Origin of the sequence: Flavobacterium frigoris, assembly GCF_900111075.1 — a bacterium.
GTDB classification, from domain to species: Bacteria; Bacteroidota; Bacteroidia; order Flavobacteriales; family Flavobacteriaceae; genus Flavobacterium; species Flavobacterium frigoris.
Genome location: NZ_FOFZ01000014.1, coordinates 1 through 57,671, shown reverse-complemented (window position 1 = coordinate 57,671; position 57,671 = coordinate 1). Strand labels below are relative to the sequence as shown.

Here is a 57,671-nt window from a genome sequence, read left to right as displayed (position 1 = left end):
TTACCGTTGATAAGTGCATAACCAACCGTTTGATCTGCTCCATCTTGAACACTCGCAACATCTCTTATGTAAATGGTACGTGAGTCGTTTGTTTTTATTGGAGTATTTAAAAACTCTTCTGGACTCTTTGCAATGGAATTTATGGGAGCCATTAAATTGTCATCGCCAATTCGGATGTTACCAGCAGGCGATGGAAGACTGTTTTTTGTAATGGCAATGGTTATTTCTTCAGCGCTCAATCCGTTGGCCTGCATGGCTTCAGGATCTATATTAACAATAATCGAACGAGCATTTCCTCCAAAAGGTGCTGGCGCAGTGATCCCTGGAATGGCAACAAACATGGGACGTATTTTTGTAAGTACTAAGGTTTGAATTTCATTAATAGAACGCTGATCACTTTCAAATACTAATTGTCCAACAGGTAACGAACTTCCGTCGAATCGAACCACCATAGGAGGTACCGCTCCAGGCGGTAAAAAGCCCATGGCTCTGGAAACTGAGGTGGAAACTTCTCCTGCAGCTTGCGCCATATTTGTTCCAGGGTAAAAAGTCAATTTCATAAGCGTCAATCCTTGAATGCTTTTGAAGTCCATACTTTTGACTCCACCCACAAACAAAAGCACTTTCTGGAATTCATTTGCCATAAAACCATCCATATAAGCAGGAGATAGTCCTCCGTAGGGCATGGCGATATACATGGCAGGAAGTTCTACTTCGGGAAATATATCTACATTTATTTTTTTTATTGCTGTAAAGGATAAGAAGACAATTGCTGCAACAGCAACAATGACAGAGATAGGCCTTCTTAACGCAAATCTTATTAAGTTCATATCAATAGAATTATAGATTAGTAAAAAGAAAATTAAAATCCGATGTCAGTTCAGCTTCATAGGCTACCAACATCCAATAATCTTGCGATGCTTCTAAAAGTTGATTTTCTGCAACTTCAAATAATTGCTGTATTTGCAGCAGCTCATTTAGCCCAATAAGACCGCTTTTGTAGCGAGATAGATACATTTTATACCCATCATCAGACTGTTTTACAGCAGTGGTTGCCTTTTCTATTTGTTTGAATTGTTGACTAATTCGCACCTGGGCTGCAGCTAAATCGGCCTGCATACTCTGCTCGTATTGTGTATGAAGGTTTTCTACACTTTCTGCTTCTTTAAGGAATCCTTTACTTTTTATGCTGTTGGTAAGAACGTTTGTAATATTCCACGTAATCCCTACTCCAGCAATGAAATTATTAGCATTGTTAGCAAAGCCATCCTTCCATTTTCCCGATACATAGCCATTGTCATTGATGCTTGTACCTCTATAAGAAATCCCTCCTAAAAAATGTACAGATGGTAACAGGGCACGATTTTCAATCGCACTTTTAGCAGTGTAAAAGTCTGCTTGATGTTTTAAAGAGCTAAGAATAGGATGAGAATTACTTATTAGTGTTTTTCTTTCTTCAATAAAAACCACTGGTTTTGCGAAATGTGCTAGTGCACTTTTGAAGTTAAAAGCACTTGCCCCAGAAAGTTCCTGTAGCTTTATCAAAGTGGCACTACTATTCCCTTCCAACTGGTCATTTATTGCAAGTGCTTGAATATAAGCAGAAGAAGCCAGTAAACTATCAGCCGCAGGTTTTAATCCCGCTTTTGACAATCCAGAAGTAATGGTACGAATCTCATGTAGTCGTTCAATCGTTTTTTCATTCCAAGAAAGTTTTGTTTTGTTGTATAAAAGTTTGATATATCTTTCGGATAAAAGCTTTTTTAGTTGCAGAACATAAGCGTCTTTTTCACTATTTTTTCCATTTGTGACTGCACGAGCGGCTTCATTTTCTTTTCGAAGTTTACCAAAAGAAAAGACTTCCCAATCTACAACAGCAGACCCAAATGAATTTGATGAGAGATTAGCTCCATATAATGATGCGTCACCACTAACATTAAAAAAACCAGCTTGTGGAAAAAATGCGCCGCCAATACCATCATACGTTCCATAAGTACTTTGCGCTTGCGCTTTAATTTGCGGTAGTCTGCTCGATTTTACTGCACGCTCATTGAATGCGGAAGCATCTGCAGCAGTTTGTTTGGCTTTAATTCCTGAGTAATCTTCTGCAACATTTTGCCACAAATCATTTAAAGATTCAGATGACTGTTGTGCATATACGGGAACTAAGAATCCCGTGACTAGCCACAAGAATGTGGCTGCCAATTTATATTTGACCATAATAAAATAATAGATTTTGAGATCAGGTTATTGATCAATTAATTGAAAAATTGATGTACTGAAAGATGCCATAGTAGAAGGTTCTCCAATGGCATTTATAAAAACTATTAGGGTATCAAATGATCAATTTGCGGTAGAGCAAGAAGATGGGTAAAGGATCACAAATTTTAAAGGTGTTGTAAAAAGGATGCTTATTTTTTTCTTTTTCAGAAACAGAAAAAAGTAGCATTACAATTGCTGACAAAGTAGCAACAGCCAATAAGTTACTTGTAAATGATGATTGTGTTGGAGCTTGTGATAAATCGGAAGTTAGCGAATGCGAACAAGCATCGAAAACGGCAGTTGAAAAAACATTGTTTTTTTTATTTCCACCCTGCTCAATTGCAGTAGGAATTCCAAGAACATTTTTTATTTCATTTTGTATGTAGCATGAAGAAAAAAGTAAAATAGTAATCGCAGCAATTGAAAACAAATGCCGAAATAGGAGTGCTATATTAGTTTTTAAATTCCTGTTCATTGCTACGAAGATATGTTTATTGTTAAGAAATACAAACCGGAATCAATAAATTTAGATTTTTTTAACTTCTTTGTGACTATTTATTCCATTAAACGCTCCCTCTTACTTCTGTTGGTTTTGAGGTTCTTTTTATCAATTGTAATTTTTCAAGATTTATTGCATCTAAAAATAGCTATGTCATTAGAATAGACCTACTATATTACTTCTAAGAGAAAGTTAACAGGTACATCTTATTTTTAACCGATGAACGTGTCCAAAAAAAACAGGATATATGTTTTAAAGAGAAAGCAGTCCAACTTACTTAAGTGAGAATAATCATTTCAAAAATCACTTGGGATTTAGGATTACCAGCTGAATAATTCCAGCATAAATATGCTTGAATCATTCTATAGGTTCGCAGTATAAATTTAGAGAAATTAATTTCATTTTGATTTCTTAAATAGATGCTAAAAAGTTCTTTTTTTGTTTATTCCTATGTCGTTTTAACGAATAGGTATTGGAAAAACCGGTAAGCTTGCATGTCCTAATTCATCTATCGCTTGAACAGCAAAAAGGAAATTATCTTTAGAATAGGGGATTGTGGTTTTCGTATCTGTAATGAATATCATTTTCTCCCAATTTGTGGATGATGTTTCTCTTATAAGAACTTGGTATCCGTACGTTTTTTTGGTCTCCGCTGCTTTCCAAACTAAAGTTGAGAAATTAGTCAAGTCTTTTACCTCAATGCCCACATTAGTAGGCGCTTTTGGTGCCCAAGCTAAATTAGCCAATGTGGCTAAATTTGAAGCAGCTATTTTGCGTAGGTATTCAAAATCCATGAATTCGGGTAAGTCACCATATTTAATGGCGTTTTCAGTTCGTAAATCTTGGTGTTGATGATCAAAGTTTTCATTCATTTCGCAGAAACGAACTGCAGTGAATCCGTTTTGACTAAAAGGAGTATGATCACCACCGCGTAAAAAACGGTCATTTCTATAGACCAAGTTAACTTCTAACTGAGCTACATATTGATCAGTTGCTGTTTTTATGTATCGCGCTAACAGTCGAGATGGGCTGTCGTTGTCTCTATTGGTTAGTTTTCTCATTTTTGCTTCGTCCTCAGTTTCGAGATAGGGAGTCGCTTCACTAAATACTCTTACTTTAGTATTGTCTCTAAGGTTTGTTCCGCTAGACAAGCTGTTTCCTACCATATCGTTGTTGAGCATCGCCACGATATTCCAGTTTTCTTTCTTGGCAAGCTCAGCTAAATGTCTGGCGCCATACAATCCTTGTTCTTCTCCTGTAACTGCTACAAAAAGGATTGTGTATGGAAAAGATCGCTTACTCATAACTTTAGCCAGTTCCATCATGGCGGCAACTCCAGAACCATCGTCATTAGCACCTGGCGCATCTGATTTGGCATCCATAACATCTGTAACTCGGGAGTCGAGATGACCGCTTATAATTAATACTCGGTCATCACTGGAATCTGTTCCTTTTAAGGTTGCCATTACATTTCCCATTTGGCTATCAACAGCAATACGTCTGCCGTCTGCTTTTATGGTAAAATAATCGATTTTTGACGTAAGTCGGCCATTTGATTCTAAAGCGTATTTATCAAATTCAGATTTCACCCATTGTTGTGCTGCGCCAATGCCTCGCGTTTTACTTTTAGTGTCGCTTAAGGTATGGCGGGTGCCAAAGGAAACAAGTTTTTTTACGGTGTTTTCAAGACTTTCAGCTTTGACTTCCGTAATCATTTTTTTAATTTCGGGATCATCAACAGTGATTTGGGCGAAGCTGACTTGAGTAAAAAGCAATAAGGCAAAGAGGTAGCAAAAAAGATTTGGTTTCATTTATTTTTTGGTATTTATTTTCAGAATTTAAAATTAAGTAAAAAAAGAGATTTAATAGTGGGTAAAAATAATTTTAATAGTTGTTTAATGAGTTTTAAGGAGCTTTTTGTTGGTTATGTAGAAAATGAAACGTTGTAATTTAGCCCCGATAGAAGTGCGTATCCTTTTTGGGCTGGGGTTCAGCCCAAAAGATACTGCGGATAGCGGGACGAATCGTTTTTGTAATTTATGTTGTTTTTGCTTCTAAAAAGGAAAATACGAGGGAATTGTATGATGGGATGGGGTTACTATTTTCAAACTTCGTACCTTTGCAGCTTAGAAAATTGAATAAAATGATTGAAATAGGAAAATACAATACGCTTACAATACTTCGTGACACTAAAGTTGGTTTATTTCTGGGCACACCAGAGACAGATCCTGAGGGAATACACGACATACTTTTACCCAATAAATATGTGCCTAACGAATTTGAGATAGGTGAGGAGTTGATTGTTTTTGTTTATTTAGATCATGAAGAACGTCCTGTAGCAACAACACTAGAGCCTTATATTTTATTAAATGAATTTGCACTTTTGCGTGTAAATTATGTTAATCAGATTGGTGCTTTTATGGATTGGGGAATGGAAAAAGACATTCTGGTTCCGTTTAAAGAACAGGCTCGTCTTATGGAAAAAGGAAAACGGTACTTAGTTTATCTTTATATGGATGAGAAAACGAACCGTTTAGTAGCTTCAAGTAAGACGAATCAATTTCTTAAAAATGAAGAACTTACAGTTGAAAAAGGAGAGGAAGTAGATTTGATTGTTTCGCACATTACGGAGATTGGGATCAACGTAATTATAAATGAACGTCATAAAGGATTGCTTTACAAAGATGAAGTTTATGATGATGCTATTCGTACGGGTGATCGTATGCGCGGATACATTAAAAATATTCGTCCTGATAATAAAATTGATGTTGCATTACAGATACAAGGATATCAAAGCATCGAACCTAATGCAGATTTAATTCTAGATGAATTAAGAGCCAGTCGTGGTTTTTTACGATTGACAGATAGCTCACATCCTGAGGATATAAAGACTGTTTTAAAAATGAGTAAGAAAACATTCAAGAAAGCGATTGGAGCTTTGTATAGAGAAAAGCTAATCGAAATCAAAGAAGACGGAATATACCTGATTAAAGAATAAAAAAAAAGAAAGACTAATCGAAAACGGTTAGTCTTTCTCTTTTTTAGTTTGTTTCGAATAATCGAAGTACAAAGCTAAAAATAATCTAGGGCAAAAATTTACTTACAAGCTAGACTCTTATTTATAATAAAAACCATTTGGTTTCTTTTTATTGTATAAAGATAGTAAATCCAAAATTTTTGCTGCCATGTAACTTTGTTAATGCAGCGATATGGTTTTCATAATCTTTCTTTTAACCGTAGGTGTTACTATAGTCCTTTCACAATTTCGGTAAATAGCTTTCCCGTTTTCTCACTTTTTCTGTTGTTATTATTTAAAACCACAAAATAAAGAGAGACGAAATTTTTAAATTCAATCAAAGTATTCTTTTTTTAGGTTAATAAATCAGTGAAGTTTAATAGCTAAATCAGGATTGTTTATTCCTATTCTGCTGATTAGCATGTTCTAAAATTAGTCATTATAGTAGTTGACCACTGTTAATAAACTATTTTTTTTTAAACTTTAACACTTTACCATCGTTTTGTAAAGGAAGGATTTCTAAAGCTTCCCTCATAGAATAGTATAAAATGCAAAAAATGATTTATTTTTACACTTAAATAATTTAAATCAATTATAATGGATTGGATCACTGCCAAAGAATACGAAGATATCACCTATAAGAAATGCAATGGAGTTGCTAGAATAGCATTCAACAGACCTGATGTGCGCAATGCTTTTCGTCCAAAAACAACAGCTGAGCTATACAACGCATTTTACGATGCGCAAGAAGACACTTCTATAGGGGTTGTTTTACTTTCTGCTGAAGGGCCTTCGTCGAAAGATGGAGTGTACTCTTTTTGCAGCGGCGGGGATCAAAATGCCCGTGGTCATCAGGGGTACGTGGGAGAGGACGGTCAACATCGTTTGAACATATTAGAAGTACAACGTTTAATCCGTTTTATGCCAAAGGTGGTGATTGCGGTGGTTCCTGGCTGGGCAGTAGGTGGTGGACATAGTTTACATGTCGTTTGCGATCTAACACTAGCGAGTAAAGAGCACGCGATCTTTAAACAAACAGACGCTGATGTGACCAGTTTTGACGGTGGTTATGGTTCTGCTTACCTTGCTAAGATGGTAGGACAGAAAAAAGCACGTGAGATTTTCTTTTTAGGACGCAATTATTCGGCTCAGGATGCAATGGATATGGGGATGGTAAATGCCGTTATTCCTCATGCTGAATTAGAAGATACCGCTTATGAGTGGGCACAAGAAATATTAGGCAAATCACCTATGGCGATCAAAATGCTAAAATTTGCGATGAATCTGACCGATGATGGCATGGTAGGACAACAGGTTTTTGCAGGTGAAGCTACGCGATTAGCCTATATGACCGAAGAAGCCAAAGAAGGTAGAAATGCATTCCTTGAAAAGCGTAAGCCAAACTTTGAGAAAAAATGGTTGCCCTAATACCGTTTAAAATTTAAGGCTTGAAGTTGGTTTTAATAACCTACTTTAAACGTTTTGAATACTAAACTTTTAACAAAAAATAAATGAAGAACTTCTCAAACGAGACGATAGATACCACAAAGCTTCCAAAATTCGAAGAAGTAGAATTCTCTATTTTACATACTGATTATTGGAAAGTGACGGTGCTAAATGTATTTTTATTTTTCCTAATTCTAGGAGGAGGTCTTAGCGTATTGTTGTTTTTTAATAGAGGTTTGTTGGTATTTGCTGTTGGAATTGCAGTGGCTTATTTTCTTTTTCTTTTTCTTGTTTTGTTTTTTTCTAGAATTAGTTTTAAGAAAAAAGGGTTTGCTTTCAGGACGCACGATGTTCTTTTTAGGCATGGAGTTATAGCGACAAATACGATTGTAATTCCCTATAATCGAGTGCAGCATGTGGCTTTACATGAAGGATTGATTTCTCGGTATTTCGGTTTGGCAAAGATCGAAGTTTTTACTGCGGGAGGAAATGCAAGTGACATAGAAATCCCAGGAATCAAAAAAGAGCAGGCCGAAAATATCAAACAGTTGTTGATGGGGAAAATTCAAAAACAATTGTAAATGGATAACACTTTACATCAGCCGCAACGGCAATCCTCCATCGGAGTATTAATCCTTTTTTTAGATACCCTGCAAAAATGGGGACGTGCTTTATGGCCTATAGCGGTGATTTGGATTTTTAAATTCGATGAGCTTAATAAAGTATATCTGGTTTTAGGTACAATTGTTGTTGTGCTGACAATCGGAATTGTAGCCTACTTGCAGTATCGGAACTTTACTTTTTATTTGGACAATGAAAATGAGGAGTTTATTATTAGCGAAGGAATTTTTAATAAAACAAAAACCATTATTCAGCTGAATAGAATCCAGCAGGTAAATATAAATCAGTCTTTAATTCAAAGGCTTATCGGTGTTTATGAGCTAGACGTTGATACTGCGGGAAGTGCTAAAAAGGAAGGAAAAATACAAGCGATTTCACATCCATTGGCTTTAGCCTTAAAAGCGAGGTTAATGGACAATGAAAAAAAAGAAATTAGTTCCCTAGAATTAGAAGAGTCGTCTCAAGCGGAAACACTAGAAGGGCGTCCTTTTATGAATATTAGTTTTTTGAGCTTGTTAAAAGTCGGAATTACGTCAAATTACGTAAAGAGTCTGGGGTTGATTTTAGCCTTTTTTGCCACGGCGTACGAGAATAGCCGTAATTTCATCGAGCATTCGGATTTCGACAAAACTAAAATTAATGCCTATTTAGATCGAAGTTTAGCGATGCAATCGATTGCTATAATTGTAATGCTAATGTTGTGCTCTATTTTGATCATCAACCTAGTTCGTACCATTTTTAAGTATTATGATTATAAAATTACTAAGAAAAATGGGTCATTGCTGCTTTCTTTTGGCTTATTAAGTACAAAAAGTACTATTTTGAAACCAGAGAAAGTGCAAATTGTCACTGTTACTAGAAATTATTTTCAGAGGAAAATGAATATTCTAGAGCTTAAGATTAAGCAAGCGACGAGTGGCGAAAAAGAGGAACGTAAGTCGGTGATTGAAATTCCGGGATGCAATGAAAAAGAGAATGAAGAAATATTGAAATTGTTGTTTAAAAGTATACCTCAAAAAGGGGTAATGCTTAAACCTAATTTCCGTAAATTGGTTTTTTCGATATTCCTTTCAATAATAGTACCTTTAACTGGATTTTTTGCTTTCGCAAATTATATTGAAGAGCAACTATACGAATATGTTTATTTGGTGCCATTATATATTTTCTTTGTAGGAGCTATTGTCTATTTTGGTTTTAGAAATAATCGATTGTTTATTCATGACGATTTTATCATTAAACAAAGTGGCGCTTGGGATGTAGACAATAAAATTATAGAACCTGGAAAAATTCAGGCCATTACAACATCACAATTGTTTTGGCATAAAAGTGTTGATATCGGTTCGATTACAATACATACGGCTGGTGGGAACATTAGTTTTCAATTAGGGAATTTTACCTTGCTTAAGCAATATGTGAATCTTTGGTTGTACGAAATGGAAACGACTAACAGCAATTGGATGTAATTTTAGTTTCCAAATAATAATAAATAATTTATCAAATTAACGAATAAAAATAAAATGAAACATTGGATTGAAGCAGCAAGAATTAGAACATTACCCTTATCCGTTTCTGGAATAATTTTGGGAAGTATGTATGCATTAGCAAACCCAACAGACGACATCCTTACTCCAACAGAAGTGTTTAACTGGAGAATATTTGGTTTTGCCATTTTAACGACGCTTGGATTACAGATATTATCCAATTTTGCCAATGATTATGGTGACGGCGTGAAAGGCACGGATAATGAAGATCGAGTGGGGCCAAAAAGGGCAATCCAAAGCGGCGTAATTACTCCGCAAGCAATGAAAGGAGCAATCATAATTACGGCCTTGCTTACGTTGCTTTCTGCTATACTATTGATCTATTTTGCCTTCGAGGACACTAACCTGTACTATTCACTATTTTACCTGGTATTAGGAATACTAGCAATTTTAGCGGCAATCCGTTACACAATTGGGGCTAAGGCTTATGGATATCGTGGGCTTGGTGATGTCTTCGTATTTGTATTTTTTGGTATAGTCAGTACATTAGGAGTGAATTTTTTGTATTCGAAACAAATAGACATCGAACTTTTTTTGCCCGCAATCGCAATAGGACTTTTAAGTGTTGGTGTTTTGAATTTGAATAACATGCGTGACGAAGAGTCAGATAGGAAAGTAGGGAAGAATACTTTGGTTGTGAAAATGGGCGGTAAAAAAGCAAAATTATACCATTATTTTCTAATCACTTTTGCAATGGCTTTGGTGGTTGTTTTTGCTTTGTTGAATAATTTTCAATTAGATCAGTACTTGTTTTTACTGGCTTACATTCCTTTAACCAAACATTTAAGTACTGTTTATAAAAATAAAGCGCCTAAGGCATTAGACCCTGAATTAAAAAAATTGGCGTTAAGCACCTTCGCACTTTCAGTATTATTGGCCTTATGTATGATTTATTTCTTTTCAGATATCATTGTGAATACCCTTTTAGGAGGACGATAAATAAACCATAAATTATGAAAATTACATATTACGGACACGCTTCTCTGGGTATCAAAGTAGGCGGAAAACACATTTTAGTAGACCCATTCATCTCGGCAAATCCATTGGCGGAACATGTTGATATTAGTACGCTAAAAGCAGATTATATTTTATTAACGCATGCACATGGCGATCATATTCTGGATGTAGAAACCATTGCAAAGCGCACGAATGCTGTCATCGTTTCAAATGCTGAGATTGCAGGTTATTATGCGGCCAAAGGATTTCAAGCACATCCCATGAATCACGGCGGAAGCTGGACTTTCGATTTCGGGAAAGTGAAATATGTAAACGCCATTCATTCGAGTTCGTTTCCTGACGGCACTAGTGGTGGTAATCCGGGCGGATTTGTTATCGAGGGTGAGCACAAAAACATTTATATCGCTGGAGATACTGCCCTTACAATGGACATGAAATTGATCCCAATGCGTACCAAGTTGGATTTGGCAATTCTTCCCATAGGTGACAATTTTACGATGGATGTCGAGGATGCTATTTTGGCTTCAGACTTTGTACAATGTGATAAAGTACTGGGTTATCATTATGATACTTTTGGTTATATCGAAATTGATCACAAAACAGCCATTCAACAATTTTTCGATAAAGGAAAAGATTTAATGTTGCTAAAAATAGGAGAGAGTATCGAGTTATAAAATGGTTTAGGAGCTATTTCCAGCTGTCCACTATATCTTTTATGTCTCGTCCAAAAAGACGAGGCATAAAAGGATGCCGTTTCCATCTGGGCTAGTTTCGTATACTTAACACAAAAGACATCAGTGAATAAAGTAATTTTTATGCTATTCATTAGCATTTTTTATCAGTCGGGATTTGCCCAGCAAGACGGCTATTGGGACAAAGAGAGAGCCACTACTAAAGAAATTATCGTTTCGGCACGAGATAGAATCGTGATTAAAACCGATGATTTTCCTATTGGAACAACAGAGTTAATTTACAGAATTACTCTTTTGGATGACAATCAGAAAATGGCAAGTAGCTTAGTTTCGGTTTTAAAAGCAATTCCAGATCCTACGGGAATCAGTCAAGGATCTGCGGGTGCCGTTTTTTTGTTGTCTCGTATTTCAGGAGATGATAAAAGCAAGTACGCTATTTTTTCATCAAACGAACAGGCTTTAACGTATCAAAAAAGCGGTAAAATGGACTATGCTTGCTTAGCGCAAGAAACACCGTTAAGCAAAGACGCAAAACGACTGTCAATAGATAAGTCTGCTTGCTTGAATAACAATACGGGGAATCTTTGGTTTGGTTTCGAAAGCTCTAATTGGATTATGAAGCAAAAAATCATTCTGGAAGTAGTGCCGTGGGTTGACACTAAGTTAAGCCGAGGCTGGACTTTAGAAAATAGAAAATTTGTAATCAATCAATGCAAGACCTCCGCATTAGCTCGAAAACTAGCAAACTCTGATGATTTTTGTATTTGTATTGAAGAGAAAATTCAAAAAAAATATAAGTTTCAGGAATTCCAGAATTTACTTTTGATGGAACAGGCCAAAGTATATAAAGACAATGGAGAAAGTTGCATTAATGAGACGGGCGTTTCTAATGGAGTGTATAATGACTTGCGTAGCCAAGCATTAAATTTTGTCAAGAAGAGGGATTATGGCAATGCAATTACGCAATACATAAGGATAATCAACGATGGAAAGGCAACTGCAGTAGATTATAGTAACATTGGCTTTGGTTATATTGTAACCAAACAATACGGCAAAGCGATTAAGTTCCTAAAAGAAGGCGAGAAGCTGGACGATACAGAGCTATTAGTAAAACTGAATTTGGCGCATGCCTATTTACTTAATAATGAATTTAGAAGCGCAAAATCCATATACAAGGAATACCAATCCCAGAATGTGAACGACAGCCTGAGCGTGACTCAAAAAATAAAACAAGATTTTGAAGTATTTAAAAAAGCAGGAATTCAAAATGATGATTTTGAGCGAGTATTAAAGTTAATCGAACAGTGATATTTTCAGTTTTAAAAATCTACAATCCACAATTAATTTGAAAGCAATCTACCACAAATATATACTGGAATTCAAACGTCCTTCAGGAACTTCCCGAGGTGTTATGATCGAAAAAGAAACCTGGTTTTTAGTACTTGAAAAAGACGGAAAAACAGGAATAGGCGAGTGCGGCATTTTGAGAGGATTGAGCATCGATGACCGACCGGATTATGAAGAAAAATTACAATGGACTTGTGCTAATATTCATCTCGGTGAAGAGCAACTTTGGGAAGCTTTAATAGAATTTCCTTCAATTCAGTTTGGAGTCGAAATGGCTTTTCAATCGTTGCAAAGTGAAAGCCCTTTTTTACTATTCCCTTCAGAGTTTACTGAGGGCACAAAATCAATCCAAATCAATGGTCTTGTTTGGATGGGTGAAGCCGCTTTTATGAAGCAACAAATAGAAGAGAAATTAGCGCAAGGATTTGCTTGTGTGAAACTAAAAATTGGGGCGATAGATTTTGAAAAAGAACTGGATTTATTGCGGTATATCAGGCAATATTTTACTCCGGAACAGATTGAAATTAGAGTAGATGCTAACGGTGCTTTCGATATAAGTAAAGCTTTAGATAAAATTTCACAACTTTCTGAATTTAAACTACATAGTATAGAGCAACCAATACAAAAAAACAATACTGACAGGATGGCAGAGTTGTGTAAAAAGACTCCTTTGCCCATTGCTTTGGATGAGGAGTTGATTGGCGTATTTACATTAGAAGAGAAAGAACTGTTATTACTAAAAATAAAGCCGCAATACATCATTTTAAAACCTAGTTTTATAGGTGGTTTTAAAGGAACGCAGGAATGGATTTCATTGGCTAAAAAGTACGATATCGGATGGTGGATTACGTCTGCTTTGGAGAGTAATATTGGATTAAATGCCATTGCGCAATGGACTTTTTTACAAGATAATTTGATGCCTCAAGGACTTGGAACAGGTGCTCTTTATACTAATAATTTTGAATGCCCACTAGATGTTTTTAAAGGGCAATTATGGTATGAAAAAGGGATTGACTGGAACTTTAGTATAGCTGAAATTATAAAATAGTCTTAGTTCGTGCCTTGGATCTTGAAGATACTAATTGCTTATTGATATGTTCAATTAATTGATCTTTGTCGATTGGTTTCGAAATGTATCCATTGCCTCCAACTTCAATTGCTTTTTCGGCTTCGTCCGTAAATACGAAGGCACTTTGAGTAATTATGATTACATCTTCATTAAACTCCCTTATTTTTTTAATCGCTTCATATCCGTTCATCACTGGCATTTGAATGTCCATTAGTATGATATCAATATCTGGGTTTTTTTTGCAGAGATTTACCGCCTCAAATCCATTTCTGGCTATCAATAGATTTTCCCCAAATATTTTTAAAATTTTAGAAATAAATTTTAAAGAAATACTGTCATCTTCTGCAACCAGTATTTTTAATTTTTGTGTTTCATAAGGTACGAGTGCTAATTGAGTTTGGACTACTTTATCAGTTTCATTGGACTTGATAAGAGGGATTTTAAAATAAAATACAGAACCATGATCTGTATTGTTTTCTGCCCAGATTCTACCGCCTAAAAGGTCAATGTAAGATTTAGCAATATATAATCCCAATCCGGCACCATCATAATTTCTGCTTAATGAATCGTCCACTTGTCTAAATCGTTCAAAAATGATGTCTATTTTTTTAGAATCAATTCCTATGCCTGAATCCTGTACATAAAAAGTAATAGAATTGTTGTTTTTAAAACATCCTATCTCAATCAATCCATGATTGGTGAATTTTATTGCATTAGTTAGTAAATGCGATAATATAGCATAGACTTTTTCTTCATCTGTATGTATTAAATTGTCCTCTTCATTTATAGTATTGTTAATTTTGAGTTCAATATTTTTTTGCAGCGCTTCAATTTTAAAATAATTACAAATGCCTTCAATTTGATCTTTAACTGAAGTTTCTTTATAAGATAGATTGACTTGGCCAGATTCTATTTTTGAGATGCTAACGATATCATTTATGATATTTAGCATTCTGCTTCCACTCTTTTCAATGACGCGAATATATTCTTGTTGTGCCTCACCAGTTAATTTTGGTTCCTTTAGAAGGGCTGTAAAACCTAAAATACCATTCATTGGAGTCCGGATTTCGTGACTCATGTTAGCTAGAAAAGAAGATTTTAGGCGATCCCCTTCTTCTGCCTTCTCTTTTGCGTAAATTAATTCAGTATTAATTTTTTGTATCTGAATAATACTCTCGTATAATTCTCTATTTCGAACCTCTAGTTTTGTATTAAGATCTTTTAGTTTTTTTTCGGCTAATTTGCGTTCCGTTATATCTTGAAAAAAAATAACTATTCCTTCTTTACTGGGGACAACTCGATTTTCGAACCATCGATCCCACGGAAGAAAATAATCTTCAAAAACTATTTCCCTTTTGGTCTTCATTGCTTTATAGTACACTTTATGGAATGGCTTTCCAACAGTATCAGGGAAAATAACCCAAGCATTTTTGCCAATGAGGTCTTCAGGTTGTTTTCCAAACATTAGACCTGCTTTTTGGTTTACAAAAGTATACTTCCAATTGTTGTCTATAGCAACAAAAGCATCTGACATGTTTTCTAAAGATACAGTGAGTTTTTCATTAATTTGATTAATTTGATTTTCATTAGTTTGATTCGTATTGGTTATTGTATCAAACAACTCTTTTAATGAATTGTAATCTTGTTGTAATTTATAAAAATCGGATTCGATTTTAGCAGTATTTAAATTCGTATAATCCATTAGTTAATAAATTAAAGTTAGGTACAGATACTAAATGTATACTGTACAATTTTTAAAAATCTATAGGTCTAAAATTAAGTAGAATATGGGTTGCTAAATATAATAAATAATTACTGTAAAAAATAAAAGTAATGTTTTTTTTTGTGTCTATTTTACTAGTACTTTGTGTAGAAATAGACAAAAAATAAGTTATTGCATTTTTTTAGCAAATTTCCCAATCGTCATTCCTTGCACTATAATTGAAAAACATACTATAACGTAAGTGATGGTTACCTAAATATCCTTACTGAATTAAGGAGTGATAGATAAGGCAAGTGCTATAGAAATCCCCCCTCTTAACCCGCCCTGAGTTAAAATAAGAATGGTTTTTTGAGTAATTCTTTCTTTCAAACGAACGGCGATGGAAGGGATGTAAATTGAAATATACCTTGTCATCAGTGTTATTATTAATAGTATTATAACTGCAAAAAGTATTTTTTCATTGGTTTGTATGATTAATAATTCTAAACCTATTAAAACAAACAATACTGCATTTAAAATTTCATCAATAAGTTCCCAAAATTTATCAATATATTCTGCGGTAACATCTGATATTCCTAATTTCTTGCCTTGATTTCCTGTAATTAATCCTGCCGCAACCATTGCCAGAGGTCCAGAAACATGGATAAAATGAGCAAGCGTATACCCTCCATAACTATTGCTAAAGTGATTAAAACTTCCACTTGGTAATAGTCAATGCTAGCAATCAATTTATACCCGATGTAACCAATTCCAAGTCCTAAAAGTAAGCCTCCAATAGCTAATTGTTTAAATAATAATAAGATGTTACTTATTTCTAAATTGGCTTCAGGTTGCGCTAATTTTAAAATCGTAATAACAACGACAACAGCTACTCCATCATTAAACAAAGATTCTACAGCAATTTTAGTCTCTAATGATTTAGTTATACCTGCACTTTTTAGTAAACTGAATACAGTGATGGGATCAGTAGGAGAGATTAGAGCGCCAAAAAACATGGCATGGATTAACAGAAACATCAACCCCCATAAAAGTGAGCAAGTAGGAGGCTGTAAATCCAATTATGAAAGTACTTATTGATACGCTAATGGTTGAAAAAAGTAAAATACTAAGTTTTTCATTATTCAAATCTTAAAATTTGATATGAATCGCTTCCGCAAATAGCATGAAACTTAGCATTCCTTCTAATAATAGTTCGCTGAAATTAATATTGTCCATTTTTACCGCAATATTTTCTTTAAACGGAGGGAATTAATATCTGAGAATTAAGATAAAAAAAAATTAAAGAAACTAACATCAAACCTATTGCATTGGGTAATTTCAGGATCCTAAAATTGATAGAAGCAAAGCCTGCTGACAAAACAATAAGTACTGAAAAAAGAGGAAATAAATCCATTTTTATTTTTTGATATTAACATTAAAATCCGGTGCCTGAACTAATTGGAATGTTGCAGAAGCCATTTTTACGGCTCCATTTGTTTTTTCAATTTCAGTTAATATTTTAGTAAACAATTCTGTTTTTGTAGTTCTTCTCCTTTTATATCCCACGACATAACGAAGGGTATATTCTGCCCAATTATCGTTGGCAATTAAGGAAATCATTGGTTCTGTTTGGGCATCTTCTAAGCGATATTTATTTTGAAGAGAGGTCCATTTTTGTTTGGACTTAATTGTCAGGTCTCCAGCTACTTCAACTCCGGCCTTAAGAATTATTTCCTTGGCTTTATCATAGTCACTGCCATATTGAACAGGAATTTTAATTTCATCCCATAAAAAAGGAAAATCTCCTGAATAGTTAAATACAGGTTCCTTAAAAACATAACTGTTTGCAATCAAAACAATTCGGCCGTTATACAAATCGCCGTCAACCCATTGACCAGTTTCCATAATAGTAGTCCTTAGTACACCAATATCCATTACGTCGCCTTTTATTCCTCCTAGCTGAACGCGATCTCCTGTATTGTAAAATCCTCCAAACATGATAGCTAACCATCCTGCAAATGAAGCGATTACTTCTTGTAGAGCAAATGCAATACCAGCACCAGCAACCCCTAAAGCAACGGTAAGGTTCCCAAGTCTATCGCTGAATATAATTGTTAAAAGAAGTATTGTTAAAAAATAACCAATAAAACTACTAAATTTCTTAGCCTTGTATCGGTTATTATTATCTTTAATTTTCGAAAAAAGATTTTTTTGAATGGTATTTATTAACATCCAAATTATTGCGATGCCAATAAAAAAGCTTACAATTTTTCCAACTGTTGGATTATAAAGATATTCTTGAATTTGCTCTTCCATTTGTTATTTGTTAATGTGAACAACGCGCTGGGGGAAAGGAATGGTGATGTTATTCGTTTTAAACAATTCAAATATTTTTATCCTCATTTCGCTTTTCGTATTTTCAACACGAAATAATTCTTCGGACCAAAAAATTATTGAAAAATTCAATGATGAATCGCCAAAATTCGTAAAACGTATAAAAGGACTCGGTTCCTTCAAAACGCTATTTTGACTATCAACAGCTTGTTTTAATATTTGCATTACCTGTGCAACATCTGAAGAATAGTCAACACCTACATTTACTTCAAACCGCGATGCAAGATCGTTATGAGTCCAGTTGATTAATTGATTTTTTGTCAAATCAGAATTAGGTAAAATAATATACTTGTCATCTCTGGTCAGAACTGTTGTCGTTCGCAAATTAATTTCCTGAACAGTACAAACCATTCCGTTTAATTCGATAACATCATTGACTTTTACAGAGGAATCAAGCAATAGTAAGATTCCAGAAATAAAATCACTAAAAAGATTCTGAAGTCCTAAACCAATCCCTACTAAAAGGGCCGCTGATCCAGCTACAAGCACCGATAAATTAAAACCAAATAATTGTAATCCAGCAATGATTGATACTAGAATAATTAAATATCGAATTAGCCTGTAAATAGAATATTTTTTGGCTACGTCAATTTTTTCAACTTTATAAATTGCTTTTCTAATGATTTTTAACACCAGTAGCACTACGATTATAAAAACAATCAGCTTTATTATACCAATAACCTTTATGTCAAAACCACCATCTTGAAAAAGAGTATAGTCGATTATTTCCTTCATGTGTTTAATTTTTTTTGGAGACTATTGATCTTAGCTATTTATAGTAGCAGCTACTAAAGTTACATAATTAATCGAACACCGCCTAATTCAGCAACTCTATAGGAAAAACGATCTCCGGGCGAACCAATAAACATGAAATTTTTTGGTATATTCCATTTTTTAGAAAGTTCATCAATGATTTCTGGGCCAAAAATACCTTCTAGCTCAATGAATTCAATGTCAATTTCTGGATACGCGCGATCCAGAACTTTAAGATCTTTTATGAGTGACTCATCAGATTTTGCTCCTTTAAGTTTTACATTGACGATCCTTAATTTTTTGGTAGACTCGTTATTTTGTACATATTGCATCACTTTATTTAGAATAGCTACATCATCACCTTTAGTAAAAAACACAAACTCTTGTGAATTTATTTTTAAATTCATTTTCATTAAATAGCGATTGCTGAATATCACCATTTTGCGCATTGGTTTGTAAAAATACTCTAAGGCGTCTATCATAAGTTGTATCAGAAAAGATCTACCTAACATGATTGCTATAAAAAGCAACGAAGGAATCAGATATTTGATAAAAGTATAGAAGGAATCTACATTCAATTGAACATTACCCACAAAGGCTACAATTACCAATATTACAGCAAGAACTACTGAAACTCCTCTTGCTTTCTCTGGTCTGGGTAATTTTTTACGTTTGAACTTTAATAATAAATTTCCAAGACCAAATAAGCCCATTACAGCCAAGAAGGAGAAAGTATATACACCAGCCAGTGCAATAAGATTACCTCCTGTAACAAATAGTACAGAAACACAAAGGATTAGAAAACTGATGATAATTCTATAATTAGACCCTCTCTTGTTTTGTTTTAAAAAGTAGTTTGGTAAAATTCTATCTAATGTCATACGATTCAATAAACCAGAAACCCCTACAAATGAGGTTAAAACAGCTCCACATAACACTAAAACAGCATCAATGGAAATAAGATAAGCAAGCCATGATCCTCCTGTTGTTTGTCCCAAGAATGCAAGTAATGATTCTTTATGTTCGCCCACTTCAGCTAAGGGAATAATACAGATTAATAGCAAAGCAATCATTGGATTAAAAAAGCTGACGATAGCCCACATGTTGCGAAGTGTTTTTGGAAATACACCATGTTCTTGCTCTTCAACAAAATTTGCAGAACTTTCAAAACCAGAGATTCCTAACATTGCGGCAGAAAAACCCAAGAAAAGAGCATTGACGATACCACCAGAAGTAACTGGAAGGCTCCAGTTTATATGAAAAGTTTGTAAACCATGATTAAGAAGAAACCATGCAGAAGCTACGACTAATAAACTCAGGGTGGCTAAATGGATTATAAAAATTATTACTGCCACAAATGCAGATTCTCCAATCCCTAAAATTGCCAAACCAGTAAATGCTAATAATACAATAACTGTCGTAATCGTTATATCTATACCAGGAATAATACCATGTAGATAATGCATTCCTTCAGATGCAGAGATTACTGCAGTCGCCATGTAGGATAATACCGTTAATGTTGCGGCAAGAGAAGCCATCTTCTTAGAAGAAGTATTTAACAATACATTGTATGCTCCACCATTAAGGGGAATTGCTCCAACAACTTCACCATATATTTTTCTGAATAAAAATAAAACAACAGCCACAAATAATAATGAAATCCATGCATACTGCCCCGCATACATAATAGTAAGAGCCGAAACATACAAGCACGAAGAACTAATATCATTTCCGCAAATAGCCGTCGCCTGTAATTCATTTAATTTTTTATGTAATACCTTTTTCATTGTATAGTATTTGGATTTATTTCAATTTGCTCCGCAATATAGGCATTTGTGATAAAAGGCCAAATAAGAAAACAGATTCCTTCCTATGGAATATCGTCGAAGCGATTGTAGCACAGTAAAATTATTGATTTACAGGTAATTATATTTTTTAATATTTTTTTATTTTTTAATATTTTCTTTTACTTAGAAAGAAAGAAAAAAAACCTAGTAGGGAATGAATTATGGAATTTATTCTTCTAATAGTCGTCTGTGGTAATTTAATTAGCCAAGATGATAGGCGAGGCGAGTAGTTAGATGAATCAATATAAATCCGATTGATGTTTTTGTTTCAAAAACTAAAACCGGAAATTCCATTCGCAATTCCTTTTCAGATAGTTTATCGAGCGCATTGTCCACGACTATAATAGTTTCGTCAATTATATGGATTAGCTCCGTTTTTCGGATATCTTTTAATGAAAATTAAAATTCTCGATTTCTTACTTATTTTATGTTCCCGTATGTATTCCAAATATAGGGATTAAGATTTCTCACAATATTCAAACAAAGATTCCCAGCAGAATTACTTATTCCTTTTTGAATCGTCCAAATTTGACTTTCGTTTTAATCGATTTAAATCTCTTTAAAAAATCATTTTTAAAGACTGAAGTATTATAAATTGGTTTGTAGGTATTTTTTAAGCGACTTTAGTGCACTTTTATGAATTTTATTCTGCATGTAACCAGTCCAGCCCAACAGATATCCTTTACATCCTAATGCCTGTTTTGACCATTTCCAGATATCAAAATCATCTGTATGTCGCAGGATTAAACCGTCTTTAAAAAAGAACGCCGCTCTAATATGATTGACAACGGCTCTATTATTTTTACTAAAATTATAAGTAGCTTCCCAATGAGCAGCTCCATGGTAGTCATCTGCTTTTAGTTCTGAAAGCTTAATTTTTACATCTCCATTGCTGCGTGCCATTAACATCTCCCACATTTTACAAGCATCATTTCCTTTCAAAGAACCGAAGATTGGATCACGAAATTCAATATTTGGATGATAGCATGCACACATTGCTGAAGCATCTCCGTTAGCAAAAGCATCGTAAAATTTAGTAATTGTTTTTTCGTTTTTCGTCATAATTAAGTTAAAAAGAGCACTAAAAATAATAAATTTTTCTATTCAAAGTGTTTTTTTTATCAAAATAGATAAGAAATAAACTGTTTTTATTGCTAAAAAAGTTGGTTTTTAGAATCGTAATTTACTTAAACTTATTAAGCTATAGAAATTACTTTTGCAAGATAGACATCTTGTACGGCATTTAGTATTTTCACTCCATCATTAAAAGGACGTTGAAAAGCTTTTCGCCCCATAATTATTCCCGATCCACCAGCACGTTTGTTTATGATAGCAGATTGTACCGCCTCTTTAAAATCACTTGCCCCTTTTGATTCTCCTCCGGAATTTATCATACCAATTCGTCCAGCATAGCAATTCAAAACCTGATACCTGCATAAGTCTATAGGATGGTCACTAGTTAATTTAGTATACATTTCTGGGTCAGTTTTTCCAAACCCAATAGCGGTAAACCCGCCGTTACTTGTTGGTAATTTTTGTTTAATAATATCAGCTTGCAGTGATACTCCTAAATAATTGGCTTGAGCTGTTATGTCTGCAGCTGAATTATAATCAACATTGTCTTTTACAAATGAATTATTTCTAGAATAGCACCAAAGAATAGTCGCCATTCCCAAGTTGTGAGCCTCTTCAAATGCTTTTGAAACTTCGATTATTTGTCGATCAGATTCAGCCGACCCAAAATATACAGTTGCACCTATAGCTACCGCCCCCATATTCCAAGCGTCTTTTACACTCGCAAACATTATCTGGTCATATTTTTTGGGGTAAGTTAGTAATTCGTTGTGATTGATCTTTACAACAAAGGGAATTTTATGGGCATATTTTCTGGAAAGCAGGGCTAAGGTGCCCATCGTAGAAGCAATAGCATTGCAACCGGCCTCCATGGCTAGTTTTACAATGTTTTCAGGATCAAAGTACATTGGGTTTGGAGTAAATGAACTTCCAGCAGTATGTTCAATACCTTGGTCTACCGGTAAAATAGAGAGATATCCTGTTCCAGATAATCTACCATGGTTATAAAGCTGAGTTAAGCTTCTGATAGTTTGCCCATTTCGATTGCTTTGTAAAAAAGAGTCTGTAAAACTGGGATGCGGTAATTGAATTTGGTCTTTAGTAACTGTTTTGCAGACATGGTTTAGTAAAAAATCCTTTTTGTCTCCTAATAATTCTAGCAAGCGGTCTATATCTTCCATTTTAAATTTTATTTTAGTGATATCCCATTTCGTTATTAAAAGATGTATATTGAATTATGGTTGATAAGAAGGATAATCAGTATATCCTTTTTCGTCGGCGGTATAAAATAGATCTGCATTAAGATTTTGGGAAAGAGGCCAATCATTTTTAAAACGTTCTACTAGATCTGGATTATTTATAAAGGGTCTTCCGAATGCTACCAGATCAGCCAGTCCATTTGCAATCGCCAGCTCTGCACTTTCTTGGTCAAAACCACCACAAAGAATTAGGGAGTTTCTAAAGTTTTTGCGAATTGTTTTTTTAATATCGATTGGTACAGGAGGTACTCCCATGGCTGAATGATCTACAAGATGGATATAAGCGATGCCAATTTTATTAAGTTCTTTTGATAGGTAATTGTAGGTTTCGTCTATTTCGGGATAATGTGGCATATCACTAGCAATACCATAAGGAGATAAACGAATTCCCGTTTTATCTTTTCCAATGGCTTCAGCCACGGAAGTTACTACTTCAATCACAAATCGGCATCGATTTTCAATGCTTCCACCATAAGTATCATTCCTAATGTTGCTCACTGGCGATAGAAATTCTTCTAGTAAGTAGCCGTTTGCTCCATGCAGTTCTACGCCATCAAATCCTGCAAATAAGGCGTTTTGTGCAGCGCTAACAAATTCTGTTTTTGCATGTATAATATCTTGTAAACTCATTTCTTTTGGCACAACAAAATCTTGTAATTCCTTCAAGTCAGTCCACATCTGTCCGGCAGCTTTAACAGCAGAAGGGCCAAGTACCTCACTTTCCAGAGGCATGTTCAAAGGATGGCTTATTCTTCCGGAATGCATTAACTGAACAACGATCTTTCCTCCATTTTTATGTACAGCTTTGGTTATGTTTTTCCAACCACTCACTTGTCGCTCATTGAATATGCCAGGGATTCGCGCATAGCCAAGTCCATTTAGCGATGGTGAGGTACCCTCGGTAATAATTAAACCAGCACTGGAACGCTGCTTATAATATTCAGCCATCAGCTCGTTTGGAACATTTTTTAAAGCTCTGCATCGGGTCATAGGCGCCATGACAACTCTATTTTTTAATTCGATAGAGCCAATCTTTTCGGGAGTGAATAATTGCTGGTTTTTCATTTTTTTTTATCTTAAGTCGTTGTTATAAAGATAATTATATTTATTGACTTAAGGGTTTAAAATGATTGTGTAATTGATTGCAGTAGGCACAGAGTTGTATTAGGGATTAATTTTAAACAAAAAAAAGAGGATAGACCGTTAAGTTTCTATCCTCTTTTTTAAATCTAAAAAATAAGTTTGTCGTTAAATGGACTTATTATTTTACAGCTACAATATCAATTATAACAGTTCTGTTGTAAGAACGTTCCTCTGGAGTTTTATTATCAAAAGGAGAGTTGCTGTCATTCTCTCCAAATCCATTTAATTCAAATTTAACATCATTTCTACCCGCTTTAGATAGCGCATTTTCAATGATAGTTTTCACATCGTTTGCACGAGCTAAAGATAAATCTTGATTGTAAACTTCTTCACCTATAACGTCAGTGTGACCATGAACTATTACTGTTGCTCCAACAGGGATTTTTGGTGTAATAACATCAGTCAAATATTTTTCATAGATGGCAATAGCTTTTGATTTATTAAATTCATAAATAATACTATATCTAAGACCTTCTTCTATTTTAGCTGGTGTCCAAAGAACAACATGCATAGGTGCTTCATTTTGTATAACAGCACCACTTTTAGTTTGACCTATCATTTTTACTTTGAAATCTCCTTCGGGACGGCTTCCTAAAATTGCTTTTCCTGGAATACGAACTTCATCTTGAGTATATGGTCCGAAAGATTGTGATTTACCTTTTTCATCAGTTATTTGCAATGACCAAGTAGATAAAGCTTCACCAGCTCCTTTATTGTTAAAAGTTACATAACTTGAAGCTGGAGCTTCTTGAAGTGGAACAATTTTCACCGGTTTTAATTGAGCATCAGGACCACTTTGAAATTCCATTAATAAATCTGGAGAATTACTTTCGATAGAAACTCTGCGGTCTCCTTCACGAAGAAGTCCTAATTCAAGTGTTCCACCTGGTTGTTCTGCTGGAATGTTTGGTTTGGTTTGACCTTTAGTACTTATTCTAGATGGATTTATTGCAAATACATCAACTAAATATGTTTTGATTGATTCTGCCATCGCTAAACCATCTTCCGGTCCTTGTTCTGATGAACCTACCAAAGAAATAGTTGCATTTGGATTTTTCTGCATACGGTCACCAAGGATGTTTAAAACATTGTAATAAACAGTCATTTGTCTTTTTGAACGATCTGATAAATTTTTTGGCGCAAAAACTTCCAATTGGTCTTCTTTGAAATCCTTTACCTGACCTTTGTTTAATAGAACATAACGGTTTGGTATTTCACTTGATCCAGCGTTAAAATACACATAGTTTCTAAGAGGGAAAATTTCAGTAATTCTAAGGTCTCTAGGAACATTACTAGGAGAATCTACAGAAAACGAAACTTCTTTATCTGCTACGATATCTGTAGCTTCCTGAATGTTTTTTCCTTGTCCAAATTTAAGTGCAACACCTGCTCTTACAGTTGTATTGTTCCATGTTTCTGTTGAACGTGGATCTTGACCAAAATAAGGTTGGAAAGAAACAAAAGGAGACAATACAAATTGTGTTTTGTTTGCATCTGTTGAAAGTGGAATATCGTAGCCTGCTCCAATTTGCATGGAAACGATTGTTTTTTGAATATTATCAAAATCACCTGTTACTGCAGCGTTAGCTGTTTGTTCTGGGAATGCTGGGTTAGTACCTAATTGATATGTAAATGATTTATCCAAGTTGAAAGCCAAACGTGGTCCACCATATAAATAAAAATTAGATTTAAAAGGAGCAAAACGCACACTTGGTTCTACTGTAATGTAAGTTAAGTCAGTTGATAAATCAGCAGGACAGTCACATGCAGTAATCACTTGGTCAAAATCAGCTTTACGACTATCATAACCAGCTTGTAACATAACACCCCATTTTGAATCAGCAGGACGATACTCTAAAAGTGGCGCAATGAAAAGTCCAGCTCCAAATCCATCATGAAATGCCTTTGGCGACGTAAAACTTGCATTCAATTGTTGCGTTGAACCACGATAAAAATTAAAATTGGCTCCACCTGCTACACCAAAGTACCATGAAGGTTTTGCGTATTTGACTGCAATAGTTTCCTGCGCTTGTACAGCTGTTTGAAAACTTAACATGGCTAAAGCAATCATTCCGATGCTTTTGATGGTAAGATTAGTTGGAGTCCATGCAGTACATGATTTGTCCGTATAAATAGTTTTTAATTTCATTTTTTTTATTATTAGGTTTTATTTAAAATATATCCCGCCCTGAGACGGGATATGTAAAACTTAGGGGTGTTACTTAATTAGCGGGAATATTAATAATGGTATTTACCATAGTAACAGACGCTACTAATGAAATAGCTCTTCCGTTTAATACTGTTTCCTGACCAGGCAACGTAGTACTATTTGCTGGTGCAGACAATGTCACACCCTCTTCTGCAATGATATTTCCAACCATTACACCACCACCGCCGTAGTTAATTTCTGCTTGGCTACCTACGTACCAGTAAACATTGTTTGGATTACCAACACCATTCTTGAACTTAACACTTCTAGGTGCTGTTGAAGACCCTACTGTTAAGGAAGATACTGCTTGGAAAATCCATACTGCATTTGCATCACCTTGGGCATCTAATTCTAAATCAAGATTTGTAATTTTATATGAATCAACTGATGATTTATAAACACCTGGAGGTAAAGATAGTCCTCCTAGTTCTCCTACACCTATAGCACTTCCACCTGGTTTTGAAGCTGGAGAAATACTATTATAAAGATCTCTTGCTGCATTTAATCCTTCTAGTGCTTTTGCTGCTTTAAGAGCGCTTCCTGGTGCAGGTGCCGCGGCAAAAATTCCACCGTTAACTAAACCATTATTAAGAGTAGTAATTGTATACACCTCAAATGGGGATGCCTTAGTATCTGTGAACCCAGTTACTTTAGTAGATACAGCTGTTGTACCGATAGGACCGTTATTAACTCTTGTGGTTAGTCCTTGATTTGTTATTCCTGCTGTTCCACCAAAAACTCCATAAAATAAATTTGATGTGCTAGGTGCAACTGGTACTGTAGGAGTAATTAATGTTGTAAAGTTCCATATTTTATCATTTGCCAAAGGCACTCCCGCAACATTTTTTGTCGCAATTGTAATTGTAGCAGTATATACTTTTCCTTCCAATAAATTATTGTCTGGATTAAAAGTAGCAATAGTTCCTGCAGTATTAAGAGTTACAACTCCCGGAATAGTTGTTATACCTTGTTTCAAGGTGAAATTAGTATTATTAATTGTTGCTGCATCCATTGGCATATCAAACGTTGCGACAATCGTTTTGTTGACATTTACTCCTGTTGAATTAGGAAAAGGATCTGTAGAAGTCACTATTGGAGCTATTATGGTCCCAGTTGTAAATTTCCAAACATAGTCTGCAGCTATAGACGTATTGTCTAAATTAGTTACAGCTGCTGAAACAGTTGCCGTGTAGACTGTATTTGCTGCCAATGCTAATGTAGGAGTAAATACAGCTGTGTTTCCGCTGTAGGATACAATTCCTGAAACATCAGTAGTTCCTTGTTTTACAGTATATGTGGTCCCAGTGATAGTACTAGCTTTCATTGGCATATTGAATGTTACACTTACTAATTTATTTAAAACTACGTTATTAGCGTTGTTCTCTGGATCAGTTGATGCAACCATTGGAGTTACTGTTAACCCAGTACTAAAAGTCCAATTAGTTTCTGTTTGTAGCGCGTTACCCGTAAGGTCTAATATTGTTCTCTTTATTGTAACATTGTAAGTTGTATTAGGAGAAAGTAAAGCAGATGGCTTGAACGTTGCCGTTTTACCTGCATATGTGATTACACCCGCTACTTGCGAAGTACCATTTAAAGTAAATGAAGACTGATTTATAGTTTCAACATTCATTTCCTCATTAAAGGTTACAGTAATCAATTGATCCAAAGGAACGTTAGTAGCTCCATTGATTGGAGTGGTATTTGTCACAACTGGACAAACGCCATCGACCTCTATAAAATCGTCTTTCGCACAACCGGAAATTAAAGCAATAAATAGTATTGCAAAGGTTAATAGTAAATTTTTAGTTTTCATTTTATTTAAGTTTAGGGGATTAATTATTTTATGAAGCAAAGGTTGGTTTAATTACTTGTACAAGTATTACACTATTAAAAGATATACTTCTATAATTCACTTATATGAAATGTTAAAAATTAAATAAAGTTACTGTAAATCAAGGTTTTATATATTTAATTTTGTTAACAAACTGTTATTTGACTAATTTATGCCGCTAAAAAAACTAAAAAAGAGAACTAAAAAAGGAAAGTAAATTTGATTTTAAGAAATTAATATCTTAAAATAGTTATTATAAGCATGATTTTTCGCTTAGTTATCATTAGAAAAACAGGTGGAGGATACCAATTTCGATTTTATAAATAGCGCAGCGTCTCTGAGCGAACTCAAATATTGTAAAGTAGTATTTTTTTGGCTTCTTGTTGAAGATCTAAGATAGGTAGGGAGTTCCTTAATTAATCCATCACGGGACTGTACTGATTCTTCATGCTTTTATTGATTTTAATACGCGAGTGCTTTAGTCACAATTATCAATTCTTCTTTTTAATTTTTTGCTCAGTACGAGCTAATAAAGGTTTATTAGAAGATTGACAATTAAACTAAAAGGATTACTGGATGTTACTATTTCGTGTCGCTTTCTTAGAAAGAATATAAATTAATAGTATTATTCGAATCATAATAAACAAATTGATTTATTTAAAATATAGAGTGAAATTTTCATTAAAGAAGTAATAATTTCTAGTTGTTATTGCGTCTCGCAACTAAGTTTGTTACGGCAAATTGTAATACGGTTCCAAGTATCCTTTTTATTGGATTGTGGGTTGAACCCAACAATAATTTCTTTGAGATGTAACCAGTAGATAAACCAATCACAGTATTAAGTATATTGTGTTTTAAATCTGGAGACGTGGTCATTTTGTTTAAAGCACTTTTGACTAAGTTTAAAGGCTTTACACTTTCATATACAACAAGATATTGTTGTTGTAAGGATTGTAATTCTTCTGTCTTTTTTTGTTCCAACAATAAAATCGTTTGGCTCAAATTTTGTGTCGCGTTCCCTTTTTCCATGCTATTTATTTTTCAGCATTTTGGTAATAATAAAATTACTAACTGGTATTTTAATCCATTGATCTTTATAAGAATATAATACAATAGATAGTACTAAATATAAGGCTGCCATTATGAAGAAGCCGCAATAAAAATTCCCAAGAAGTTCACCAATCCAAAACGAAAGACCAAAGTTTAGAAGTAGCAAAAACATAGCAAAAACAATAGCAATTGTTAATCGCGAGATCAAGGAAGATACAACATCTGCTGAAGTGTCAATAACTTTTAGTTTTGCCAATTCCACAGTTGTGCGGGTATAATCTTCTACTTTTTCGAAAAGAATTTCTATTGTTGTTGCTCTGTCATTCATAATTTTATTTTAAGCCGATTGAAGTTTAAAAAAACTATTGTTAGATATTGATATTTTTAATATCCATATTTTCAATGTCTTTTTTAGTTTTCTCAAATTTAGATTTACCTTCCTCAAAAAGACCTTGTCCTTCTTCTTTAAGAACATCATATTTTTTTGAAAGTGTTTCTAATGCAGAATCAAATTTATCTTTTAATTCGTCTTTATAATCGTTGCTTACGTTTTTAATTTTCTTTCTTGTTTTTTTTCCTTTTTCTGGAGCAAACAATATTCCCATTATTGCACCCGCTGCAAGACCACCTAAAACGCCTAATATTACTTTATCTGTTTTCATAATTTTATTTTTAATATGTATATAATTGTATTTTATAATCTTCTTCCTTGGATAAGTCTTAATAGTACTGCAATTACTGCAATTACTAGTAATACATGTATGATTCCTCCCGCGCTAAATGCGAAGAATCCGATTGCCCAAAAAATGATTAAAATTACTGCTAGTGTGTAAAGAAGATTGCTCATGATTTCTATTTTTTATGGATTAGTTATTGTTTTTTAAGGACCGTGATTCTCTTTTTGAATCCCACTTTTATTTTTAGTTAAGTCTTAGACCAACATATACATTAAAGACACTGTTTTTAGCATCTGAATCCGCAAAGCTTCCTTCTTTGAATACTTTTGTTAAACCGTAATTGTATCTTACTCCAAAGTTAACTATTTCTAAATCAACTCCTACTCCTCCTGAAAGACCAGCATCAAACCTTTTAAAATCATTAGTGTCTAATCTAGTTTCAGAGGTAAATAGGTTTGAATCGTTTGTTGTTTTACCACTTACCATATAAGCTGCATACGGTCCAGCATGTATGTTTAAAGCATCTGTAAGATTGAAAACTAGTAGTACAGGAACTTCAATATAGTTTATTTTGAATTGTGCTGTTCCATTTGCAAAAGCATTATTGTAGGTAAGTTCAGCACCTTTAGTAGTATACGATATTTCAGGTTGTATGGATACAGAATTTGTAATTGGGAATTTAGCGTACAAACCTGCATTGAAACCTGTTAACATATTATTGTCGTCTACATTATCAGTATACATATTGGAAAAGTTAAGACCCCCTTTGAACCCAAATGCTGGAGTAGTTGATTTTATGTCTTGCGCATTTGATGCATTAAATGCAAAGCACGTTAGTAAAAAAGTAGCTAACGTCAGTTGTTTTGATTTTTTCATTTTGTTTGTTTTTAAATTTAATTTTTTGGTGCCTGATTGTCTTACAAAGTTCGGGAACTTGATCAGGAAAGTTCTTATATAACTTTTGATAAATGTTATATTATTTACGGTTAGATGATTAATGTTTACTGATTTGCATTTCTATAGTATTTAGCATTTGAAATAATGGAGGCATTTTTTTTAACTCAAGCCGCTACTTTACAGCCTATTAATAATTTGATATAATTCTTGCCTTGTTTTGCCAAACTTAACTTGAAGCTTTGTTATCATTTCTTCTTCTTTGCCTTCGAGAAATAATAATTCAGTATCAGTTAAAGCCGCAATTTTTTTTTTGAGATGCTCCTTTTGCTCTTTCCATGTCTCTTTGAGATCTTTCTTTTGCATTTTAATGTAATTTATATTCTTTACTCAGTATGCTACAAAGTTGGGCAGTTATGAGTTTAAATGTGTTACATAACTTTTATAAGAAGTTATATGATTCACTTATTTTAGGAATAAGAAAACAGTAAAGAAGATTTTATTAGAAGAGAATGCGTATGAATGAAAAAAAAACACCTCTATCTTTTTAAAATGGAGGTGTTTGAAATTATTTACTTGCTGCTTGGATGGCTGATCTACTTCGGCTCTTCACTTTTTTCTTTCAATTCTTTTTCTTTTTCTTTTTCTAACTCTTTAATTTTCTTTTCTTCTGCTTTTTTCTTTTTATTAAAGTACCCTTTTAGTAAAAAATTATGTTTTGCCGCTTCCATATTCTCGCTCAGTCCTTTAGACCCAGTTTGGAGATTGGTTAGTGTTTTTGTTAGGCTGTTTGCAAATTTTTCATCAGTGATTAATTTTGATAGTGCCCCGTTTCCATTATTCATTTTATAAGTGAATTCAGCAAGTTCATTTGTGATGATACCAGCATTGTCCATACTTACTTTAATGCTTCTCATGATTTCATCCATTTCAATTGCTTGAATTGATTTTATGGTCGCATTATCTTTTACGATGCTCTTCGAATTAGTTCCCGGAGATATAGTAAGAACTTTATCTCCCATTAATCCATCTGACCCAATACTAGCAACAGCATCGCTTTTAATGAACTGTTGTACTTCTTCTTTAATTAATAATCGAACAACTACTGATGTATCCGTTACTAACTGTATTTCGCTTACTGTACCAACATTGATTCCCGAAAAAAGCACATTATTTCCGATTTCCAACCCGCTAACATTTTTGAAATTTGAATTTAAACGAAAGGTAGAACCAAACATGTTTTTTTGTTTTCCAACAAAATAAATGGTTGATGTAAACGCCACTAATCCTATTAAAACAAACATTCCTAATTTCCAAGTGCTCCCTGATTTGCTGTTCATAACTAACTTCTTAAATTTAATAATTATAAAAAAAAGGAGCGTACCCATTGGTCTTCACTCGCTTCTAGTTCTTGATAACTGCCCTCTGCATGAATTACTCCATCCTTCAGAATCATAATACGGTCAGCTGTAAGTTTTGCACAGGCCATATCGTGTGTAATAATAATGGAAGAGGTTTTGTTTTTTTTCTTAATTTCTAAAATCAACTCGCTTATTTCCCGTGATGTAATTGTATCTAAACCAGTTGTGGGTTCATCATATAGAATGATCTCAGGTTTCAAGATTAGTGTGCGTGCAAGCGCAATTCTTTTTCGCATTCCTCCTGACAATTCTGAGGGCATTTTATTTATAGCTTCTGCTAAACCTACGCTTGCTAATACCTCTTCAATTTGCTTTTCAACTTCTTGATAGGTCAAATTGGATGCATGACGTTTTAAGGTGAATGCCAGATTTTGTTTAACGGTCATTGAATCATATAAAGCAGAATTTTGAAATAAGAAACCAATTCTAATTCGAACTTCATTAAGTTGATGAGTTGCCAAGTCTAGTACATTTTGACTAAATACTTTTATCTCTCCTTTATCCGGTAAAACTAATCCCACAATACATTTTATTGTTATGGATTTACCAGAACCAGATCGGCCTAATATAACCAGGTCTTCTCCTTTATTTAAGGAAAGGCTAACTCCTTTTAGGACATGATTATTTTCTCCAAAGGTTTTAAAGAGTCCTTTGATTTCTATAACAGGTACTTTACCCTCAATAGAGGCTTGAGGAAGTATAGTTGTTGATTCTTTCTCCATTTTAAAATAGTAAATCAGTTAATTGAACGGCTAACATATCGATGATGAAAATAGTAAGTGAGGCAGTTACTACAGCTGAATTTGCAGCTTGACCCACACTTGCTGTACCATTTTCAGCATTGAATCCTTTGTAACACCCAATCATCCCGATAAAGAAACCAAAAAAGAATGTTTTGATTGTCGCCGGAATAATATCTACGAATGCAAGGGAATCGAATACCTTTGATATATAACGAAAAAAGCTAACGTCTCCATGCATGTTTATACCAATATACCCACCAAACATGCCAATTCCATCAGCAAATATTACTAGTATTGGAACCATAAGCGTTGTTGCTAAAATACGGGTCACCACTAGGTATTTGAACGGATTAATTGCCGCTACTTCCATAGCATCTATTTGTTCTGTTACTTTCATAGAACCCAGCTCAGCTCCTATACCTGATGAAATTTTTCCAGCACAGATTAGTGCGGTGATAACGGGCGCAATTTCTCTAATCAATGAAAGTGCCACCATACCGGGTAACCAAGATTCAGCACCAAATTTAGCTAGGGTAGGGCGAGATTGAAGAGTTAGTACTAATCCCATGATAAAACCTGTTATAGCAACTAAGGGAATAGATTTATACCCTATAATATAACATTGTTTCATGAATTCTTTAAATTCATAAGGAGGAGAAAAAACCTCTTTAAAAAACTTTGTTGCAAATAATGTAACATTACCTACATCATTAAAAATATTTTTTAGATAAACTGTCAAAGCTTCATATGTAATAGAGATTAATAATTAGTACTTGTTGTAATTTTGTATAATAAGGGTTGGATTTATTTAAAGAATTAATTTTATTTTGCTTTAAAAAGCATTTTTAAATGATTTCATTTTATTATGCTACAAAGGTCTTCGTTATCCAATGGACTATTGTTGCATAATATTGAGATAAATTTATATTTTTCACAGTTTTTTTATCGAAAGTGGAAGGAATTAAATAGTCTGGTTTAAAATCGATTTTGGAATCTAGCTTCTAAATAATGACTTTAAATCAAGTTTAGTTTATTAATTGTGGGGTTAGTTTTCTGTAAAATATTTATTTATAAAGGCATGTTGTTGATTTACACTCATTTTGTCTGTTTCTTTTATTTCAACTTTCATTTTCACAAAACGATAATCTTCGCTTAAAACATCAAATAATTCCACTTTGGCATCTGTTGGGCCAAAAAGGACTATTTGTTTGTAGTTTTTAATGGCTTCGCCTATTTTGTTATAATAAGCATATAAAACATGTTGGTCGTTATTAATTGATAATCCGGTTTTTTTTGAAATAGACTGTTCTTTTTTTCTTTCAATAAATTCAGATTCAATTGTTTTAATCTCAAAAGGATTGTTTGTGAATTCCATTAAATATGCAATAGAATGATCCATCCATACTCCTAATTTTTTTACTCTTTTCATGGTATTTATTTGTTTATGGAAATGCTAAAAAAATAAGTATAGAATTTCATAGTTTGTAATACATTAAAATTCAGTATTTTAATATAAAATTATGTTATACAACTTTTGAATAAACTTATATAATTTACAGATGTAATAAGATAGAGGTAGAAATTGTGACGGAGTTTAATCTGGACTAGATTTAGTTAATTAATCATAATTGATTATTAATTTATCATGAAAATTGGATCATTTAAGGAGCAATAAAGGAATCAGCTAATTATATTTTTTTACTATTGGAAGATTCTTTTTTTGCGATTGTGGTGGGAGCAATAGTGCCAGAGTAAAATTTGGCGTAAGCAGCTGTAAATTCGGCGCCAAAAAACAGAATCATAGAAGAGTATGAAACCCATAATAAAATTAAAATTATGGAACCCGCAACTCCATAAATAGATGCTGGATTGGCTGTGCTGAAATAAAAGGCTAATACTGTTTTGCCAATGGTAAATAGAATTCCAGTTACTATAGATCCTAGCCAAACATGCTTCCATTTAATTTTGGCATCCGGTAAAATTTTAAACATTAGTGCAAAAAGTACCGATATCACCCCAAACGAAAATAAAAAATTTAATATATTGAAAAAAAGGATAGTGGAGTCATCCGTATATCCTTTGATCCAATTGGCCATACTGGATAAACCGGTACTGATAACCAAAGAGACCAGAAGTAAAAAAGCGATGGCTAATATTAGCCCAAAGGAAAATAATCTTGCTTTTAGAATAGTTAAAATCCCTTTTTGTTGAAGTACTTCTACATGCCAAATCAAGTTGAGCGATTTTTGCAATTCAACAAATACAGCTGTTGATCCAACAAGTAAAATAGTGACGCCAATTATAGATCCCCATACCGTAGATTTTGATTCGGTAGATTTAATTAGAATTTGACTGATCTGGATTGACGTTTCTGTTCCCATAGTGCTCGAAATCTGTTCTAAGATATTTTTATTTACAACGTCATTTCCAAAGAAATAACCAGCAATAGAAATGATTAACACTAATAATCCTGGTATACTAAAAATGGAATAATAGGCAATAACAGCGCTTTGTCTAAAAGGATCTTTATCGTTCCAAGCGGCAAAAGTTGTTGATAGTAGCGTGACTGTATCCTTAGTTTTAAATTGCATTTTTTGCTGTTTATAGGATTTTTAAAATTTACAAAGGTCTTTTTTTAGGCGTTTAAAGTATTGTGTAACTTTCTAAATAAATTATACTATTTACACTTTTATTATACAATGTTTTCTTCTATTCGAAAATAAAAATATCTCTACCTAAAAAAGGGTTGCATTTTACTGCAACCCTTTAACCAAACCAAACCAAAAAAAATTATTAAAATGATCCGCTTTTTTAATTTATGTAAAAAAGCGACAATCTTTTTATCGTGACTTTCCTAATTAATATCTTTTCTAGATATTATAAATTTCGTGTGCTAAGGATTATTTCCTTATCAGGGTACTGAACTTCTGCATCTTCTTCAGCAGTTATAAATATTTTCGTAGGCTTTATTGGAGTAACTGTTTCAAAAGTCGCTTTCAATTTTGAAGACAAAAATTTTGAATCACTTTTTATCTGACCAATATTTTTAACCATTGAATCGTCTGATTCCATCCATACGACGTAAGCCTTTTTTGATGACTCAAGTCGCTTTACCTCTGCCAAGTTTTCCAATTTAATTTGAATCAGGTAGTTCTTATTATTATCTTTTGTTATCTTGACATCACCACGCGCTGCTGGAACAATAGTTGAAGTTTGAAAAGCAACCTTTTTGGAGCAAGAAGTTAAGGATGCCGTAAACAGGATTAATAATAGGCCTAAAAAGAGGTTTTTTGTAATTGTACTTAAAGTAGTTTTTTTCATGATGTCTGTAATTATGATATGCTATTTAATAAATTTTTATAAAAATTGATTGAAAATTCACTCCTTAGTAAAAACGAGACCCGTAAGGTTACTTCAATAAATAAGAAGGAGCGAAGTATAAATTGTCTAGCTTAAATACCTTCTTAATATCCATGCTATTGTTTCGTGTTCTTGTAACATTCCCGTTAGAAAATCAGCAGTACCAATATCTTTGTTTTCTTTTTCAGATACTTCGATTCCAGTACGAAGCGAAACAATAACTGTTTCATGATCATTTAATAACTCTGCTAACATTTCTTTTTGAGATGGATACTTACTAGGTGATTCTTTAAGGTGGGTAAGTTTAGAAAACTCTGCCATTGTTCCAATTGTTTTACCTCCAAGTTTGTTGATGCGTTCAGCAATTTCATCTATACTTTCCTCTAATTGTTTGTATTGATTTTCAAACAATTTGTGTATTTCCATAAAGCTCTCTCCGCAAACGTTCCAATGGAATTTTCTAGTTTTAATATAGAGCGTCATCCCATCTGCTAAAACGGAGGAAAGTAATGTAACACTGTTTGCTAAATGATTTTCTGTAATTCCAATTTGTGGTTTCATAATGCTAAATTTTATATTTTAATAGTGTATTGAGTTAGGAACCATTTTGAATTTTAATAGTTATTGTGCAGCAATAAAGCTTTTAAACTGATTTAAAATTTTAAAAATAATTATTTTTTATCTTTTGCAACAAGGACAACACCGCCTATGATTAGTACAACGCCAACGATTGGTGACCATTGAACAGGATGATTTTGTTGCTTGTTTATCTCTATTGGTCCTATGTCGACAACCTTTTCAGTAGTCACATAATTAAATCCGGTATAAAACACCATAATAGCTCCAATAATTATTATTAGTATTCCTATGTTTTTTGCATTCATCGATGTTACGTTTTTGATGTTAAAATTTGATTGTTCCTGTTTTTTAAAATGCTATACGGTAGGTGTATCTGTATTTAATAATCAATTCAAAAAACATTACATTTTTAAATCTGATCGTAAATATTTAAATCAGCTAATTTTATGTAAAAAATTGATTTATCAAACTATCTAAAGATACCATTCAAAAATTTGTAATCAAATAAAAATTGCATTTCTTTCTAATTTTAATAAATTTCCAATCACATACAGCCTAATTATGATTAATCAGTTCCAATTGATTCCTCCAGTAATAGCAATGAGGATATGTCAATTTTGATTTTACTTATGATTCGTCTTTTGTAGTTCTAACTAGACTTATTCCTGATGTAAAGAATATTAGCCCTAGTATTCCGTAGATTATTAACGCTTTAATATCTTGATTACCGCCTGAGGTATTCATAAATAATACTGCAGCATATATTAGCGCTCCGATACCAAGGGCTGTAAGTAAAGCCCCAAAGATTCTTTTAAGATTCATAATTTTATTTTTTTAGATTTATAAATTTCATAACTTTTTTTTATAGATAGGATCAATTGAATTAAGAACTGAAAAGCCCAAAAGCATTAAGTATCCATATGATAGTCACAATTATAATTAGTGAATTGAATATATTTTTTATTGTAATATCCATAGGAACATAAGTATTTATCAGCCAAAGAACAGCTCCGATAACAATAAAAGCTAACAATATGCTAATTAATGACATGATGATAATTTCTAATTATATTATAATCAAAGGTAAAGCTCTTATAGGCAGTATGTTTTATATAATTTGGATGAAAAGTTTCATCATTCACAGATTTTCTTCAATATTATTCGATATAAAAAAAAGCACCGTTTGCCATAGGGCATCTGGTGCTTTCTTAAAAATATAGGTTTTTTTATTGTGGTCTTTTAACAGTATTCATTTGCAGTGTAACTGCAGTTTGAGCCATCATTTTCCCATTTATTGAAGCTCCTGTTTTTAGATTAATTCCGGTTTTGCTTAATATGATTCCTTCAAAATGACTTGTAGTTCCTAGTGTAACTGCACCAGCTGTTTGCCAAAAGATATTTTTAGCTTGAGCGCCACCAGCAAGTGTAATTCTCACTGCATTACTCATATCAAGATTTCCTGCGACTTGGAATATCCATACATCAGTGGGGCTTCCTGAAATTGTGATGTCGGTAGGGATCAAAAGGTCGCTTGTCCAAGTATACAGGCCTGGTGTAAGTGTTTTACCTCCAATGCTTCCAGCCCCTAAATTTAGGAAATTAGGGTTAGAACGTCCTGCGGCATCCGTATATGCAGTTTGCATGTCACCCACGGCTGTTGTTAATCTCGTAGCATTAGTTACTCTACAAGGAAGTGGTCCAGCAGCGTCAACTGTATAAATTGTACCAGTTACTTCATTACATTTCAATAAAATAGCAGCTCCAGTTATAGGACTTACGCCAATATCTCCTGTAACATCAGATTTATAGACATCAGTAATTCCTGTTTTAGACAGAATCACAAAATTCTCTGCAACACCAAGATTTATGCCTTTCAATGCCGAAACTTGTGACGAAGTACTAGCTTCCTGTTTTGGAGATGAAATAGGCGTGGTTTCATATTTAGAATTTGCTATTACTAGTTCTGAGGATTCGGCATCTGCACTACAACTTGATAGTACTCCAACTAATAGCATCGCTATCATTGGTATTACTTTTACTAATTTCATAAATTGGGGTTTAAATTGTGAATTAATTATCACTATTCAAATGTGATGATATTATTACCAAAGAAGTTATGTTAATATGCTTAAACATTATACAATTAACATGATTTGAACAATTAAATTTTTTGTGATTAATGTAAAAAAAGCTAAGCCTGTCATTTGACAGGCTTAGCTTTTTTATGGTGTGTTGTTTAAGTTGCGCAATAAATCAGATCATTACATTCTAGCCATGTACCAATTTAACTCTTTTTCAATTCTTTCAAAATGGAAATAGGCAGTAATGTTTTTTTGAAGTCGCAAGAAAGAAGTTTCACTTTTTACGACATAATCAAAAGCTTTGTGGTGCATACAACTGATGGCGACATCAATTTTATCTTGAGAGGATAACATTACAACTGGAATATCTGGATCAAATTCTTTGATTTTATCTAAAGTTTCAATCCCGTTCATCGCGTTTTTATCAATTCCATCCAAATGATAATCAAGGATGATTACATCTGGTTTTTTCTCTAAATTAGCTAGGCAAAGTTCACCAGTTGCATAGGTTTCGACTACGAAATCAGTGTGATGAAGAAATTCGATTTCTAATGACTTTAGAAAAACGGCATCGTCATCTACTAAAAATAGTTTTATTTTTTCTTCGTTTTTCATCAGTTTTTGTTTTTTATATTATTAAATTCTATTTCTAATTCTGCACATGCTTGATTACATGCATTTGAAAGTTGCAGCACCAAATCAGCTATTTCTTCCTTTTGATTTGCGCTATCAGCGGTGTAGCTTTGGATTTTTTTTGCCATTTCTTCAAATTCAGTACTGATACCCATGATAGAAAAGGAAGGTACCATTTTATGAGCTGAGGCTCTCAGTAATTCCCAATCCTTGTTTCTTAAACTCTCCGTCATTGTAGCTACTATAGCAGGTGTTTGCTGTAAGTAAGCATCAATCATTTCCATCATTAATTTAGGATTCGATTTAGTACGGGACTCTAAATAGGCTAGATCAGTATATTTTTTAGTTTTAACCACACTATTTTTTTTAATCTCTTTTGCTTTTTTGGAAGATGATTTCCTAACTATATTTAAGATTTTGCTATAGAGCAAGCGCTCGTCCACGGGCTTTGCAATATAATCATTCATTCCTACCGATTTACATTTGGCTAAATCTACTGTTGTCACATCAGCTGTTAATGCAATAATAGGAATTTCAGAATTCATCGTATTTCTGATATATTCCGTAGCTTCAAATCCATTCATTTCTGGCATCTGGAGATCCATCAAAATGACGTCATAGGAATTATTTTCTAGTTTTTCAATTGCTACTTTCCCGTTTTCGGCAATATCTCGTTCGAATCCAAAATCATCCAATAGTGTTTTCATCAATAATTGATTCAGAGCAATGTCTTCCACTACTAAAACGTTGATGTTTTTGTTGAGTTTTTCTACTTCAATTATTTCGGTTTCCACTTCGGCATCGGCAGTTGTTTTTTGAAAACTCAATCTAAAACTAAAGGTAGTTCCTTCATCAACTTTGCTTGTGACGTTTATACTACCGCCTTGAGGTTCCACTAGTTGTTTTACGATGGCTAATCCGAGTCCAGTTCCTCCATAAATTCTAGAAGTTCCACTTGAGGCCTGTTGGAAATTATCAAATATTGTCGCTATTTTATCTTCAGGGATTCCAATGCCGGTGTCAGTCACGGCAAATTCGATGGTAACATTTTCTGCATTTTCATCAATTAAACGCACACTAACGGTGATTTTCCCTTTGATCGTAAATTTGACAGCGTTACTAACTAAATTTAAAATAATCTGATGCAATCGAATAGGGTCACCTACGATTACTGCAGGAATATTGGAATCATATTCTATAGCTAATTTTAAATTTTTCTCTTGAATTTTTGTTTCGAATAAATGAAGCATCGACGTAATGGAGGATTTCACCTTAAAAGGTATATTTTCAAAAGACATCTTCCCAGCGTCTACTTTTGCTAAATCAAGAATATCATTAATAAGTACAATAAGTGCATCACCACTCATTTTTATGGCATTCAGATATTCTTTTTGTTTCTCAGTCAAATCGGTTTTAAGAACTACCTTTGTAAAACCAATAATGGCATTCATAGGGGTACGAATTTCGTGACTCATATTGGATAAAAATTGCTGTTTTGCTTTTACAGCATTCTCGGCAATTAAAGTAGCATTTTCAGCATTTCGTTTTTCTTCTTCGGCAATTCCCGTTGCGAGTTCAGCAAATACCTTAGCTTCAATTAGTTCTGTCTCAATTCTTTTTTGGTCTGTGATATCTCGTGCTACTACAACGACACCTAGTACATTTCCTTGATCATCTTTATAAACCGATCCGTTGAATAGGACATCTGTTAATTTACCGTTCTTGTGTCGAAGGGTGAGTGGAGAATCAGCGACAGATCCTTTTGCGAATACTTCTTGATATACTTCTCTTGCCATTTGAGGTTCTGTGAAATAATCAAAAAAATCGGAACCGGTAAGAAGCTCTCGCTCCATACCCGTAATCTTGATAGTCGCTTCATTCATATCAGTAATCTTTCCTTTGATACTGATGGTAACCAATGGATCTCGACTTGCTTCAATTAGACTCAACGAATAATTGGACAGTAGTTTTTGGGCGGTTACATCGCGGGCAACAATAACAATTCCTAATACTGCGCCCTTATCGTCTTTATAGACAGATCCATTAAATAAAACATCTGTTAATTTGCCTTCTCTGTGACGAATTGTTAAGGGAGAGTCAGCAACTGATCCTTTATCAAATACCTCGAGATATACTTCACGTGCCATTTGTGGTTCGGTAAAATATTCGAAGAAATTAGACCCAATCAATTTTTCGCGGTTGATACCAGTAATTTGGACCGTGGCCTCATTCATATCGGTAATTTTACCATCAATATTTATAGTAATTAATGGATCTAAACTAGCCTCGATAAGGCTTAGGGAGTAATTAGAAAGTAATTTTTGTGAAGTGGTAAATAATTCTAATTCTTGATTTCTAACTTTTAAACTTTTAATTATAATAAATACAAGTGTAAAAACAACAAATATTAAGATTAAAAGTAGGAAGAATAGTATCTCAGCATTTTGAATGCTTTTTTCGTTTTCTATTTTTCTAAGTTTAAGAACATTGTATTCATCAATATTGATTTTTGCAATGATGCTCTTGATCTTATCCGTGATTACTTTTCCATCTTCTAGTATTGCAATCTTTTCATTTTCATCTAATAAACCAATTTTTCGGTCGTCGATGATTTTTTGTAATAAAAACAAATTTTTCGAAGTCATCATCTTCAAAGAATCAACCTGAATATTTTGGGGAGCATTATTCTTAGTTAGCATTGACAGGGCCGCTAAGTTTCCTTTCATGGCCTTTACAGCGTTATTAAATGTCTCTAAATAAATGTAGTTTTCAGAGATTATATATCCTCTAACACCAGTTTCAATATCAAGAATGTCTAATAGTACATTAGCGTTTTTATGTAGAATCACTTGAGCATGCTCCGCAGAGTCGCTACTGGACTTTACCTGAAGGTTATTATAGTAAAAAATCCCTAGTACAGAAGCCAATATGATGGAAACCAAGATGTAGTAGAGTTGAAACCTTTTTTCTAAAATTAATTTCATGATGTTTTTAAAACTTAACTTAGATTATTTTGATTTTTCATACCAATTTCTTCAATAGGGGATCGCCTTTTATCTTTCAAATTTTTAAAGTGAGAAGGGGAAAGACCTGTTACTTTTTTAAACTGACTTGATAAATGCGCTACGCTGCTATAGCCCATTTTCCATGCAATTTCAGTGATATTGTGTTCTCCGTAAATTATCAATTCCTTAACCCGTTCTGTTTTATGCGAAATGATAAAATGCTCAATTGTTGTTCCTTGCACTTCAGAAAACAGATTGGATAAATAAGTATAGTCGTGATTCAACTTTTCGCTTAGGTAAATAGAAAAATTTACTTTAATTACTTCATCCGAATGATGAACCATTTGGATAATTACATTTTTAATTTTTTCTATCAGCATGGATTTTTTATCATCCATAAGCTCAAAGCCTGCACTAAGTAATCCTTCTTTAAGAAGTTCTCTTTGTGCCATGGTAATGTTTTCCATTACATCCACTTCTCCTAAATCAACAACAATAAAATGCAATCCAAGCTTTTTTAATTCCTCTTTAACTGCTAGTTTGCAGCGATTGCTGACCATGTATTTGATATATAACTTCAAATTATTTATTTTTTAACTGATTCTGTAAAATTTGCATTTTTTTCTCAAAAAAGAATTACATAATTTATAAATTAGTTGTATAATTCACAGATTATTTTGCCTTTTGTTGTGCCAAAAATAGGGAATAATTAGCGATAACAGAAGATGTTTTTTAAAATTAAGGATCTGGTATTGCTATTTCTTATGTAGCAATGGAATGTTGTCGATTTGAGGTTCTCTAGTCTTATTCGATTTTTTTAGCTTTAAAATAACAAACCAAAGAAGCCGTTAACGGTATTTAAATAATACAGCTAACAGCTTCTTTCCTTCAAAGTCACTTTATAATTTAAGCTTTGACAATCATTTTTCCGGTATTTACACCTTCAAACAAACCGAGTAATGCCGTGGGCAATTGATCGAACCCTTCTACAACTGTTTGTGTGAATTGTAGTTTTCCTTCTTTAACCCAACTCGTTAAGTGTTTCATTCCTTCAGGAAATCTATCTTGGTAATTACCGACGATAAATCCCTGCATTAAAACACTTCTTGTTAGTAACATCGGTTGAATTCTTGGGCCCATCGGTGTTTCTTTACTATTATATAAGGATATCTGCCCGCACAATGCAATTCGGGCATGAAAATTAATGGCACTAATAACTGCATCTGAAATTTCCCCACCTACATTATCAAAATAAGCATCTACACCATTTGGACAAGCGTCTTTTACGGATTTATAAATATCCTTGGTTGTTTTATAATTGATTACCTGATCAAAGCCAAAATCTTCGATTAACGTCTTTGCTTTTTCATCCGTGCCTGCTATCCCTATTACGTGACAGCCTTGTAATTTAGCAATTTGTCCCACGACCATTCCTACGGCTCCGGCTGCACCAGAGACCACTACCGTTTCACCTGTTTTTGGTTTGCATATATCCATCAATCCAAAATAAGCGGTTAAGCCTGTCATTCCTAATATACTTAAGTAGTAACTCAACTCGGGGACGTTAGTATCTACTTTTTGTAGAATGTCATCTTTTGATACAAATATTTCTTTCCACGGAGATCTTCCTACCACTGTATCACCAACTTTAAAATTATCGGATTTACTCTCTATAATAGTAGCAACGACACCACCTTCCAAGGGTTCATTAATCTTAAAGGGAGCCACGTATGATTTAGCGTCATTCATTCGACCACGCATGTAAGGGTCTACCGAATAATAGAGCCCTTTTAACAGCACTTCCCCTGACTTTAATTGATCTAATGTGGTATTTTCAAGCTTGAAATTCTGTAGCGTGGGTGCTCCCGAAGGTCTTGATTGCAATATAATTTGTCTTGTAGTCATATTATTTTACTTTTAATTATTTAATAGAGAATAAAACAGTTATTTTTAAAATGGAAAAATGATTTCCTTGTTGTAAAAATAAGTGCTACTTTACACATTATGTTAGTGTTAGCTTACTCTTATTAGTTTTTTGTTTACAAACTCATGAATTCCTTGTTCAGATAATTCACGTCCATAACCAGAACCTTTGGTTCCTCCAAACGGCAAGTCAGCTTGCGTACCTGTTGGTTCGTTGATAAAAACCATACCGCTATCAATTTGATCGGCAATTTTTATGGCTCTTTCTATATCTTTTGTAAATATCGAGCCTCCTAAACCAAAAGGAGAATCATTTGCAAGATCAATAGCTTCTTGTTCGTTGGCAACTTTGTAAAAAGAAGCTACGGGTCCAAATAACTCTTCTTGAAAAGTAGGAACGCCACGTTTTAGATTAGTTAAAATGGTAGGTTGCATAAAGGCTCCCGTTTCAAAAGCTCTTTTACCACCAACTACAACTTTAGCACCTGCTTTTTCAAATCTTTTCACCTGATCCAATAAGTTGACTAAAGCCCCTTCACTGCTAAGCGGTCCAACCTGTGTATTAGGGTCCATAGGATCGCCTACTTTAAGGGAGGCAACTTTTTTGGTAAATTTTTCTAAAAACTCGTCTGCTATTGCTCCTACAGCAATAAATCTTTTTGAAGCGACACAACTTTGTCCAGTATTGCTAAATCTTCCTGCAATAGCCATTTCAACGACGGTATCGATATCTGCATCTTCCAAAATTATAAAGGCATCACTACCTCCTAATTCAAGCACTGATTTTTTTAGATGTTTTCCTGCAGCTTCGGCGATACTTGCACCTGCACCTTCGCTACCCGTTAGTGACACCCCTTTGATTCTCTCATCACTTACCAAGGCTGTACTTCGCTTTCCTGAAATCAATAAATTGGTGTATAAACCTTCAGGAGCTTTTGCTTCTCTAAATAATTCTTCAATTGCGATACCACATTGTGGTACTATCGAGGCGTGCTTTAATAAAATGGTATTTCCTACCATGATATTTGGCGCAGCAAATCGTACGATCTGATAAAACGGAAAGTTCCAAGGCATAACACCAAAAAGAACACCTATAGGGCTACTGCGAACAAACGCTTCGCCAGATTCAGGGTTTAATTTTTTATCGGCGAGAAAGGCAGCACCATTATTAGCGTAGTAATCCAATATATCAGCACTTAAATCAACTTCCCATTCCGCTTGTGCTTTGATTTTTCCCATTTCAAGGGTGATTAAGTTGGCTAAATCACTTTTTCCTTTACGCATCAGATCGGCTGCTTTATGTAACACTTTTGCTCGATCTTCATAAGATGTTTTCTTCCATTCTTGAAAAAAGTCATTCGACTTTCTGATTGCGGCTTCAACTTGTTCGTCAGTCATTTCATCGAATGATTTTACTACTTTGTTTGTGGTGGGATTTGTTGTTTGAATAGACATAAATTTATTTTTAATTAATTAAAATAGATTTAATCTTGCTTTTTAGAGTTTTAAAAGGAGTAGAAATAGATACTGTGATTTTAGATATTCAGAACTACAGTATCTATTTCGACATTTTTTAAACAACTTTTATACAGATTAAACTTTGTTTTATAAAATTAAGTCGAAATTCACTCAATTTGTTGCAACTAAATGTTAAAAGAAAAAAACAGTACTATTAATTAATTCATAAATTTTAACATGTGATTATTTACGGTATGTATTGTAAGGTATTAATGAATGTAGCGCTCTATTTGTCAGTTAATTGGTTTTTATGGTGTATTCAGTTATTATGTTAAAATGATATGGGTAGGGGAGGACGATTAAACTTAGTGAGAGGATTATTTGTTTCATTACTAAGAAATTATTTTTAGTAGTAAGCTAGGATCTGAACAATTTTATAAATGAAAGCCTAATTCATTTTTAGAACAAACTCCTAGTTAATCACCATCTTTAGTATTACTTTTTTTTAGAATTTGAAAATGGAGATGAGGAGAATAATCGCCATTCAACGATGAATAACTGAACGATTCTATTTGTTGCCTTTTTTTAAAACAGCTCGAATCGCTATATTCGCTAAACTATCTAACGTTTAATGTCCATATAAAATACTTGATTTTCTATTGTAATGTTTGGATCGTAATCCTCAAAACCAGCATGGAAATTAAACCGATGAACTGTGCCACCAAGAGCTGATAAAATATAGGTTCTAGCTTTTATCCAAAGATCTAGTCCAATATGTATATTTTACCCTTTTGTTTGCTCATCTTTAAAAATAGTATTGCGCTAATGTAGATTGCAGTCTTCGTAATGTCCTCTATAAGCAACTTTAGCTAAATTAGGTGCTAATTGCTTTTCGATGAAATTTTAGAAATCGATAGTATTGCCATGATATTCTTTTCCAATGATTTATTTGTAACCGATAAATCTATTGGCGTGTATTTATTCTCAGAGGTCCTTCCTTGAATTACGGCAACATCTGAAGGATTATGCAATATCATTTCTAAAATGATAATGTACCGTGTCTTAATTAGAATAATAAAACAAAAAAATTAAAGCCAACATAAAATGTTTATGTTGGCTTTAAAAGGTAAAATTTGTTTTATTGAGATTAGATTTCGATATAAATTACTTTCGGACTATATCGAGCAACTTAAAAGTTGACTAACTACTTTCCGATTATTTAACGGCTAATAGATCTACTAATTCAATTACAGGATCTTTAGAAAGTAATGTTCCTGCGTTTGCCATTAAAGCTTCTGCAATTTTACCTGCAAGATGTGCTTTTCTACCTTCTTCAGTTTCAAAAGTATCAAAAATCCCAAAGGTTGATGGTCCTATTTGTAATCCGTACCAATTTACAGTGTCTGGTTCGTCTAGTACTAATGGTAAAGCACTTTTTAAAAATGCAGCAACTTCGTCTTCTTTTCCTACTTTAGCTTCTAATCGTGCTAATAAAGCATATTTTTCCATAATGATAAATTTTATTTAGGTAATAAAAGTAGTGTTATTAGTTTTTAGGTTTGCATAGTTTAACTATTGTTCAACCTGAAATTTAACAGTATAGTACTTTTAGCAGAATCAAAAATCATAACAATAAATGGAAACGCTGGATGACTGTTTCTGATTAATGCCTCACCAGATTTAGCGTTTAAGTTTTTATCAGCAAGAAAGACCTCATTTTTATCGACTTAGTAATCTACCATATAATAATTTAGGTTGTATTCCTGTTCCCCTTAGGCTAAAACATTCCCGATTTCAAGGTTGATTAACTCGGTAAACTAGCTTTTTCTTTTTGCGCAAAATATCGGATATTTTATGCAATACTTTTACTCGATCGTCAGTAGAAGTTTTCTTCTATTCTTGGAAAAAGCGATTAGACTTCTCGATTGTGGCTTGAACTTGTTCGTCAGTCATTTCATCGAAGTTTTTTAATACCTTGTTCGTGGTAGGGTTTGTTATTTGAATAGACATTAATTCTGGAAGTGTTAAAACAATTCGAAACAGATACTTTGATTTGAGATAATTAATAAATGGGTTGGTTCTGTATGTAATTTTATTAGGAATGTGCTACTCTTTGATACTCTGTTAAAATGACAGGGATAGGGAAGGAGTTTTGACCATATTACTAGCTATGAACTTAAAACAAAAAATCCAAATAGAAAATGAAATTAAGTCATTTTCTATTTGGATTACTGTTGAATAGCAAATCATCTAAAGCTATTCAGTATCTGTATCGGTGTTTCTAAATAATTTTTTTTCGAAAACATCATTCCAGTCCATTGACTTGATTGCTGACACTTGATTTTGTTCGTTCATATAAACACGAAGTTCTTTATTGGCTACAGCCTTTGTATATAGTGCTTTAAAACGAAATATCGTTGTTTTTGTCTCGTTGTCTTTGTAAATTTCCATTAGTTTAAGATCCTGAAACGGTCCATACCACTGTCTGAATTTAGCACATGTTTTTGATAGTTTTGTTTCCGTAATGTTATTTATTACGGATTGTGTTGCTTCGCTTTGATTAAATGGTTTAAACTTAGAAGTATTGCAGGTCATTAAAATGCGTTTGCCTAATTCATACGCTTTTGACTTTAGATTAGTGTCAACATCGGCGACGGCTAATTTCGTGATTTGGACTTCTTCTGGTTTTACCTCAGTCGTTGTATCTGGTTTTTTTGACTTACATCCAATAAGTACAATTAAACTTAGGAGGAGGATTAGTTTTTTCATAGCTAAGATTTTATTTTTAATAGTAAGTTAGGATCTGGACAATTATCTAAATAAAAGTCTAATTCGCTTTTTGTGGAAACTCCTGGGTAATCACCAACTTTAGCACCAATGTTTTTTATAATTTGAAAATGCAGATGAGGAGAATAGTCTCCATTCACTGCTGAATCACCTAATGATCCTATTTGTTGTCCTTTTTTAAAACCAGTTCCTATTTCGATTTTTTCTAAACTATCTAACGATAAATGTCCGTATAAAGTATAAAATGTATGATTTTCGATGTGGTGCTCCAGAATGATTGTTGGACCATAATCTCCAAAACCGGCATTAAAGTTGAAACTGTGAACTGTACCATCAAGAGCTGCTAAAATAGGTGTTCCAGCTTTTATCCAAAGATCTAGTCCAATATGTATGTTTCGTTCCTCTGTTTCCTCATCTTTAAAAATAGTACTTCGCTTATAAAGATTCCGCTCCTCATTATAGCCTCCATAGGCCACTTGTGAATTATTTAAGGTCAAGTAACTTTCAATGTATTTTTCAAAATTAGCTGAATCTGCTAATGATTCCTTAGCTAGATTGTGATTTAAAACAGATAAGTCTAAAGCGATATATTGATTTAAAGAAATTGAATCAGCTATTACTTTTACGTTTTGGATGTTTCTTATAACGGTTTCTAAACTTGTCATTTTTTGCTATTTTGGATTAACTGTAGTATAAAAAAAGCCAACTGAATGAATCCAGATTGGCTTTTTGATTTTTGCTTTATAAAAAAATAAAATTATTTTTTAACTTCAACTTTTGCTGCACCTTCAGAAACTTTTACGCTAGTTTGGTTTTCCCCGTTTTTAGTGCTTACATCAACGCCATCTGTTCCTACACTTATAGAGGTTCCATCAGGATTTTTTTCCACTTGAGGAGTATCTGTAGTAACTTCAATTGTTTGCGTAGTGGTAGCCGCTGGAGTTTCTTTAGTTTCTTCTTTTTCCTTGCAAGAAACGATTGCCATAACTGACAGTACACCTATAAACATTGTTATTTTTTTCATTTTTATTGTGTTTGAGTTTGTAACTAATTAGTTGACAAGATACTGATTTTATTATTATAAAAAAAACCAACTACATAGCAGTTGGTTTTTCCTAATGCAATATTATGTTTATTAATATAAATTTGGATATTTTAAAGGATTAACCTCATTCATCATTCCGTATACTTTTTCGAAAATATCTTCTGCAGATGGTTTAGAAAAATAGTCACCATCAGTTCCGTACGACGGTCTGTGTGCTTTTGAAGTTAAAGTTTGTGGTTTGCTGTCTAAATAATTATAACCATCTTGTTGTTCAATAATTTGTTGTAAAATATAAGCAGAAGCACCTCCAGGGACATCTTCGTCAATTACTAACAAACGATTTGTTTTAGTGATACTTTTTACAAGATCATGATTGATATCAAATGGAAGTAAAGATTGTACATCTATAATTTCACAGTCAATACCTATTTCAAGAAGTTCTTGGGCAGCTTGCTCCACCAATCTTAATGTGGAACCATAAGAAACTAATGTAATGTCAGCACCTTCTTTCATCGTTTCAACAACACCAATAGGAGTCTTGAATTCACCATAATTTAGCGGCTTTTTCTCTTTTAAGCGGTATCCGTTTAGACACTCTATTACTAAAGCCGGTTCGTCACACTCTAATAGCGAATTGTAAAATCCTGCTGCTTTTGTCATATCCCTTGGAACTAACACATGAATTCCTCTAATAGCATTGATAATCATTCCCATAGGAGAACCAGAATGCCAAATTCCTTCCAGACGATGGCCTCTTGTACGGATGATTAATGGTGCTTTTTGCTTTCCTACTGTTCTGTATTGTAGGGTTGCCAAGTCATCGCTCATTATTTGTATAGCGTACAATAAGTAGTCCAGATATTGAATTTCAGCAATAGGTCGTAAACCTCTTAATGCCATTCCAATACCTTGTCCTATAATAGTGGCTTCACGTATTCCTACATCGGCGACACGTAGTGCACCATATTTTTCTTGCATTCCTTCTAAACCTTGGTTTACATCACCAATAGCTCCTGCATCTTCTCCAAAGATTAATGCTTCAGGATATTTTGTAAAAATGGCATCGAAGTTATCACGTAAAATCATTCTACCATCTGTATCCTCTTTAGAATCTTCAGCGTACTGCGGCAAAACTTGTTTTACCGAAAACACATTTAATTCAGAATCAGAATGTAAATGACTGCTAAATTTTTCCTGATTTTTCTTAGTATATGAAGTAATCCAGTTTGATAATTCACTTTTTCCGCCTTCATTAAGTACAAGGCGCAATGATTTACGTGCCGCAATTAGAATTTCCTTTCTTATTGGGTCTTTTACACTACTTAAGCTCGAAGCATATTTTAGTATGGCTTCTTTATGATTACTTGAATTTGCAATTTTTTCTAATAAGGAAATTAATTCCTTTTGTTCTTCAACAATTGGCTCAATAAAGGCGCTCCATGCCGCTTTTTTACCTGCTAAAACTTCTTTCTTGGCACTTGCTTCAATTTCGGCTAATTCTTCCGGAGAAGCAATATTAATTGCAATCATCCATAATTTCATTTGTCTTATACAGTCAAAATCTCTTTCCCAAGCTAGACGATCTCCATCTTTGTATCGTTCATGAGATCCAGAGGTAGAATGTCCCTGAGGTTGCGTCAGTTCATTTACATGTATTAAAACGGGAACATGTTGTTCACGTGAAATAGTAGATGCTTTTTCGTAAGTAGCAATCAGATCAGTATAATCCCAACCTTTTACCCTAAGGATTTCATATCCTTTTTCAGTATCATTTCTTTGGTATCCTTTTAGGATTTCTGAAATATTTTCTTTGGTCGTCTGATGTTTTGCATGAACTGAAATACCGTACTCATCGTCCCAAACGCTTATTATCATTGGCACTTGTAAAACACCAGCAGCGTTAATTGTTTCAAAAAATAAACCCTCAGAAGTACTTGCGTTACCAATGGTTCCCCAAGCGATTTCATTCCCTTCATTCGAGAAATTAGCTGTATTAGGTATTCCCTTAACTTGTCTGTATATTTTAGATGCCTGCGCAAGTCCTAATAATCTTGGCATTTGCCCTGCAGTAGGAGAAATGTCAGCACTGGAATTTTTTTGTTTCGTTAAGTCTTTCCAAGAACCGTCTTCATTCAAGCTATGAGTAGCAAAATGACCTCCCATTTGTCTACCGGCAGACATAGGCTCTTGTTCTATGTTTGAATTACCATATAGTCCAGCAAAAAATTGTTCAACAGTCATTTGACCTATAGCCATCATAAATGTTTGATCCCGATAATATCCAGAACGGAAGTCACCGTTTTTGAAAAATTTAGCCATGGCTAATTGAGGCACTTCTTTTCCATCTCCAAAAATTCCGAATTTTGCCTTTCCGGTCAACACCTCTCTACGCCCTAATAGACTACATTCTCTACTGATCATAGCGATTCTATAGTCGTTCAACACTTCGGTTTGAAAATCTTCAAATGTCAATGCGGTATTGGTTTTTTCTTTTATCATAATTGAAAAGTATCACTTAAAGGAACAAATTTACTTAAAAACTATCTATTATCATAATACAGTGAAAGAAATAAAATTTAATTATTGTCAATTATATTGCTGTAACTAAAGGTAAAATTTAGTTATTCGGAATTTAGTTGTTATTTTATTGAAAATAATACAATTAAAAAGTATTAATACTTTCGATTAAAACCATTTTCGATTAAATAAATTGATTAATATTTTGGGCGACAACGTAATTACAAAACGAATTTTTTCATTGTATTTGTCTTGCCCTATTTCCCAACCATTAGAAGAATACACTGGAAGGTACATTTCAAAGTAGTCAGGAACCAGATTCAACCGGATACCACTGTCGTATAAAAATTTCTCGTTTTGGTATTTATTTTTCAATAGTCCGGCATCACCGTAGATTTCTATCCAATTCCAAATGGCATAACTTGCATTCACAGTAGTCATCCATTGATTAGCGTAAGGCGTATTCAGTTTTGATTTAAAACCACCTTCAGCCACGATTAACTGCTGGCTAAAAAAGCCACTGTTTTCAGATCTTCCATAGTAGCCATAATCAAATAAGTAATCTGTGGGCCGGTCTAAAGCAAAACTAAAAAAATCAGAATTAGTTGTATTGTATAGAAAAGTACCGGCATAAAAGCGCAAATTGATCTGACGATTATTTTCAAATAGTTGTCGGTATTCTAATTCTGCAGCGGTTTTTCCAAACTTCGCGGCTATTTGTAGATCAGTCGAAAAACTGAAATGATTGGTAATTTCTGTTGTTGAATTGAAGTACTTTGCATTGAATACAGAATAATTTTCTGTAGAATTGTCAATAACTAGGGCACTCTTTTCTCTACTCACCATCACTTGACGCAATAGGATTAACTGTTTTTTGTTGTCTCGAATGTCATCTTCCCTAATTTTTAATTGAATCATCGGGTTGATTTTCAAATAGGTGGCGTCTGCTGCATAATGAAAATACGCGCCCGATAGTGAATAACGTACGTTGTAAAGAAGACTGTTTCTATAATTTTGATTGACAACCACAAAACCAGATCCTGAAAATGTTTTTGCATTTGTTGAATAAGCCGGATTGACATCAAAAATAAAGGGTTTGTCTAAAATCGTTTTGTTATGTAGTCGCAATCCAGGCGAGAGACCATCATATAAATTGTAGGTGAGGGTGGGTACATATAAAACCTGATTGTAATACGGATCCTCAAGATCCTTCATAAACACAAATTTTATGGGACGGTTATTTGGAAAAAAAGACTTTAGTGATTTCCAGTTGTTTCTTAAATTGTATTCAGGAACTTCATTCTTATAATTTAAAACAATTTTATCAGCATTTTTTCTTTCTAAAGTAAATACACTGTCGGCTATCTGGGGATCCAACCATTTTTTAAATACAATTTCGCCTTTATTAATTCCATAAACAGGCACGGGAACGATAACCCCAGTTTTATTTTTAATGGTAAACGAAACACTATCCTTAGATTTTACAACATCTGCAAATTTAAAATCAATGATTTTCCGGGATTCAATAATTGTTCTAAAAAACCAATCAATATTCTTGTCGGTACTTCTTTTTAAAGTGGATTCAAAATTGTTTCTAGAGACCTGTTTTTCCTTATTTTCAGCATAGAATTGTTGAATACTATTTGTAACGGCAGCACCTCCAAGGTAATTATCCAGATATCTAAAACTTAATCCGGCGCGATATTTACTCGCGATTTGTTCGTTAAATTTTATCAGAGAATTTTTAGGATCTCCCAGTGGCTGATCCAGATTTTTTCTAGCCATCAGCATGTAGAAATAGCTGTATTGCTCGTTAAAATCCAGATTGGTCAGATTATAACTTTTTAACAATAGAAAGGTAGAGGCGCTACCCAGCATCTTTGTGTTTGGGTAATTCTGTTCTATATATTTCATCATCACATAGACTTGAATTCCGTCATAGATCCAATTGTCTTTCCTATTGTCTAAATGCAAACTATTTTTTAGATAGGCATTCAAATAAGTCTTTAGAAATTTAATCTCATAGGTAAATTCATCCGAAAACGGCCTGATAAACGAAGGCAGCTGATTTAATCCATAAAATGGATTTCGATCATAATCAGTTTGGGAAACGACAATTTTTTCAAAAGGGTATTTCCCAATTAAATGATCGACATAGTTTACAATACATTCAATAGCGTAAGCTTGTTGTTTTGAACTTATTTTTTCTTCCTTCAAATTAGTCACCACTTCAAGATCATCTATTTTAAAACTGGAAAAACTAGATTTAGGTTCTATAAATAAACTAAAATTGCTTCTGTTTTTCCCTGTAAGTTTAAAAACTGAATAGTTTTCTTTTTGAATTGTTTCCCCGCTGTTTAAGTCAGTGGTGACTTCTAAACTTTTAGGCACTTTTAATTCGATATCAATGTCAGACACCGCATTGGCAATATCATCTAAATTGGCATTGCTGTATGTTATAAAAGCATGGTTTTCATAGCGGGCAGGAGTGAGGTACCATGTTTTTAGATTCATGCTTCCGGTGGCATCATAACCAAATTTTGTGAATTTATCACTTGGAATTTTTGTGGTATAAGTAAGTCGCAATTTTATTTTCTCATTTGGGGCGAGTTTTTCTCTTAATTGGACGCTAATGATATCTGGATTTGTAGTCGTTCTTTCCCATGAAAGAAATAATTTTTCAGAATCAACAATCGTTAGATTTTTAGTACTGCCTCGTTCGTTTTCTTTGGCCAAATGGAAACCACGATAAAATTCATCCGAAAATCGTCTCGCCAAAGGAGTGTTAACATCTGCATAGGCATTATTCCAATCGTTTAAAATTACTGAAGTCAGCGTGTCATTAGACTCATTAAAAAAGGTGAGTTCTTGCTCAATATTCAAAGTTTTATCATCCCCATTGACTTCAACAAACATTTGGGAATGATGCTGGGCATATTGTTTTATCGGTATCAATAAAACGAAGATACAAATCGCTATTTTATAAAATGGTTTCAACTTTTATTCAACTGGTTAGTAGTACACAATATACATTTATTTGGATACAAAATAAATTATTTTTTTGAAAAAGGCATAAAAAAAGCTGTTCGTAAAAACAGCTTCCTTTCTTAAAAATTGGGTTGCAAATTGTACTTTTTATAGAAAGTATCTAAAACTTCTACCACTTCGTCTTCGGTGTCAACAATTCGTATCAGATTCAAATCGTCGGGGCCAACAGTATGTTCTCTTTCGATTAAAACTTTTTTTACCCATTCGATTAATCCTGACCAAAATTCAGTTCCTACCAGTATGATAGGGAATTTTGCAATTTTTTTCGTCTGAATCAACGTCATCGCTTCAAACAATTCATCCAAAGTCCCAAATCCACCTGGCATCACCACAAATCCTTGAGAATATTTTACAAACATTACTTTTCTAACAAAGAAGTAATCAAAATTTAGGTTTTTATCGCCGTCAATGTACGGATTGAAATGCTGCTCAAACGGCAATACAATATTCAAACCTACTGAAGTTCCACCGCCCAGATGTGCACCTTTGTTACCTGCTTCCATAATCCCGGGACCTCCACCAGTAATCACGCCGTAACCAGCTTTACTAATTTTGTAAGCTATTTTTTCGGCAAGTAGATAGTACGGATCTTCTGGCTTAGTTCGTGCCGATCCAAAAATGGACACACACGGACCTATGCGTCCCATATTTTCATAACCGTTTACAAACTCGGCCATAATTTTAAAAATCGCCCAGCTGTCATTAGTCCGGATCTCATTCCAGTTTTTCTGTTTTAAGCGGTCTTGGATTATTTTATCCTCATCATTGTCAAAATCTTCTAATCTCATATTCGTATTATATTATTAACTATTATTTTTTGGAGCCTTATCCAGCTATGCGCTTGTATCTTTTTATTTTTTGAAAGATAAAAATAAAAAGGATACCGCTTCTATCTGGGCTAGAAATCCAAGATACTAAAGTAACTCTTTTTTCAAAAGTAGGGCAGTATCCTATTTTTATTTTTAATAATTTTGCGGGAGGTTGATTTCTATGAAAAATTGGACGATGTCAGAAAACTAAGTAGGACCGTCTTTTTCTAAATCGTATAAATAAGAAAAACCTTAAAATCAATAGTGTGAAAATCAAAAAGAGATGTATATTTGATGTTATATACTAGTTACCAGCCATATTATGACGACAGCGAAAAAATGAAACATACACTAACAATACTTTTGCTTTTATTAAACTACTTTGCTTTTGGACAATCAAGCCGAAGCGAATTAGCTAACTCTAAACTTTATGTTAGAGCTACTTATTTTGACAAGAAAAATGAAAATATTGGACTGCAAACAAGAACTGACTTAACTGACACAATTATCGACAAAGTAAAATATAGAAAGTTTCAAACATCTGATTTTATTGATTATGCAGACAAGAGAGAAATGAAAACTTTCTATGAAACATTTGAAAATGGAATTTACTCTTTGCTTGACAAAAACAAAAAAGTTGTTCATAAAATCAACTACCAAATTGACAGAGAACAAACTGCTTCAATTTTCGGAAAACAATCAAATGTTTTACTTGAATTTATAGACACACGAAATAGCTATCCAAGAGACAGTTTAGTTGCCACAAAAAAAACACCGAGAAAGTATTACTTAAAAGAAAATTCAGAAATCTATATCATACTTATTCCCGATTTACAATCGCTTGTTGTTTCAAGTAATGGACAGTTTTACACCAAACAGTTAATGGGCGACAATTATAATGACATAACAAACGGTTTCAAAAACAGCCTAACAGCTTCAACTAAATTCGACATAGAAAAAGGTGATGAAATTCAGTTATTTTATCGCAGAAAATGGTACAACGACACAACTAATCTTGCTGAATATCAAGACAAACAATTCAAGAATATCAAATATTTAAGTGACACCATTGTAAACAATAAAAAAACGTTGAAATTTGAAGTTGAAGGTTACAATTATTTAAGCGGTTCTTACGATAATCCTCAAGAACTTTTAGTAACTGTTACAGACAAAGGTTATTATGTAGGTAATCAATTTGTTGCATTTCAAGACTACAAAACAGAATTGAAAATAGTAGCAACTGAACAAGGCAAAGAATTATTTCTGCAAGGCGTTACTTTTGACACAATCGCAGGAAACACTTACAAGAAAATAGTTCAAGCGAAAAGCGACCAATATAGATATTACATTTTGCCTTTCTTTCCAATGCCATTTATTGAATTTGGTAATGTCCAAGGAATAATTACTTACACGAAAATCAAAGGAATTGAAAGTGGTACGAAAAGAGAAAGAAATTACATCACAGACAAAACTAACATCAGAGATATAATAAGTAAGAAACTTAATGAAATTGAAGTAATGATTTACTTTGTCGAGGAAGCAGAAGTTGAAATTGTAATTCAAGACTATGAAACAGACAAAGTGATAGGAAATTCTAAAACAAAAGCAAAAAAAGGTCTAAACACATTTGTGGTTCAATCAGACAATTTTGAAAAAAACAAACAATATAGTGTTCAGATTAACTACGAAGGCAAAGAGAACTCGGGAAGTTTTTCAAATAGTGTAACAACAAAATATTGATAATAGAAACAAATACGGCTGGTAACAGCGGTTTGCAGAAATGGCGAAATATGTGGTAAATTCACGTTTATCTTTCGCAAGAAATTTTATCTTAACCGAAAGATCTCGGTTAAGAAGTTCGCCACTTCTGCAAGCCGCGAGACGTCAGGCTGTGAAAAAACTCCGTTTTTCACTTAATTAAGGCAAAAACAATCATTCTACACTTCAAAAGAAGCACGCTAAACAAGCTTATTTTT

Annotated in this window: 52 protein-coding genes and 1 pseudogene (1 of these 53 running past the window's edge); 9 read left to right on the top strand and 44 right to left on the bottom strand. The window is 33.6% G+C overall.

From position 1 onward, the window contains the following. From BMW63_RS14935 to BMW63_RS14920, 4 genes are all read right to left on the bottom strand, one after another. On the bottom strand, positions 1–830 hold the beginning of the coding sequence (locus tag BMW63_RS14935) for an efflux RND transporter permease subunit (protein WP_074724274.1). 2,326 nt of this gene lie to the left of the window's left edge; only the first 830 of its 3,156 coding nucleotides appear in the window; it begins with the start codon at positions 828–830; its stop codon lies off the left edge, out of view. Between the two features lie 10 nt (positions 831–840). Next, entirely contained in the window at positions 841–2,220 is a 1,380-nt protein-coding gene (locus BMW63_RS14930) for a TolC family protein (RefSeq protein WP_074724273.1), read from the bottom strand. 115 nt (positions 2,221–2,335) lie between these two features. Further along, positions 2,336–2,737 (bottom strand): hypothetical protein, encoded by a 402-nt coding sequence (locus tag BMW63_RS14925; RefSeq protein ID WP_074724272.1) that lies wholly within the window; start codon positions 2,735–2,737, stop codon positions 2,336–2,338. Positions 2,738–3,219: 482 nt separating this feature from the next. After that, positions 3,220–4,572 carry a M20/M25/M40 family metallo-hydrolase gene (locus BMW63_RS14920; RefSeq protein WP_074724271.1) on the bottom strand — a complete coding sequence of 451 codons (1,353 nt, stop codon included), beginning with the start codon at positions 4,570–4,572 and terminating at the stop codon, positions 3,220–3,222. 332 nt (positions 4,573–4,904) lie between these two features. Here BMW63_RS14920 and BMW63_RS14915 point away from each other — a divergent pair, with 332 nt between their 5' ends. From BMW63_RS14915 to BMW63_RS14880, 8 genes are all read left to right on the top strand, one after another. Beyond that, a complete protein-coding gene (locus tag BMW63_RS14915; RefSeq protein WP_074724292.1) occupies positions 4,905–5,759 on the top strand; it encodes a CvfB family protein in 855 nt (284 codons plus the stop codon). A 615-nt stretch (positions 5,760–6,374) separates the two neighbouring features. Continuing rightward, on the top strand, positions 6,375–7,205 hold the full coding sequence (locus tag BMW63_RS14910) for a 1,4-dihydroxy-2-naphthoyl-CoA synthase (RefSeq protein ID WP_074724270.1): 831 nt from the start codon (positions 6,375–6,377) through the stop codon (positions 7,203–7,205). Between the two features lie 83 nt (positions 7,206–7,288). After that, the gene (locus BMW63_RS14905; RefSeq protein WP_074724269.1) at positions 7,289–7,804 is read left to right on the top strand and encodes a PH domain-containing protein; all 516 of its coding nucleotides are present in this window, start codon (positions 7,289–7,291) and stop codon (positions 7,802–7,804) included. Further along, positions 7,805–9,307 (top strand): PH domain-containing protein, encoded by a 1,503-nt coding sequence (locus BMW63_RS14900; RefSeq protein WP_074724268.1) that lies wholly within the window; start codon positions 7,805–7,807, stop codon positions 9,305–9,307. It begins immediately after the preceding gene. Positions 9,308–9,361: 54 nt separating this feature from the next. Beyond that, complete coding sequence (menA, locus tag BMW63_RS14895) at positions 9,362–10,324, top strand: 1,4-dihydroxy-2-naphthoate octaprenyltransferase (RefSeq protein WP_074724267.1); 963 nt, start codon at positions 9,362–9,364, stop codon at positions 10,322–10,324. A 14-nt stretch (positions 10,325–10,338) separates the two neighbouring features. Next, positions 10,339–11,016: a metal-dependent hydrolase gene (locus BMW63_RS14890; protein WP_074724266.1), complete on the top strand. Its 678-nt coding sequence runs from the start codon at positions 10,339–10,341 to the stop codon at positions 11,014–11,016. A gap of 141 nt (positions 11,017–11,157) precedes the next feature. Further along, positions 11,158–12,342 (top strand): tetratricopeptide repeat protein, encoded by a 1,185-nt coding sequence (locus BMW63_RS14885; RefSeq protein ID WP_074724265.1) that lies wholly within the window; start codon positions 11,158–11,160, stop codon positions 12,340–12,342. A gap of 37 nt (positions 12,343–12,379) precedes the next feature. Further along, positions 12,380–13,429, top strand: coding sequence for an o-succinylbenzoate synthase (locus BMW63_RS14880; RefSeq protein ID WP_074724264.1), 1,050 nt, complete (start codon positions 12,380–12,382; stop codon positions 13,427–13,429). Here BMW63_RS14880 and BMW63_RS14875 read toward each other — a convergent pair. The 40 genes and pseudogenes from BMW63_RS14875 to BMW63_RS14690 form a co-directional block, all read right to left on the bottom strand. Continuing rightward, complete coding sequence (locus BMW63_RS14875; RefSeq protein WP_074724263.1) at positions 13,419–15,152, bottom strand: PAS domain-containing hybrid sensor histidine kinase/response regulator; 1,734 nt, start codon at positions 15,150–15,152, stop codon at positions 13,419–13,421. The genes BMW63_RS14880 and BMW63_RS14875 overlap by 11 nt on opposite strands. 291 nt (positions 15,153–15,443) lie before the next feature. Then, positions 15,444–16,168: pseudogene (locus BMW63_RS18470) on the bottom strand (cation:proton antiporter domain-containing protein). Between the two features lie 400 nt (positions 16,169–16,568). After that, complete coding sequence (locus BMW63_RS14865) at positions 16,569–17,468, bottom strand: mechanosensitive ion channel family protein (protein WP_074724262.1); 900 nt, start codon at positions 17,466–17,468, stop codon at positions 16,569–16,571. A gap of 3 nt (positions 17,469–17,471) precedes the next feature. Continuing rightward, on the bottom strand, positions 17,472–18,281 hold the full coding sequence (locus BMW63_RS14860) for a mechanosensitive ion channel family protein (protein ID WP_074724261.1): 810 nt from the start codon (positions 18,279–18,281) through the stop codon (positions 17,472–17,474). 59 nt (positions 18,282–18,340) lie between these two features. Next, positions 18,341–20,086 (bottom strand): APC family permease, encoded by a 1,746-nt coding sequence (locus BMW63_RS14855; RefSeq protein WP_074724260.1) that lies wholly within the window; start codon positions 20,084–20,086, stop codon positions 18,341–18,343. A gap of 648 nt (positions 20,087–20,734) precedes the next feature. Continuing rightward, a complete protein-coding gene (locus BMW63_RS14845; RefSeq protein ID WP_074724259.1) occupies positions 20,735–21,208 on the bottom strand; it encodes a nuclear transport factor 2 family protein in 474 nt (157 codons plus the stop codon). Positions 21,209–21,342: 134 nt separating this feature from the next. Beyond that, positions 21,343–22,401 (bottom strand): class I fructose-bisphosphate aldolase, encoded by a 1,059-nt coding sequence (locus tag BMW63_RS14840; protein WP_074724258.1) that lies wholly within the window; start codon positions 22,399–22,401, stop codon positions 21,343–21,345. A 54-nt stretch (positions 22,402–22,455) separates the two neighbouring features. Further along, positions 22,456–23,544, bottom strand: a complete 1,089-nt coding sequence (locus BMW63_RS14835) for an alkene reductase (protein ID WP_074724257.1) — start codon at positions 23,542–23,544, stop codon at positions 22,456–22,458. Between the two features lie 196 nt (positions 23,545–23,740). After that, the gene (locus tag BMW63_RS14830; RefSeq protein ID WP_074724256.1) at positions 23,741–25,771 is read right to left on the bottom strand and encodes an OmpA family protein; all 2,031 of its coding nucleotides are present in this window, start codon (positions 25,769–25,771) and stop codon (positions 23,741–23,743) included. 73 nt (positions 25,772–25,844) lie between these two features. Further along, positions 25,845–27,647 carry an Ig-like domain-containing protein gene (locus tag BMW63_RS14825; protein ID WP_074724255.1) on the bottom strand — a complete coding sequence of 601 codons (1,803 nt, stop codon included), beginning with the start codon at positions 27,645–27,647 and terminating at the stop codon, positions 25,845–25,847. Between the two features lie 717 nt (positions 27,648–28,364). After that, on the bottom strand, positions 28,365–28,694 hold the full coding sequence (locus BMW63_RS14820) for a hypothetical protein (protein WP_074724254.1): 330 nt from the start codon (positions 28,692–28,694) through the stop codon (positions 28,365–28,367). A 1-nt stretch (position 28,695) separates the two neighbouring features. Then, a complete protein-coding gene (locus BMW63_RS14815) occupies positions 28,696–29,043 on the bottom strand; it encodes a hypothetical protein (protein ID WP_074724253.1) in 348 nt (115 codons plus the stop codon). A 40-nt stretch (positions 29,044–29,083) separates the two neighbouring features. Beyond that, a complete protein-coding gene (locus BMW63_RS14810; RefSeq protein ID WP_074724252.1) occupies positions 29,084–29,377 on the bottom strand; it encodes a YtxH domain-containing protein in 294 nt (97 codons plus the stop codon). Between the two features lie 32 nt (positions 29,378–29,409). Then, positions 29,410–29,562, bottom strand: a complete 153-nt coding sequence (locus BMW63_RS18025) for a lmo0937 family membrane protein (RefSeq protein WP_139174262.1) — start codon at positions 29,560–29,562, stop codon at positions 29,410–29,412. Positions 29,563–29,635: 73 nt separating this feature from the next. Next, complete coding sequence (locus tag BMW63_RS14805; protein ID WP_074724251.1) at positions 29,636–30,268, bottom strand: porin family protein; 633 nt, start codon at positions 30,266–30,268, stop codon at positions 29,636–29,638. 198 nt (positions 30,269–30,466) lie between these two features. Continuing rightward, positions 30,467–30,652 carry a CsbD family protein gene (locus tag BMW63_RS14800; protein WP_074724250.1) on the bottom strand — a complete coding sequence of 62 codons (186 nt, stop codon included), beginning with the start codon at positions 30,650–30,652 and terminating at the stop codon, positions 30,467–30,469. 230 nt (positions 30,653–30,882) lie between these two features. After that, positions 30,883–31,626, bottom strand: coding sequence for an MlaD family protein (locus BMW63_RS14795; protein ID WP_074724249.1), 744 nt, complete (start codon positions 31,624–31,626; stop codon positions 30,883–30,885). A 23-nt stretch (positions 31,627–31,649) separates the two neighbouring features. Then, a complete protein-coding gene (locus BMW63_RS14790; protein ID WP_074724248.1) occupies positions 31,650–32,429 on the bottom strand; it encodes an ABC transporter ATP-binding protein in 780 nt (259 codons plus the stop codon). Position 32,430: 1 nt separating this feature from the next. Next, complete coding sequence (locus BMW63_RS14785) at positions 32,431–33,189, bottom strand: MlaE family ABC transporter permease (RefSeq protein ID WP_074724247.1); 759 nt, start codon at positions 33,187–33,189, stop codon at positions 32,431–32,433. Between the two features lie 306 nt (positions 33,190–33,495). After that, positions 33,496–33,879, bottom strand: coding sequence for a hypothetical protein (locus BMW63_RS14780; protein ID WP_074724246.1), 384 nt, complete (start codon positions 33,877–33,879; stop codon positions 33,496–33,498). Between the two features lie 259 nt (positions 33,880–34,138). Beyond that, the gene (locus BMW63_RS14775; protein ID WP_074724245.1) at positions 34,139–35,041 is read right to left on the bottom strand and encodes a YihY/virulence factor BrkB family protein; all 903 of its coding nucleotides are present in this window, start codon (positions 35,039–35,041) and stop codon (positions 34,139–34,141) included. Between the two features lie 286 nt (positions 35,042–35,327). Then, entirely contained in the window at positions 35,328–35,771 is a 444-nt protein-coding gene (locus tag BMW63_RS14770; protein WP_074724244.1) for a hypothetical protein, read from the bottom strand. Positions 35,772–35,897: 126 nt separating this feature from the next. After that, the gene (locus BMW63_RS14765; protein WP_074724243.1) at positions 35,898–36,371 is read right to left on the bottom strand and encodes a Dps family protein; all 474 of its coding nucleotides are present in this window, start codon (positions 36,369–36,371) and stop codon (positions 35,898–35,900) included. A gap of 110 nt (positions 36,372–36,481) precedes the next feature. Then, positions 36,482–36,694 carry a hypothetical protein gene (locus tag BMW63_RS14760; protein WP_074724242.1) on the bottom strand — a complete coding sequence of 71 codons (213 nt, stop codon included), beginning with the start codon at positions 36,692–36,694 and terminating at the stop codon, positions 36,482–36,484. Positions 36,695–37,016: 322 nt separating this feature from the next. After that, positions 37,017–37,211, bottom strand: coding sequence for a hypothetical protein (locus BMW63_RS14755; protein ID WP_074724241.1), 195 nt, complete (start codon positions 37,209–37,211; stop codon positions 37,017–37,019). Positions 37,212–37,272: 61 nt separating this feature from the next. Then, entirely contained in the window at positions 37,273–37,440 is a 168-nt protein-coding gene (locus BMW63_RS18635; RefSeq protein WP_317040297.1) for a Thivi_2564 family membrane protein, read from the bottom strand. A gap of 175 nt (positions 37,441–37,615) precedes the next feature. Continuing rightward, entirely contained in the window at positions 37,616–38,437 is an 822-nt protein-coding gene (locus tag BMW63_RS14750; protein ID WP_074724240.1) for an ice-binding protein, read from the bottom strand. A gap of 213 nt (positions 38,438–38,650) precedes the next feature. After that, positions 38,651–39,085: a response regulator gene (locus BMW63_RS14745; RefSeq protein ID WP_074724239.1), complete on the bottom strand. Its 435-nt coding sequence runs from the start codon at positions 39,083–39,085 to the stop codon at positions 38,651–38,653. Next, complete coding sequence (locus BMW63_RS14740) at positions 39,085–42,087, bottom strand: PAS domain S-box protein (RefSeq protein ID WP_074724238.1); 3,003 nt, start codon at positions 42,085–42,087, stop codon at positions 39,085–39,087. The genes BMW63_RS14745 and BMW63_RS14740 overlap by 1 nt, the downstream gene beginning before the upstream one ends. Positions 42,088–42,101: 14 nt before the next feature. Beyond that, complete coding sequence (locus BMW63_RS14735; RefSeq protein ID WP_074724237.1) at positions 42,102–42,668, bottom strand: helix-turn-helix domain-containing protein; 567 nt, start codon at positions 42,666–42,668, stop codon at positions 42,102–42,104. Between the two features lie 346 nt (positions 42,669–43,014). Continuing rightward, a complete protein-coding gene (locus BMW63_RS14730) occupies positions 43,015–44,013 on the bottom strand; it encodes an NADP-dependent oxidoreductase (RefSeq protein ID WP_074724236.1) in 999 nt (332 codons plus the stop codon). Positions 44,014–44,121: 108 nt separating this feature from the next. Beyond that, complete coding sequence (locus BMW63_RS14725) at positions 44,122–45,486, bottom strand: NAD-dependent succinate-semialdehyde dehydrogenase (protein WP_074724235.1); 1,365 nt, start codon at positions 45,484–45,486, stop codon at positions 44,122–44,124. Between the two features lie 884 nt (positions 45,487–46,370). Beyond that, on the bottom strand, positions 46,371–46,526 hold the full coding sequence (locus tag BMW63_RS18200) for a hypothetical protein (RefSeq protein WP_175460301.1): 156 nt from the start codon (positions 46,524–46,526) through the stop codon (positions 46,371–46,373). A gap of 178 nt (positions 46,527–46,704) precedes the next feature. Continuing rightward, a complete protein-coding gene (locus BMW63_RS14720; RefSeq protein ID WP_074724234.1) occupies positions 46,705–46,998 on the bottom strand; it encodes a putative quinol monooxygenase in 294 nt (97 codons plus the stop codon). A 747-nt stretch (positions 46,999–47,745) separates the two neighbouring features. Further along, positions 47,746–48,258 carry a hypothetical protein gene (locus tag BMW63_RS14715; protein ID WP_074724233.1) on the bottom strand — a complete coding sequence of 171 codons (513 nt, stop codon included), beginning with the start codon at positions 48,256–48,258 and terminating at the stop codon, positions 47,746–47,748. Positions 48,259–48,260: 2 nt separating this feature from the next. Then, complete coding sequence (locus BMW63_RS14710) at positions 48,261–48,941, bottom strand: peptidoglycan DD-metalloendopeptidase family protein (protein WP_074724232.1); 681 nt, start codon at positions 48,939–48,941, stop codon at positions 48,261–48,263. Between the two features lie 92 nt (positions 48,942–49,033). After that, positions 49,034–49,300: a hypothetical protein gene (locus BMW63_RS14705; RefSeq protein ID WP_074724231.1), complete on the bottom strand. Its 267-nt coding sequence runs from the start codon at positions 49,298–49,300 to the stop codon at positions 49,034–49,036. Between the two features lie 111 nt (positions 49,301–49,411). Then, the gene (locus BMW63_RS14700) at positions 49,412–51,820 is read right to left on the bottom strand and encodes an alpha-ketoacid dehydrogenase subunit alpha/beta (RefSeq protein WP_074724230.1); all 2,409 of its coding nucleotides are present in this window, start codon (positions 51,818–51,820) and stop codon (positions 49,412–49,414) included. Positions 51,821–52,006: 186 nt separating this feature from the next. Beyond that, entirely contained in the window at positions 52,007–54,754 is a 2,748-nt protein-coding gene (locus BMW63_RS14695) for a gluzincin family metallopeptidase (RefSeq protein ID WP_074724229.1), read from the bottom strand. A 191-nt stretch (positions 54,755–54,945) separates the two neighbouring features. After that, positions 54,946–55,674, bottom strand: a complete 729-nt coding sequence (locus BMW63_RS14690; protein ID WP_074724228.1) for an LOG family protein — start codon at positions 55,672–55,674, stop codon at positions 54,946–54,948. A 360-nt stretch (positions 55,675–56,034) separates the two neighbouring features. On the opposite strand from BMW63_RS14690, the gene BMW63_RS14685 reads away from it, so the two are divergent. After that, positions 56,035–57,435: a hypothetical protein gene (locus tag BMW63_RS14685; protein ID WP_139174261.1), complete on the top strand. Its 1,401-nt coding sequence runs from the start codon at positions 56,035–56,037 to the stop codon at positions 57,433–57,435. Positions 57,436–57,671 lie beyond the last annotated feature (236 nt).

What these genes read in the sequence shown, in the direction of transcription:
- BMW63_RS14890 (WP_074724266.1), top strand. Translation starts at nt 10,339, where the DNA reads ATGAAAATTACATATTACGGACACGCTTCTCTGGGTATCAAAGTAGGC.
- BMW63_RS14830 (WP_074724256.1), bottom strand. Translation starts at nt 25,771, where the DNA reads ATGAAATTAAAAACTATTTATACGGACAAATCATGTACTGCATGGACT.
- BMW63_RS14835 (WP_074724257.1), bottom strand. Translation starts at nt 23,544, where the DNA reads ATGAAAAACCAGCAATTATTCACTCCCGAAAAGATTGGCTCTATCGAA.
- BMW63_RS14800 (WP_074724250.1), bottom strand. Translation starts at nt 30,652, where the DNA reads ATGCAAAAGAAAGATCTCAAAGAGACATGGAAAGAGCAAAAGGAGCAT.
- BMW63_RS14845 (WP_074724259.1), bottom strand. Translation starts at nt 21,208, where the DNA reads ATGACGAAAAACGAAAAAACAATTACTAAATTTTACGATGCTTTTGCT.
- BMW63_RS14780 (WP_074724246.1), bottom strand. Translation starts at nt 33,879, where the DNA reads ATGAAAAGAGTAAAAAAATTAGGAGTATGGATGGATCATTCTATTGCA.
- BMW63_RS14795 (WP_074724249.1), bottom strand. Translation starts at nt 31,626, where the DNA reads ATGAACAGCAAATCAGGGAGCACTTGGAAATTAGGAATGTTTGTTTTA.
- BMW63_RS14690 (WP_074724228.1), bottom strand. Translation starts at nt 55,674, where the DNA reads ATGAGATTAGAAGATTTTGACAATGATGAGGATAAAATAATCCAAGAC.
- BMW63_RS14760 (WP_074724242.1), bottom strand. Translation starts at nt 36,694, where the DNA reads ATGAATGCAAAAAACATAGGAATACTAATAATAATTATTGGAGCTATT.
- BMW63_RS14860 (WP_074724261.1), bottom strand. Translation starts at nt 18,281, where the DNA reads ATGAAGGAAATAATCGACTATACTCTTTTTCAAGATGGTGGTTTTGAC.
- BMW63_RS14810 (WP_074724252.1), bottom strand. Translation starts at nt 29,377, where the DNA reads ATGAAAACAGATAAAGTAATATTAGGCGTTTTAGGTGGTCTTGCAGCG.
- BMW63_RS14825 (WP_074724255.1), bottom strand. Translation starts at nt 27,647, where the DNA reads ATGAAAACTAAAAATTTACTATTAACCTTTGCAATACTATTTATTGCT.
- BMW63_RS14720 (WP_074724234.1), bottom strand. Translation starts at nt 46,998, where the DNA reads ATGGAAAAATATGCTTTATTAGCACGATTAGAAGCTAAAGTAGGAAAA.
- BMW63_RS14695 (WP_074724229.1), bottom strand. Translation starts at nt 54,754, where the DNA reads ATGTTTGTTGAAGTCAATGGGGATGATAAAACTTTGAATATTGAGCAA.
- BMW63_RS14930 (WP_074724273.1), bottom strand. Translation starts at nt 2,220, where the DNA reads ATGGTCAAATATAAATTGGCAGCCACATTCTTGTGGCTAGTCACGGGA.
- BMW63_RS14915 (WP_074724292.1), top strand. Translation starts at nt 4,905, where the DNA reads ATGATTGAAATAGGAAAATACAATACGCTTACAATACTTCGTGACACT.
- BMW63_RS18025 (WP_139174262.1), bottom strand. Translation starts at nt 29,562, where the DNA reads ATGAGCAATCTTCTTTACACACTAGCAGTAATTTTAATCATTTTTTGG.
- BMW63_RS14865 (WP_074724262.1), bottom strand. Translation starts at nt 17,468, where the DNA reads ATGGAAGAGCAAATTCAAGAATATCTTTATAATCCAACAGTTGGAAAA.
- BMW63_RS14900 (WP_074724268.1), top strand. Translation starts at nt 7,805, where the DNA reads ATGGATAACACTTTACATCAGCCGCAACGGCAATCCTCCATCGGAGTA.
- BMW63_RS14755 (WP_074724241.1), bottom strand. Translation starts at nt 37,211, where the DNA reads ATGAATCTTAAAAGAATCTTTGGGGCTTTACTTACAGCCCTTGGTATC.
- BMW63_RS14840 (WP_074724258.1), bottom strand. Translation starts at nt 22,401, where the DNA reads ATGGAAGATATAGACCGCTTGCTAGAATTATTAGGAGACAAAAAGGAT.
- BMW63_RS14735 (WP_074724237.1), bottom strand. Translation starts at nt 42,668, where the DNA reads ATGGTCAGCAATCGCTGCAAACTAGCAGTTAAAGAGGAATTAAAAAAG.
- menA (WP_074724267.1), top strand. Translation starts at nt 9,362, where the DNA reads ATGAAACATTGGATTGAAGCAGCAAGAATTAGAACATTACCCTTATCC.
- BMW63_RS14905 (WP_074724269.1), top strand. Translation starts at nt 7,289, where the DNA reads ATGAAGAACTTCTCAAACGAGACGATAGATACCACAAAGCTTCCAAAA.
- BMW63_RS14710 (WP_074724232.1), bottom strand. Translation starts at nt 48,941, where the DNA reads ATGACAAGTTTAGAAACCGTTATAAGAAACATCCAAAACGTAAAAGTA.
- BMW63_RS14750 (WP_074724240.1), bottom strand. Translation starts at nt 38,437, where the DNA reads ATGAAATTAGTAAAAGTAATACCAATGATAGCGATGCTATTAGTTGGA.
- BMW63_RS14700 (WP_074724230.1), bottom strand. Translation starts at nt 51,820, where the DNA reads ATGATAAAAGAAAAAACCAATACCGCATTGACATTTGAAGATTTTCAA.
- BMW63_RS14725 (WP_074724235.1), bottom strand. Translation starts at nt 45,486, where the DNA reads ATGTCTATTCAAACAACAAATCCCACCACAAACAAAGTAGTAAAATCA.
- BMW63_RS14925 (WP_074724272.1), bottom strand. Translation starts at nt 2,737, where the DNA reads ATGAACAGGAATTTAAAAACTAATATAGCACTCCTATTTCGGCATTTG.
- BMW63_RS14875 (WP_074724263.1), bottom strand. Translation starts at nt 15,152, where the DNA reads ATGGATTATACGAATTTAAATACTGCTAAAATCGAATCCGATTTTTAT.
- BMW63_RS14730 (WP_074724236.1), bottom strand. Translation starts at nt 44,013, where the DNA reads ATGACTACAAGACAAATTATATTGCAATCAAGACCTTCGGGAGCACCC.
- BMW63_RS14775 (WP_074724245.1), bottom strand. Translation starts at nt 35,041, where the DNA reads ATGCAATTTAAAACTAAGGATACAGTCACGCTACTATCAACAACTTTT.
- BMW63_RS14705 (WP_074724231.1), bottom strand. Translation starts at nt 49,300, where the DNA reads ATGAAAAAAATAACAATGTTTATAGGTGTACTGTCAGTTATGGCAATC.
- BMW63_RS18200 (WP_175460301.1), bottom strand. Translation starts at nt 46,526, where the DNA reads ATGATATTGCATAATCCTTCAGATGTTGCCGTAATTCAAGGAAGGACC.
- BMW63_RS18635 (WP_317040297.1), bottom strand. Translation starts at nt 37,440, where the DNA reads ATGTCATTAATTAGCATATTGTTAGCTTTTATTGTTATCGGAGCTGTT.
- BMW63_RS14715 (WP_074724233.1), bottom strand. Translation starts at nt 48,258, where the DNA reads ATGAAAAAACTAATCCTCCTCCTAAGTTTAATTGTACTTATTGGATGT.
- BMW63_RS14820 (WP_074724254.1), bottom strand. Translation starts at nt 28,694, where the DNA reads ATGGAAAAAGGGAACGCGACACAAAATTTGAGCCAAACGATTTTATTG.
- BMW63_RS14765 (WP_074724243.1), bottom strand. Translation starts at nt 36,371, where the DNA reads ATGAAACCACAAATTGGAATTACAGAAAATCATTTAGCAAACAGTGTT.
- BMW63_RS14685 (WP_139174261.1), top strand. Translation starts at nt 56,035, where the DNA reads ATGAAACATACACTAACAATACTTTTGCTTTTATTAAACTACTTTGCT.
- BMW63_RS14740 (WP_074724238.1), bottom strand. Translation starts at nt 42,087, where the DNA reads ATGAAATTAATTTTAGAAAAAAGGTTTCAACTCTACTACATCTTGGTT.
- BMW63_RS14910 (WP_074724270.1), top strand. Translation starts at nt 6,375, where the DNA reads ATGGATTGGATCACTGCCAAAGAATACGAAGATATCACCTATAAGAAA.
- BMW63_RS14855 (WP_074724260.1), bottom strand. Translation starts at nt 20,086, where the DNA reads ATGAAAAAGGTATTACATAAAAAATTAAATGAATTACAGGCGACGGCT.
- BMW63_RS14805 (WP_074724251.1), bottom strand. Translation starts at nt 30,268, where the DNA reads ATGAAAAAATCAAAACAACTGACGTTAGCTACTTTTTTACTAACGTGC.
- BMW63_RS14885 (WP_074724265.1), top strand. Translation starts at nt 11,158, where the DNA reads ATGCTATTCATTAGCATTTTTTATCAGTCGGGATTTGCCCAGCAAGAC.
- BMW63_RS14920 (WP_074724271.1), bottom strand. Translation starts at nt 4,572, where the DNA reads ATGAAACCAAATCTTTTTTGCTACCTCTTTGCCTTATTGCTTTTTACT.
- BMW63_RS14790 (WP_074724248.1), bottom strand. Translation starts at nt 32,429, where the DNA reads ATGGAGAAAGAATCAACAACTATACTTCCTCAAGCCTCTATTGAGGGT.
- BMW63_RS14770 (WP_074724244.1), bottom strand. Translation starts at nt 35,771, where the DNA reads ATGAAAAAAACTACTTTAAGTACAATTACAAAAAACCTCTTTTTAGGC.
- BMW63_RS14815 (WP_074724253.1), bottom strand. Translation starts at nt 29,043, where the DNA reads ATGAATGACAGAGCAACAACAATAGAAATTCTTTTCGAAAAAGTAGAA.
- BMW63_RS14745 (WP_074724239.1), bottom strand. Translation starts at nt 39,085, where the DNA reads ATGAAAAACGAAGAAAAAATAAAACTATTTTTAGTAGATGACGATGCC.